The organism is Streptomyces sp. NBC_01390, from assembly GCF_045040105.1.
Taxonomy (GTDB): Bacteria; Actinomycetota; Actinomycetes; order Streptomycetales; family Streptomycetaceae; genus Streptomyces.
This window is the reverse complement of sequence record NZ_CP109551.1, coordinates 8,888,855-8,945,848: the sequence shown is the minus strand read 5'-3', so window position 1 is coordinate 8,945,848 and position 56,994 is coordinate 8,888,855. Positions and strand designations below refer to the sequence as shown.

The 56,994-nt window shown below is 70.4% G+C and carries 52 protein-coding genes (1 of these 52 running past the window's edge); 9 read left to right on the top strand and 43 right to left on the bottom strand.

Annotated elements, in window-relative coordinates; genetic code table 11:
- The 4 genes from frr to rpsB form a co-directional block, all read right to left on the bottom strand.
- Window positions 1-172, bottom strand: the beginning of a protein-coding gene (gene frr / locus OG241_RS40235) for a ribosome recycling factor (protein WP_006373551.1). The gene continues 386 nt to the left of window position 1, outside the view; 172 of the gene's 558 nt are visible here — the first part of the coding sequence; its start codon is at window positions 170-172; its stop codon lies off the left edge, out of view.
- 154 nt (window positions 173-326) lie between these two features.
- Window positions 327-1,085 carry a UMP kinase gene (gene pyrH, locus OG241_RS40230; protein ID WP_405822689.1) on the bottom strand — a complete coding sequence of 253 codons (759 nt, stop codon included), beginning with the start codon at window positions 1,083-1,085 and terminating at the stop codon, window positions 327-329.
- Window positions 1,086-1,286: 201 nt separating this feature from the next.
- Complete coding sequence (tsf, locus tag OG241_RS40225; protein ID WP_405822688.1) at window positions 1,287-2,123, bottom strand: translation elongation factor Ts; 837 nt, start codon at window positions 2,121-2,123, stop codon at window positions 1,287-1,289.
- Between the two features lie 100 nt (window positions 2,124-2,223).
- The gene (gene rpsB / locus OG241_RS40220) at window positions 2,224-3,156 is read right to left on the bottom strand and encodes a 30S ribosomal protein S2 (RefSeq protein WP_405822686.1); all 933 of its coding nucleotides are present in this window, start codon (window positions 3,154-3,156) and stop codon (window positions 2,224-2,226) included.
- 326 nt (window positions 3,157-3,482) lie between these two features.
- Here rpsB and OG241_RS40215 point away from each other — a divergent pair, with 326 nt between their 5' ends.
- Window positions 3,483-4,064 (top strand): peptidoglycan DD-metalloendopeptidase family protein, encoded by a 582-nt coding sequence (locus OG241_RS40215; protein ID WP_405822684.1) that lies wholly within the window; start codon window positions 3,483-3,485, stop codon window positions 4,062-4,064.
- 62 nt (window positions 4,065-4,126) lie between these two features.
- Here the strand turns inward: OG241_RS40215 and OG241_RS40210 are convergent, their stop codons facing one another.
- The 18 genes from OG241_RS40210 to proS form a co-directional block, all read right to left on the bottom strand.
- Window positions 4,127-4,684: a TetR/AcrR family transcriptional regulator gene (locus tag OG241_RS40210; RefSeq protein ID WP_405826696.1), complete on the bottom strand. Its 558-nt coding sequence runs from the start codon at window positions 4,682-4,684 to the stop codon at window positions 4,127-4,129.
- 102 nt (window positions 4,685-4,786) lie between these two features.
- Entirely contained in the window at window positions 4,787-5,629 is an 843-nt protein-coding gene (gene whiG / locus OG241_RS40205) for an RNA polymerase sigma factor WhiG (protein ID WP_006373566.1), read from the bottom strand.
- 322 nt (window positions 5,630-5,951) lie between these two features.
- Window positions 5,952-7,160, bottom strand: a complete 1,209-nt coding sequence (dprA, locus tag OG241_RS40200; protein ID WP_405822682.1) for a DNA-processing protein DprA — start codon at window positions 7,158-7,160, stop codon at window positions 5,952-5,954.
- Entirely contained in the window at window positions 7,157-8,782 is a 1,626-nt protein-coding gene (locus tag OG241_RS40195) for a YifB family Mg chelatase-like AAA ATPase (RefSeq protein WP_405822680.1), read from the bottom strand. The genes dprA and OG241_RS40195 overlap by 4 nt, the downstream gene beginning before the upstream one ends.
- Window positions 8,782-9,204, bottom strand: coding sequence for a YraN family protein (locus OG241_RS40190; protein ID WP_405822678.1), 423 nt, complete (start codon window positions 9,202-9,204; stop codon window positions 8,782-8,784). The genes OG241_RS40195 and OG241_RS40190 overlap by 1 nt, the downstream gene beginning before the upstream one ends.
- 107 nt (window positions 9,205-9,311) lie before the next feature.
- Window positions 9,312-9,620, bottom strand: coding sequence for a DUF2469 domain-containing protein (locus OG241_RS40185; RefSeq protein WP_003965949.1), 309 nt, complete (start codon window positions 9,618-9,620; stop codon window positions 9,312-9,314).
- 55 nt (window positions 9,621-9,675) lie between these two features.
- Window positions 9,676-10,200 (bottom strand): NUDIX hydrolase, encoded by a 525-nt coding sequence (locus OG241_RS40180; RefSeq protein ID WP_405822676.1) that lies wholly within the window; start codon window positions 10,198-10,200, stop codon window positions 9,676-9,678.
- Window positions 10,190-10,939 carry a signal peptidase I gene (gene lepB / locus OG241_RS40175; protein ID WP_405822674.1) on the bottom strand — a complete coding sequence of 250 codons (750 nt, stop codon included), beginning with the start codon at window positions 10,937-10,939 and terminating at the stop codon, window positions 10,190-10,192. Before lepB (OG241_RS40175) ends, OG241_RS40180 begins: the two co-directional genes overlap by 11 nt.
- Window positions 10,940-10,976: 37 nt before the next feature.
- Window positions 10,977-11,978 carry a signal peptidase I gene (gene lepB / locus OG241_RS40170; protein ID WP_405822672.1) on the bottom strand — a complete coding sequence of 334 codons (1,002 nt, stop codon included), beginning with the start codon at window positions 11,976-11,978 and terminating at the stop codon, window positions 10,977-10,979.
- Complete coding sequence (gene lepB / locus OG241_RS40165) at window positions 11,869-12,951, bottom strand: signal peptidase I (RefSeq protein WP_405822670.1); 1,083 nt, start codon at window positions 12,949-12,951, stop codon at window positions 11,869-11,871. Before lepB (OG241_RS40165) ends, lepB (OG241_RS40170) begins: the two co-directional genes overlap by 110 nt.
- On the bottom strand, window positions 12,944-13,684 hold the full coding sequence (gene lepB / locus OG241_RS40160) for a signal peptidase I (protein ID WP_405822668.1): 741 nt from the start codon (window positions 13,682-13,684) through the stop codon (window positions 12,944-12,946). Before lepB (OG241_RS40160) ends, lepB (OG241_RS40165) begins: the two co-directional genes overlap by 8 nt.
- A 60-nt stretch (window positions 13,685-13,744) precedes the next feature.
- Complete coding sequence (rplS, locus tag OG241_RS40155; RefSeq protein WP_007384968.1) at window positions 13,745-14,095, bottom strand: 50S ribosomal protein L19; 351 nt, start codon at window positions 14,093-14,095, stop codon at window positions 13,745-13,747.
- 133 nt (window positions 14,096-14,228) lie between these two features.
- The gene (gene trmD / locus OG241_RS40150) at window positions 14,229-15,050 is read right to left on the bottom strand and encodes a tRNA (guanosine(37)-N1)-methyltransferase TrmD (RefSeq protein ID WP_405822666.1); all 822 of its coding nucleotides are present in this window, start codon (window positions 15,048-15,050) and stop codon (window positions 14,229-14,231) included.
- On the bottom strand, window positions 15,050-15,613 hold the full coding sequence (gene rimM / locus OG241_RS40145) for a ribosome maturation factor RimM (protein WP_405822664.1): 564 nt from the start codon (window positions 15,611-15,613) through the stop codon (window positions 15,050-15,052). Before rimM ends, trmD begins: the two co-directional genes overlap by 1 nt.
- Window positions 15,614-15,719: 106 nt before the next feature.
- On the bottom strand, window positions 15,720-15,959 hold the full coding sequence (locus tag OG241_RS40140; protein WP_006373563.1) for an RNA-binding protein: 240 nt from the start codon (window positions 15,957-15,959) through the stop codon (window positions 15,720-15,722).
- Between the two features lie 2 nt (window positions 15,960-15,961).
- On the bottom strand, window positions 15,962-16,390 hold the full coding sequence (gene rpsP, locus OG241_RS40135; RefSeq protein ID WP_319095105.1) for a 30S ribosomal protein S16: 429 nt from the start codon (window positions 16,388-16,390) through the stop codon (window positions 15,962-15,964).
- 311 nt (window positions 16,391-16,701) lie between these two features.
- Entirely contained in the window at window positions 16,702-17,304 is a 603-nt protein-coding gene (locus OG241_RS40130) for a hypothetical protein (protein WP_053739767.1), read from the bottom strand.
- A gap of 251 nt (window positions 17,305-17,555) precedes the next feature.
- Entirely contained in the window at window positions 17,556-18,971 is a 1,416-nt protein-coding gene (gene proS, locus OG241_RS40125; RefSeq protein WP_405822662.1) for a proline--tRNA ligase, read from the bottom strand.
- A gap of 203 nt (window positions 18,972-19,174) precedes the next feature.
- Between proS and OG241_RS40120 the strand changes: the two genes are divergently transcribed.
- Window positions 19,175-20,023 carry a class I SAM-dependent methyltransferase gene (locus OG241_RS40120; protein ID WP_405822660.1) on the top strand — a complete coding sequence of 283 codons (849 nt, stop codon included), beginning with the start codon at window positions 19,175-19,177 and terminating at the stop codon, window positions 20,021-20,023.
- Window positions 20,024-20,121: 98 nt separating this feature from the next.
- Here OG241_RS40120 and ffh read toward each other — a convergent pair whose 3' ends face one another.
- From ffh to OG241_RS40095, 5 genes are all read right to left on the bottom strand, one after another.
- Window positions 20,122-21,681, bottom strand: coding sequence for a signal recognition particle protein (ffh, locus tag OG241_RS40115; protein WP_405822658.1), 1,560 nt, complete (start codon window positions 21,679-21,681; stop codon window positions 20,122-20,124).
- Window positions 21,682-21,802: 121 nt separating this feature from the next.
- Window positions 21,803-24,271: a [protein-PII] uridylyltransferase gene (locus OG241_RS40110; protein ID WP_405822656.1), complete on the bottom strand. Its 2,469-nt coding sequence runs from the start codon at window positions 24,269-24,271 to the stop codon at window positions 21,803-21,805.
- A 28-nt stretch (window positions 24,272-24,299) separates the two neighbouring features.
- Entirely contained in the window at window positions 24,300-24,638 is a 339-nt protein-coding gene (locus tag OG241_RS40105; protein ID WP_006379495.1) for a P-II family nitrogen regulator, read from the bottom strand.
- Window positions 24,635-25,975, bottom strand: coding sequence for an ammonium transporter (locus tag OG241_RS40100; RefSeq protein WP_405822653.1), 1,341 nt, complete (start codon window positions 25,973-25,975; stop codon window positions 24,635-24,637). The genes OG241_RS40105 and OG241_RS40100 overlap by 4 nt, the downstream gene beginning before the upstream one ends.
- Window positions 25,976-26,360: 385 nt before the next feature.
- Window positions 26,361-27,845 (bottom strand): hypothetical protein, encoded by a 1,485-nt coding sequence (locus OG241_RS40095; RefSeq protein ID WP_405822652.1) that lies wholly within the window; start codon window positions 27,843-27,845, stop codon window positions 26,361-26,363.
- A 456-nt stretch (window positions 27,846-28,301) separates the two neighbouring features.
- Here OG241_RS40095 and OG241_RS40090 point away from each other — a divergent pair, with 456 nt between their 5' ends.
- The gene (locus tag OG241_RS40090; protein WP_405822650.1) at window positions 28,302-28,964 is read left to right on the top strand and encodes a bifunctional DNA primase/polymerase; all 663 of its coding nucleotides are present in this window, start codon (window positions 28,302-28,304) and stop codon (window positions 28,962-28,964) included.
- 137 nt (window positions 28,965-29,101) lie between these two features.
- On the opposite strand, the gene ftsY is transcribed toward OG241_RS40090, so the two are convergent.
- On the bottom strand, window positions 29,102-30,298 hold the full coding sequence (gene ftsY / locus OG241_RS40085) for a signal recognition particle-docking protein FtsY (protein WP_405822648.1): 1,197 nt from the start codon (window positions 30,296-30,298) through the stop codon (window positions 29,102-29,104).
- Window positions 30,299-30,432: 134 nt separating this feature from the next.
- On the opposite strand from ftsY, the gene OG241_RS40080 reads away from it, so the two are divergent.
- Complete coding sequence (locus OG241_RS40080; protein ID WP_405822646.1) at window positions 30,433-31,404, top strand: LLM class flavin-dependent oxidoreductase; 972 nt, start codon at window positions 30,433-30,435, stop codon at window positions 31,402-31,404.
- Window positions 31,405-31,524: 120 nt separating this feature from the next.
- On the opposite strand, the gene OG241_RS40075 is transcribed toward OG241_RS40080, so the two are convergent.
- The 4 genes from OG241_RS40075 to OG241_RS40060 form a co-directional block, all read right to left on the bottom strand.
- A complete protein-coding gene (locus OG241_RS40075; protein WP_405822645.1) occupies window positions 31,525-32,943 on the bottom strand; it encodes a sugar porter family MFS transporter in 1,419 nt (472 codons plus the stop codon).
- A 197-nt stretch (window positions 32,944-33,140) separates the two neighbouring features.
- Entirely contained in the window at window positions 33,141-37,304 is a 4,164-nt protein-coding gene (locus OG241_RS40070) for an AAA family ATPase (protein WP_405822644.1), read from the bottom strand.
- A gap of 312 nt (window positions 37,305-37,616) precedes the next feature.
- Window positions 37,617-37,820, bottom strand: a complete 204-nt coding sequence (locus OG241_RS40065) for a hypothetical protein (RefSeq protein ID WP_006375438.1) — start codon at window positions 37,818-37,820, stop codon at window positions 37,617-37,619.
- 391 nt (window positions 37,821-38,211) lie between these two features.
- Window positions 38,212-38,493, bottom strand: coding sequence for an acylphosphatase (locus OG241_RS40060; RefSeq protein WP_405822642.1), 282 nt, complete (start codon window positions 38,491-38,493; stop codon window positions 38,212-38,214).
- Between the two features lie 142 nt (window positions 38,494-38,635).
- Between OG241_RS40060 and OG241_RS40055 the strand changes: the two genes are divergently transcribed.
- Both OG241_RS40055 and OG241_RS40050 read left to right on the top strand, forming a co-directional pair.
- Window positions 38,636-39,793 (top strand): CAP domain-containing protein, encoded by a 1,158-nt coding sequence (locus OG241_RS40055; RefSeq protein WP_405826695.1) that lies wholly within the window; start codon window positions 38,636-38,638, stop codon window positions 39,791-39,793.
- Window positions 39,794-39,861: 68 nt separating this feature from the next.
- On the top strand, window positions 39,862-40,257 hold the full coding sequence (locus OG241_RS40050; RefSeq protein ID WP_405822640.1) for a winged helix-turn-helix transcriptional regulator: 396 nt from the start codon (window positions 39,862-39,864) through the stop codon (window positions 40,255-40,257).
- A 13-nt stretch (window positions 40,258-40,270) separates the two neighbouring features.
- Here the strand turns inward: OG241_RS40050 and mutM are convergent, their stop codons facing one another.
- The 8 genes from mutM to recG form a co-directional block, all read right to left on the bottom strand.
- Window positions 40,271-41,131 carry a bifunctional DNA-formamidopyrimidine glycosylase/DNA-(apurinic or apyrimidinic site) lyase gene (gene mutM / locus OG241_RS40045; RefSeq protein WP_405822638.1) on the bottom strand — a complete coding sequence of 287 codons (861 nt, stop codon included), beginning with the start codon at window positions 41,129-41,131 and terminating at the stop codon, window positions 40,271-40,273.
- A gap of 148 nt (window positions 41,132-41,279) precedes the next feature.
- The gene (rnc, locus tag OG241_RS40040; RefSeq protein ID WP_405822637.1) at window positions 41,280-42,116 is read right to left on the bottom strand and encodes a ribonuclease III; all 837 of its coding nucleotides are present in this window, start codon (window positions 42,114-42,116) and stop codon (window positions 41,280-41,282) included.
- A 19-nt stretch (window positions 42,117-42,135) separates the two neighbouring features.
- Window positions 42,136-42,309, bottom strand: a complete 174-nt coding sequence (gene rpmF / locus OG241_RS40035) for a 50S ribosomal protein L32 (protein WP_030753522.1) — start codon at window positions 42,307-42,309, stop codon at window positions 42,136-42,138.
- 2 nt (window positions 42,310-42,311) lie between these two features.
- On the bottom strand, window positions 42,312-42,962 hold the full coding sequence (locus OG241_RS40030) for a YceD family protein (RefSeq protein ID WP_405822636.1): 651 nt from the start codon (window positions 42,960-42,962) through the stop codon (window positions 42,312-42,314).
- 129 nt (window positions 42,963-43,091) lie between these two features.
- A complete protein-coding gene (locus OG241_RS40025; RefSeq protein WP_405822634.1) occupies window positions 43,092-44,159 on the bottom strand; it encodes a cell division initiation protein in 1,068 nt (355 codons plus the stop codon).
- Between the two features lie 102 nt (window positions 44,160-44,261).
- Window positions 44,262-44,771: a pantetheine-phosphate adenylyltransferase gene (coaD, locus tag OG241_RS40020; RefSeq protein ID WP_405822632.1), complete on the bottom strand. Its 510-nt coding sequence runs from the start codon at window positions 44,769-44,771 to the stop codon at window positions 44,262-44,264.
- Window positions 44,768-45,520, bottom strand: a complete 753-nt coding sequence (rsmD, locus tag OG241_RS40015) for a 16S rRNA (guanine(966)-N(2))-methyltransferase RsmD (protein ID WP_405822631.1) — start codon at window positions 45,518-45,520, stop codon at window positions 44,768-44,770. Before rsmD ends, coaD begins: the two co-directional genes overlap by 4 nt.
- Window positions 45,521-47,749 carry an ATP-dependent DNA helicase RecG gene (gene recG / locus OG241_RS40010; RefSeq protein WP_405822630.1) on the bottom strand — a complete coding sequence of 743 codons (2,229 nt, stop codon included), beginning with the start codon at window positions 47,747-47,749 and terminating at the stop codon, window positions 45,521-45,523.
- A gap of 173 nt (window positions 47,750-47,922) precedes the next feature.
- Here recG and OG241_RS40005 point away from each other — a divergent pair, with 173 nt between their 5' ends.
- Together OG241_RS40005 and OG241_RS40000 are read left to right on the top strand one after the other, a co-directional pair.
- Window positions 47,923-49,776, top strand: a complete 1,854-nt coding sequence (locus OG241_RS40005; RefSeq protein WP_334588363.1) for an HSP90 family protein — start codon at window positions 47,923-47,925, stop codon at window positions 49,774-49,776.
- Entirely contained in the window at window positions 49,773-52,712 is a 2,940-nt protein-coding gene (locus OG241_RS40000) for a tetratricopeptide repeat protein (RefSeq protein ID WP_405822628.1), read from the top strand. Before OG241_RS40005 ends, OG241_RS40000 begins: the two co-directional genes overlap by 4 nt.
- 188 nt (window positions 52,713-52,900) lie before the next feature.
- Here OG241_RS40000 and OG241_RS39995 read toward each other — a convergent pair whose 3' ends face one another.
- Entirely contained in the window at window positions 52,901-54,652 is a 1,752-nt protein-coding gene (locus OG241_RS39995) for a DAK2 domain-containing protein (protein ID WP_405822626.1), read from the bottom strand.
- Between the two features lie 277 nt (window positions 54,653-54,929).
- Between OG241_RS39995 and rpmB the strand changes: the two genes are divergently transcribed.
- Window positions 54,930-55,115, top strand: coding sequence for a 50S ribosomal protein L28 (gene rpmB / locus OG241_RS39990; protein WP_006376789.1), 186 nt, complete (start codon window positions 54,930-54,932; stop codon window positions 55,113-55,115).
- A gap of 109 nt (window positions 55,116-55,224) precedes the next feature.
- Here rpmB and thiD read toward each other — a convergent pair whose 3' ends face one another.
- Window positions 55,225-56,010, bottom strand: coding sequence for a bifunctional hydroxymethylpyrimidine kinase/phosphomethylpyrimidine kinase (thiD, locus tag OG241_RS39985; protein ID WP_405826693.1), 786 nt, complete (start codon window positions 56,008-56,010; stop codon window positions 55,225-55,227).
- Window positions 56,011-56,012: 2 nt separating this feature from the next.
- Entirely contained in the window at window positions 56,013-56,978 is a 966-nt protein-coding gene (locus OG241_RS39980; protein ID WP_405822624.1) for a thiamine-phosphate kinase, read from the bottom strand.
- Window positions 56,979-56,994: the final 16 nt, after the last annotated feature.

The window sequence follows — 56,994 nt, the reverse complement described above, 5'->3', positions numbered from 1 at the left end:
AGAAAGAGGCCAGCTGGTTGATCGGCGTCAACGCGCCGTAGTAGTCGGCCACGATCTTGTTGAACATCGCCGGGTGCGCACGGCCGGTGCGGATCGCGGCGAAGTCCTCCTTGGCGACCACGACGGCCTTCTCCATCTTCTCCTCGGCCTCGAGGAGGGTCTCTTCGATCACCACTTGCTCCTGCGTGTCTTGAGTAGGCCCGGCTGCTGGTCTCGGTCAGGTCGGCGGCCGGCTGCGTCGCGTCTTCTTCCTGCACGGTTCCCGACCGGCAGGACATTGTCCATCCCCCGCTCAGGGTCCGTCCCCGGGCAGGGCTGATACCCGGTCAGTCCCGGCTGCCCTGTTCACCGACGAGTGTGCCGATCTTCTCACCCTTGACGGCCCGGGCGATATTGCCCTCGGCCAGAAGCTCGAAGACCAGGATCGGGAGCTTGTTGTCACGGCACAGCGTGATCGCGGTCATGTCGGCGACCTTGAGGTCCCGGGTGATGACCTCGCCGTAGCCGAGCGAGTCGAACTTGACGGCTGCGGGGTTGGCCTTCGGGTCGGAGTCGTAGACCCCGTCCACGCCGTTCTTGCCCATCAGCAGAGCCTCGGCGTCGATCTCCAGGGCTCGCTGTGCGGCGGTCGTGTCGGTGGAGAAGTACGGCATGCCCATACCGGCACCGAAGATGACCACACGGCCCTTCTCCAGGTGTCGTACGGCGCGCAGCGGAATGTACGGCTCGGCGACCTGGCCCATGGTGATGGCGGTCTGGACCCGGCTGTCGATGCCCTCCTTCTCCAGGAAGTCCTGGAGAGCGAGGCAGTTCATGACGGTGCCGAGCATGCCCATGTAGTCCGAGCGCGCCCGGTCCATGCCGCGCTGCTGGAGTTCCGCACCGCGAAAGAAGTTGCCGCCGCCGATGACGACGGCGATCTGGGAGCCGTCGCGCACGACGGCCGCGATCTCGCGGGCGATCTTGTGCACCACGTCGGGGTCGACGCCCAGGCCCCCGCCACCGGAGAAGGCCTCTCCGGACAACTTCAGCATGAACCGTCCACGCACTTTGCCGTCGTCGCTCTTCTGGGCCTTGGTGGTCATCGAGATCTCGCCTCTTCACGTGTCACACATACGAAGGAGGCCATTGCCGGTGGGGTGTCGTCGCATCCCATGCTCGGCAATGGCCTCCTCGTCAGATCTGCTGTCGTCCGCCACGCGCGCGTGCATGACGGCGTACGCGCGCGACTGTCATCGACCCTATAGGTATGCCTACGCGGGCCGCGCGTCGATCGCGGTACGGACTCAGATGCCGACCTTGATGCGCGTGAAGCGCTTCAGGGTGACACCGGCCTCGTCCAGGACCTTCTGGACGGACTTCTTGTTGTCCAGCGCGTACGGCTGGCCGAGCAGCGTGGCGTCCTTGAAGAAGCCGTTGAGGCGACCCTCGACGATCTTCGGCAGGGCGGCCTCGGGCTTGCCCTCGGCGCGGGTGGTCTCCTCGGCGACGCGGCGCTCGGTCTCGACGACCTCGGCCGGCACGTCCTCCTTGGAGAGGTACTTCGGCGCGAAGGCGGCGATGTGCTGGGCGATGCCCTTGGCGACCTCGGCGTTGGGCTTGTCCAGCTCGACGAGGACACCGATCTGCGGGGGCAGGTCGGGCATCGTGCGGTGCATGTACGCCGACACGTAACCGTCCGCGAACAGCGCGAAGCGGTCCAGGACGATCTTCTCGCCCAGGTTGGCGTTGGCCTCGTCGACGTACGCCTGAACCGTCTTGCCGGCCTCGATCTCGGAGGCGAGCAGCGCCTCCAGGTCGGCCGGGGCGCTCTTGGCGACGTGCTCGACGAGTGCGTTGGCGACGACCAGGAACTTCGCGCTCTTGGCGACGAAGTCCGTCTCGCACTTCAGCTCGACGAGGACACCGGAGGTGTTGTCGTCGGCGATGATCGAGACGACCGCGCCGTTCTCGGCGGAACGGCCCTCGCGCTTGGCGACGCCCTTCTGGCCCTTGATACGCAGGGCCTCGACAGCCTTGTCGACCTCGCCCTCGGCCTCGTCGAGCGCCTTCTTGCAGTCCATCATGCCGGCGCCGGTGAGCTCACGGAGCTTCTTGACGTCAGCGGCGGTGTAGTTCGCCATGATTCTCGGAGTCTCTCTCGAAGTCTGAAAGATCTGCGGATCGAGCGGCGGGGGCCCGATGGAGGTGCCCCCGCCGCTCAACAACCCGAAGGGGTGAGGGTCAGGCCTGCTCGGCAGCCTCGGCCGGAGCCTCAGCCTCGGCCTCGGCAGCGGGCGCCTCGACGGGGGCCTCAGCGGTGACCTCGACCTCGGCAGCGGCCTCAGCCGGAGCCTCGGCAGCAGCGGCCTCGGCAGCGGGCGCCTCGGCGTCGTCGGCCTTCTTCTCGCCTTCGAGGAGGTCGCGCTCCCACTCGGCGAGGGGCTCGGCGACGGCCTTCTCGCCCTTGTCACCGGTGTTGACGCCGGAGCGGGACATGAGGCCCTCGGCGACAGCGTCGGCGATCACGCGGGTGAGCAGGGTGACGGAGCGGATCGCGTCGTCGTTGCCCGGGATCTTGTAGTCGACCTCGTCGGGGTCGCAGTTGGTGTCGAGGATCGCGACGACCGGGATGTTGAGCTTCCGGGCCTCACCGACCGCGATGTGCTCCTTCTTGGTGTCCACGATCCAGACGGCGCTGGGCACCTTGGACATCTCGCGGATACCACCGAGGGTCTTCTCCAGCTTGGCCTTCTCGCGCGAGAGCACGAGAAGCTCCTTCTTGGTGAGACCCGACGCGGCGACGTCCTCGAAGTCGATCTGCTCGAGCTCCTTGAGGCGCTGCAGACGCTTGTAGACGGTCGAGAAGTTGGTGAGCATGCCGCCCAGCCAGCGCTGGTTCACGTAGGGCATGCCGACGCGGGTCGCCTGCTCGGCGATCGCCTCCTGCGCCTGCTTCTTCGTGCCGACGAACATGACCGTGCCGCCGTGGGCGACGGTCTCCTTGACGAACTCGTAGGCGCGGTCGATGTACGACAGCGACTGGAGCAGGTCGATGATGTAGATGCCGTTGCGCTCCGTGAAGATGAAGCGCTTCATCTTCGGGTTCCAACGACGGGTCTGGTGACCGAAGTGGACGCCGCTTTCCAGCAGCTCCCGCATCGTGACGACGGCCATGGCCGTTCTCCTTGTGTTTCTCGGTTGTGCCGCGGGTACCGGTCGGCACCCGCGCCTGACGCCCGATTTGCGCCTTGCCACGAGGGACCGAGGGGCGCTGACACAGACCCTGTAAGGGGCCTGGTGTCGGGGCGTGCGAAGTCGACCCGGTCACCCGGATCGCCAATGGAAGTGTACGGGAACCGCGAGGCCTCGGGTGACGCCGATATCCACAACCGGTCAGTACTCCACAGGCCAGCCCATACCCTCCTGAATCGCGCGATGCTCCGCCCATGCGAGCGAAACGAGGAACGCGTCGAGGTCGAGGAGGACGTCAGGGCTTTGGAATGCTGCCGGCCCTGGCTCTGGCCCTGACACTGACACTGACACTGACAGCATCGACAGCGCGTGGGGCCGGGGCGACCCCGCTGACGGAACCCCCCACTGCGGACGCCGCTCCGGCACCATCGATCGCCCGCGCCTGGCCGGTGGGCATCCGACCCCTGGTCCTACGAGCCTGGGAGCCTCCCCCGTCGCCCTACGCCAGGGGTCACCGGGGCGTGGACCTGGCGGCAGCCCCCGGCGCCCCGGTTCGCGCGGTGGCCGCAGGCCGGGTGCACTTCGCGGGCCGGGTGGCGGGGCGGGGAGTCGTCTCGGTGCAGCTGTCGGGCACGGGCGCCCCACCCCTGCGCACGACGTACGAACCGGTGACGGCCGCGGTGGAGCAGGGCGCGGAGGTGACGGCGGGCGAGGTGGTGGGCACGGTGGAGGTCGACAGCGGCCACTGCGCGACGACCTGCGTGCACTGGGGCCTGCTGAGAGGCGACCAGTATCTGGACCCGCTGACCCTGCTACCCCCGTGGCTGCTGCACAGGGGCCCCTCCCGCCTCCTGCCGGTACTGGGGGTACCGCTGCCCGCCAAGCCGTAGCCGTACGCGGCCCGGCCGAGCCACCCGGCCCGAACCGACCTGCACCGACCCGCGGAGCCGGTTCAGCCCCGCACGCCCCGCAACGCCATCGCCACAGCCGCGTCGGTGATCGCCTCGGGATCTTCCGTCATCCCGAACTCGATCCGCCGCACTGCCGCGTCCACGATCCCCTGCAGCAGCATCGCGGCCATCCGGGGCTGCTCATGCCCGATGTCCCGCAGCGCTTCGACCACCATCGCGACGAGCGCCCCGTGTGCAGCCCGGATCCGCTCCCGGGCCCCGGCGTCCAGCTCGCTCGCCGAGATCGCGACCACGGCCCGGTGCCGGCGGTCACCCACCAGGGCGAGCTGCCGGCGGACATAGGCCTCGACCTTGCTCTCGGGCCCTTCGGCCGCGGCCATCGCCGCCTCGACCTCGGCCGCCCAGACCGGGAAGTCGACCGCGCACAGTTCCTCGACGACGGACGCCCGCGACCGGAAGTACTCGTAGACGGACGACCGCGCGAGCCCGGTCCGCTCGGCCAGGGCCGGGAAGGTCAGCGCCTCCGTCCCGCCCTCGGACAACAGGGACCTCGCCGCGTCCAGCAGGGCGGCTCGCTGCATCGACCGGTGCTCGGCCACGGAGGCCGCTCGAATCCTTGGCACGTCAACCACTGTACGGACGCACCGCCCCGCAGGGGAGATGCTCCGGTCACCCGAGGCACCTGGCACGGTCAGGTCAGGTCAGCGACCGAAGCTCGCCAGCTTCGCGCGCAGTTGCAGGACCGACTTGGTGTGGATCTGGCTGACCCTGCTCTCGGTCACGCCCAGCACGTTGCCGATCTCCGCGAGGGTGAGTCCCTCGTAGTAGTACAGCGTCACCACGGTCTTCTCCCGGTCGGGCAGCGTGTTGATCGCCCGCGCGAGGAACCGCCGCAGCTCCCGGCCCTCGGCCACCTCGACCGGGTTGTCGGCGGCGGTGTCCTCCAGCGTGTCCATGAGGCTCAGCCGGTCCCCGCCCTCGCCCCCGGCATGCAGCAGTTCCTCCAGCGCCACCACGTTGGCCAGCGACAACTGGCTGAACACCGCGTGGAGTTCGTCGACCGCGATGCCCATCTCGGCGGCCACCTCGCCCTCCGACGGCGTCCGCCGCAGGCGCGCCTCCAGCGTCGCGTACGCCCGCTCCACGTTCCGCGCCTTCTGTCGCACCGACCGCGGAATCCAGTCCAGCGCCCGCAGTTCGTCGATCATGGCGCCCCGGATGCGCGTGATCGCGTACGTCTCGAACTTGATCTCCCGCCCGATGTCGAACTTCTCGATCGCGTCGATCAGTCCGAACACCCCGGAGGAGACGAAGTCCGCCTGCTCGACGTTGGGCGGCAGCCCGACGCTCACCCGCCCGGCGACGTACTTCACGAGCGGCGAGTAGTGCAGGATCAACTGCTCCCGCAGCCGCTCGTCGCCCGTCGTCTTGTACGAACGCCACAGCTCGTCGAGCGTCGAGGGAGCGGGCGGGCGCACGTTACCGCCGTCGCGGGCCGCGGGTGGGGCCGCCGCCCTGTCGGACCCGGAGGTGTGCTGGGGCATACGTCGCCTTGTGCCGTTCTGCCGTGAACCGGTGGTGCCTGGATGGGTGCCCGGGTGGGCCGTCGGTCTGTTGCGGTCTGATGTCGAATTACCCGTCTGGTCGAATTGCCTCTCCGACTGCCGGTCTGCACCGGAATCCACGTGAGCGTAGCGTGACTGAGGTGTCGCAGTGTGCGAGGTCGAGGGGGTGGGGCGTACGCAGATACGTTCCGCTGGACGCCCTCCAGGGCTTGACCCGTTGCCCTGTGTGACCATCGGAGCGGGTCAACTGCGGGAATTCCCAAGGGCTTCGGGCATCCCCCGGACGGCCGAACACGCTCGGTCAGCACGCGCCCGCGCCGGGCCGGACGGAGATCATCGCCTGGCGTGTCAACTTCCAGCCGTCGTCGTGTCGTTCGACGTAACCAAGTGATCGGAGCTCGTACAGTCTGGCGACCGCGTCGTCCTTCGTCGTCGACGCGCTCAGCGCGATGTCGTCCACCGTCGCCGTCGCAGCGGCGGGCAGCACCGCCAGGACACGTCTTGCCTCCGGTTCCAGCAGGTCACGCGGCAGCACCGGCCCTCGCCGGTCCGGCGCCAGCTCGCCCATGTCCCCGACCAGTTCGGCGACTTCCGCGGCGTCGGTGACCAGCATCGCCTCGCCACGCAGGAGTTCGTGCACACCCGCTGAGAGCCCGCTGGTGGCGGGCCCCGGCACCCCCATCGTGAACCTCCCCAGCCGCTGCGCCGCCCGCGCCGTGACGAGCGAGCCGCTGCGGTAGGCGGCCTCGACGACCACGGTTCCCCTGGTGAGAGCCGCGATCACCCGGTTGCGCAGCACGAACCGGCTCTGTGTCGGATGATCGCCGGGCGGCAACTCACCCACCACCAGGCCTTGTTCGGCGATTCTGGTGATCAACTGGGTGTGCCCGCGCGGGTAGGGCCGGTCGACCCCGCAGGCGAGTACGGCGACGGTGGCCCCGCCCGCACCGAGCGCACCCCGGTGGGCGGCCCCGTCGACCCCGTAGGCGCCGCCCGACACCACCACCCATCCACGCTCCGCGAGCCCGGCGGCGAGCGTGGCCGCCATGTGGGCGCCGTACTCGGTGCACGCCCGAGCCCCCACCACGGCGACGGAGCGCAGCGCCCACATCCGCAGGCTGGGCAGCCCGCGCACCCACAGTCCCGTGGGTCGCGCGTCGCCGAGGTCGTCGAGCTGGGCCGGCCACTCCGGCTCGCCGGGCCACACGAACCGCACCCCCGCCGCCCGTGCGACGGCGAGATCCCGCTCGGGCTCGGCCTGAGCGGCCCGCGCGCACAGCCCCGACCATCTGTTCGCCGTGACTCCGGTCAGCATGGGCCCGCCGTCCCTGAGCCGCCGTGCCACCTCCACGGCCCCGCGCTCCCTGAGCCACCTCCCGGCAACCTCGTCACCCGGCTCGACGACCCGGGTGAGGAGGACCCGGGCGAGCCCCTCGGCAGCCGGTCGGCCGCCCTGCTCACCACTCGGCCCCGCTCCGCCGGTCGCATCCCCGGCCGCGCCCCGCGTCATGTCATCGCCCCGATCGCCATCGGCACCCCACGAGGCACTCCCGTACGCAGCTGCAGCGCCAGGGCGACGTCCATCGCGTCGGGCCGGTCATGGCCGACGAGGTCGGCGACGGTCCAGGCGACCCGCAGGACACGGTCGATCCCGCGCGCGGTGAGCACTCCCCGTTCCAGATTCCGCTCGGCCTCCTCCATGGCGCCGGGTAGGGCGTGCCAGCGGCTGCGCAGCTCGCGTCCCGGCACCTCGCTGTTGGTCCGCCACGGGGTCCCCACGAGCCGCGCCGACGCCCGCTCCCGGGCCGCGCGCACCCGCTCGGCGACCGTCGCCGTGGACTCGCCCCGCGCCCCGCGCTCGACGAGCTGGGATCGCGTGACCCGGTCCACCTCGACCCGCAGGTCGACCCGGTCGAGCAGGGGCCCGGAGAGCCGGGACTGGTAGCGCCGGATCACGGAGGGCGGGCACTCACAGAGGGTGTCCCGCTGGGAGAAACGGCCGCACGGGCACGGGTTGGCCGCGAGGACCATCAGGAACCTGGCCGGGAACCGCACCACCCCGGCGCTCCGCGCGATCACCACATGCCCGGCCTCCAGGGGCTGACGCAGGGCGTCCAGCGCCTGACTCCCGAACTCCGGGGTCTCGTCCAGAAAAAGAATTCCGCGGTGAGCCAGCGAGACGGCTCCGGGCCGCGCCATACCCTGTCCGCCGCCGACGAGTGCCTGCATGGTGGCCGAGTGGTGCGGGGCGCAGTAGGGCGCCGTGTCGATCAGGGGTTTGCCCGGTGGCAGCAGGCCCGCGACCGAGTGGACGGCGGTGACCTCCAGCGACTCCTGCCGGGTGAGCCGGGGCAGGACGGCGGGCAGCCGCTCGGCGAGCATCGTCTTGCCGGCTCCCGGTGGGCCTTCCAGGAAGACGTGGTGGCCGCCGGCCGCGGCCACCTCCATCGCCGTGCGCGCCGAGTGCTGGCCCACGACATCGGCGAGGTCGTGGCCGTTGTCGTACTGGCCGGCGCCCATGCTGTGCATGCCCGTGGCCGCCCCGGTGCCCGGCATCCGCAGGCCCGCCATGAGCGGGTCGGGGCGGCCGTGGTCGTCCGGTTCCTCCTCCGGTACGGGCTCGTCGGTGAGAACGGCGATCAGCTGCCGCAGGCTGCGCACGCCGAGCACCGACACCCCGGGGACCAGCGCGGCCTCGGCGGCGGCGCACTCCGGTACGACCACCTGTTCGTATCCCGAGTCGGCCGCCGCCAGCACCGCCGGCAGGATGCCCCGGACGGGCCGCACCCGGCCGTCGAGGCCCAGTTCGCCGATCATCACGATGTCGGCGAGGACCCGGGGATCGATCCGCTCGGCCGCCCCGAGAACCGCTGCGGCAATGGCGAGGTCGAACCCGCTGCCGCTCTTGGGCACGGACGCCGGACTGAGCCCCACCGTGAGCTTCTTCTGCGGCCAGGCGGCTCCCGAGTTGACGACCGCGGCCCGAACCCTGTCCTTGCTCTCGGTCAGGCTCTTGTCGGGCAGTCCCACCAGGGTGAACGCGGCGACGCCGGGTTCGAGATCCGCCTGGACCTCGACGACCACACCCTCGACGCCCACCAGCGCCACCGAACACGTACGGGCGAATCCCATCACGCCACCCCCCGCGCGTGTTCCACCACGGGTGCGCCGCGCTCGGGCAGCAGAACGCCGACCAGGTCGATGCGGACGCCGCCGGGTGGCGCTCCCCCGTGTTCCTGGACCCAGCGTTCGGCGAGACCCCGCAGCCGCTCGGCCTTGGCCGGCGTGACGGCCGCCATCGGGTGCTGGAAGACTCCGGCGGGTCCGGCCGCCCTGCGCGTCTTGACCTCGCAGACGACGAGCGCGTCGCCGTCCCGGGCCACGATGTCGATCTCGCCGGTCCGGCCGGCGCGCCAGTTGCGGTCCAGGACCGTCATTCCGGCCTCGGTCAGCCGTCGCGCGGCCAGTTCCTCGCCGTACCTGCCCAGCGCGCCGCGCTGCGCGTTGCCTCGCGCCGGGCTTTGTCCGCGGCCTTGTGCATGGCGTGTGTTCATGTCGGCACCACCTCCGGCGCCAACAATGCGGACAGTTCAGCGAGCTATTGGATCTTGGTGGACAACCTCGGCATTGTGGATAACTCCGCCACCCGCACGAGTGACGGTCAGCCGCCCGGGAGCTCCAGATCGCTCTTGTTCAGCTCCTCGATGTTCACGTCCTTGAACGTGAGCACCCGTACCTGTTTCACGAACCGGGCAGGCCGGTACATGTCCCACACCCAGGCGTCCGCCATGGACACCTCGAAGAAAACCTCACCCTGGACCGAGTGCACCTGCATCTCGTAGTCATTGGTGAGGTAGAAGCGCCGTTCGGTCTCGATCACATATTTGAACAGACCGACGACATCGCGGTACTCCCGGTAGAGCTTCAGCTCCATCTCGGTCTCGTACTTCTCGAGGTCCTCGGCGCTCATGGCATGTTCCCCTTCAGCCGTGCGTCCCCCCATTGTGCGCCAGTACCGCGATCCTCTAGACGATTTCCGTGTCGAGGACCTCGGGCATGGGCGGGGGGCCTTCGTCGAGCACCTTGCGCAGGAGCTCGGCGAGTCTGGTCGGATACACCGTCTCATGTGCCCGGGTCAGTTCCTGGCACGTCCACCAACGCGCTCCGGCGACACTGCGCCGTTCCAGCTCGGTCTGGCCCGTGGCCCGGGTTTCCGTCCGGTCCGTACGGGCCAGGTAGTACCACTCGTCCTGGTCCCAGCGGCGCCCCGCGAAGGGGAAGGAGCAGCTGCGCCGCCACAGCAACGGACCGAGTTCGACCTCGGTGATGCCGGTCTCCTCCGCGAGTTCCCGCAGCGCGGCCTCCTCGCGGGTCTCGTCGCCCTCCAGGCCGCCACCGGGAGTGAACCACCAGGCGACCGCCGGATCGTCCGGCTCGTGCCCGTGCAGCAGCAGAATCCGGTCCTGGGGATCGAGGAGCACCACTCGGGACACCTTGCGTGTTCCGCCGGTGTACGAGTCGTCCGCGCCGCCCACCGGCTCAGCGGGCACCGACCGGCTCCGCCACCGCGCGGACGCGCCGCTTCGCCGCCCGGTTGGCGATCGGCCCGTAGGCGCCACCGCCCAGGACGAGTACCCCGCCCGCGATGATCGCGACGGTGAGCAGCCGCAACGGCCCCGGCGTCGACAGGGCACCCAGGGGCTCGAAGCCCGTGGGGCGGGCCAGCATGCCGTCCATGGGCCACACCACGGCATCGACCCGTGCGGCCACTCCGCTGCGCGGCACCGTGCCGTTGAAGGCCTCCGTGAGGTGGGCCGTGGAGTCCAGGGATCCGGTGCGCTCGTCGCCGAGCAGGAACAGACGCCCCTCGGGGACCGTGACCGACGGGATGGGGGTCAGCTCGGCCGACTGGCCCTTGCGCAGGTAGAGCTCCTGGATCTGCTTGCCGTTGACGACCAGCTTGCCGTCCGTGCAGCAGGAGACCGTGTCCCCACCCACGGCCACGACCCGCTTGACCAGGGGCATGTCGCCCCAGCTCTCCTGCCTGAAGACCACGACGTCACCGCGCTTGATGTCGGCGCCGTCGATCCGCTGGGCCAGCACCCGGTCGCCGGCCACGATGGTCGGCGACATGGAGTCCGTCGGCACGGTGTACGGCTGGTAGAGGATCGCGCCCCAGACGAAGCCGCCGAGGAAGAGCACACAGCCGAGGGCCACGGCCAGTCCCGACAGCTTGCTGCCGAGCCGTCCGCGGCCCTCGTCCGTACGTGTCGTCGTCGTACTGCTCATCCCAGTGGTCTCCCAGATCGCGGCCTGGGACGGCACCCTACCCGGCGGTACCGGACCCGGGAACACCGGAGTTTCCGGCGGTAGCGGGAGCGGTCGTACGACCGGTCGCCCGGCGCCTGCGCCACAGGACCAGCGGGACGGCGCCCGCGAGGCCCAGCACGCCCGGTGCGGCGGCGCTCAGGTTCTGGTCGAAGGTGTCGGGAATCGGCAGCGTGTTCCAACGGGTGGGCGGCCAGGCGACCACGATGGCGCGGCCGACGACGTTGCCGACGGGGACGAAGCCCTGGTTCTTGTCCTCCTGGTGGTACCGGGAGTCCAGGGAGTTCTGGCGGTGGTCACCCATGACCCAGATTTTGCCCTTGGGTACCGTCACCTTGAACTGGCCACCCTGGTCGTCGACGCTGCACGGGGTGTTTCCCGCGTAGACGAACGACGCGTCGTTGAGCGGCTGGCCGTTGACCTTCAGCGGGCCCGTGCCCTTGCACTCGACGGTGTCGCCGCCGACGCCGATGACCCGCTTGATGAGGTCCTTCTCGTTGGCGGACGGCATCAGGCCGATCCAGCCGAGGACCCGCTGCACGGGGTTCGGTTCGACGGTCGGCTCGCCGGCCAGCCAGTCGGCGGGGTCGTGGAAGACGACGACCTCACCGCGCTCGGGCTCGGAGCCGAACCATGGTGTCAGCTTGTCGACCAGGACCCGGTCGCCCTGCTCCAGCGTGTGCTGCATGGAGTCGGAGGGGATGGAGAACGCCTGGACCAGGAAGGTCTTGATCAGCAGCGCGAGCACCAGCGCGATGCCGATGAGCAGCGGCAACTCCTTCCAGAAGGAGCGCTGCTTCCTGGGCTTGTGGCCGGGCTCGTCAAGGTCCTGCGCCGTGTCGTCCCCGGAGTCCCCTGAGCCGCTCCCCGAGAGCCCTGGGGCCCCGGGGTCACTCTCGGCGGGGACGGCGTCCTCTGCGGGCGGTGAACCCGGCTCCGCGGGGCGCTGTTCCTCGGGACCGTCCTGTCCGGACCGTGCGCCGACCGCCAAATCCCCCACATCCACTCCTCACTCCGAACCACAGCCCACGCCGGAAGCGACGCAGGCCCACCACTCCCATAACGAGCGGGAGTTCCGCAGGGGTCGGGAGCGGGATCGATCCATACCGATCCGCGGAAGCCACCCTATGCGACGAGCCGAGGGCGGAGGCCGACCCACCCGGCACCGCGGAGAACGTGTTCGGCTCCTCCAGACGGGTCCAGTGGCCGAACGGCCAGGCGATGACCATGGCCCGGCCCACGACGGAGCTCTCGGCCACGGTGCCGCTGTACGCCTCGGTGCGGTGGTAGCGGGAGTCGGCGGAGTTGGCCCGGTGGTCGCCCATGACGAACAGGCGCCCCTCGGGGACCTTCACCTCGAAGGTGAACGACGACGGCTTGTTGCCGGGATGGATGTAGGTCGTCTCCTCGAGCGGCATGCCGTTGACCGTCACGCGGCCCTGGGAGTCGCAGCACTTGACGGTGTCGCCGCCGACGGCGACGACACGTTTGATGAGGTCCTTCTCGTCGTCCGAGGGCAGCAGACCGATGAAGGTGAGGCCCTGCTTGACCTGCTTGACGACGATGGGGTCCTCGCCCTTCGCGGTGGTCGGCTCGTCGTCGAGCCAGCCGCCGGGGTCCTTGAAGACGACCACGTCACCGCGCTGGGGCCTGGAGCCGAACCAGGGGGTGAACTTGTCCACGAGAACGCGGTCACCGATCTGGATCGTGTTCTCCATCGAGCCTGAGGGGATCACGAACGCCTGTACGAGGAACGTCTTCAGGACCAGGGCGATGAGGACGGCGACGCCCACCAGGAGGGGTATCTCCTTGACGGCCGAGCGCCGTCTGCGCGCCTTGACCTTGCGCTGGAGTTTGCGCCGATCGGCCCGGCCCGGCCTCGCGGCGGCGCCGGACGCCCGGCGGGAGCCGGTGGGCAGCAGCTGGTCGGCGACGGTGCTGGGCGCACCGCGCGGTTTCCCGCGGTTACCCATGGACACCGTCCGACTTGCCGGGCGCGGTCGCCGCCGGGGCGGGCACGCGCGCGTACGCCCCGGGCCGGTTCAGGCGGGTCCAGTGCTCGCGGGGCCAGGCGATCCAGTCGGCCCGGCCGATCACCCTCCCGACGGGGACCATCCCACCGCCCGGCGAACCCAGGTGGTCCCGGGAGTCCCTCGAGTCGCTGCGGTGGTCCCCCATGACGAAGAGGCCACCCTCGGGCACCACGACGTCGAAGGACACCGTGGACGGGCTGTCACCGGGGTAAAGGAACGTCGACTCGTCGACCGACCGGCCGTTCACCTCGATTCTCCCCTCCTTGTCGCAGCAGACCACGTGGTCTCTCCCCACACCCACAACGCGCTTGATGTAGTCGGCGTGCCCGAAGTAGCCGGTTCCGTCGAACACGACGACGTCACCGCGCTGCGGCTCGGCACCGAAACGGTACGCGAACTTATTTACGAGAACGCGGTCCCCGATCCTCAATCCGCTCTCCATCGAGCGGCTGGGAATTTCGAACGGCTGGATGACGAACCTGCTGAAGAGGAGCAGAAAAAGCAGGCAGACCAGCAGGGTCAGGGTGATCCGTCCACCCGGGAGCCACTCCGCCGCCCGGGACACCAACGCAAAACGCGACCGGTCCTCCGGCCCCTCGGTGTCCGAAATCTTCTCGGATCGAGCGGGGCGGGAGGAGCGGTCGCGCTCCGTCTGCTGTGCTTCGGTGTTCATCGGGGCAGGATGTTATCCGGCCCCGATGTGAGCCCTCTTTATATCGGGCTCGCCGACAGCTCAGTTGTCGCGCTTCTCCTTGATCTTCGCAGCCTTGCCGCGCAGCTCACGGAGGTAGTACAGCTTCGCGCGACGCACGTCACCACGCGTGACCAGCTCGATCTTCTCGACGATCGGGGTGTGCACCGGGAAGGTGCGCTCGACGCCGACGGAGAACGAGACCTTGCGGACCGTGAAGGTCTCGCGGACACCGGCGCCCTGGCGGCGGATGACTACGCCCTTGAACTGCTGCACACGGGAGCGGTTGCCCTCGATGACGCGGACGTGGACGTTGACGGTGTCACCCGGGCGGAAGGCCGGGATGTCGGTGCGCAGCGACGCGGAGTCGACGGTGTCGAGCAGGTGAGACATTTCGTCTGCTTTCTTCGTTGATGCCACAGGTCATCAACGGGAGCTTGATTTACGGAGGAATGCTGTCCGTGCCGGGGCGGGCGTCGTGTCCCCCCGTGGCAGGGGCGCACGCCGGACGACGCACAACAGCGACCTATTCTTCCACGCCCTCCGGCCTGCGCCAAAATCGGCCGTCGGCGGAGGGGGCCCACCCCATGATGGAGAGCATCTCGCGGTCCTTCTTGTCGAAGGCCGACGCCTCGCACCGCTCGATCAGGTCGGGCCGGTTGGCCGCCGTACGCCGCAGTGCCTCGTCGCGGCGCCACCGCGCGATCTTTCCGTGGTGGCCGCTGACCAGCACGTCCGGGATCTCCCGGCCGCGCCACTGGGGCGGCTTGGTGTAGACGGGCCCCTCCAGGAGGTTGGCCATGGCACCGGGCGCGAAGGAGTCGTCCTGGTGCGACTCGGCGTTGCCGAGGACTCCGGGCAGCAGTCGCGCGACGGCCTCCGTGATCACCAGGACGGCCGCCTCACCGCCGGCGAGCACGTAGTCGCCGATGGACACCTCGTACACGGGCATCCGGGTCGCGTACTCGTCGATGACGCGGCTGTCGATGCCCTCGTAGCGGGCGGGAGAGAAGACCAGCCACGGCCGCTCGGACAGTTCGACGGCGAGCGCCTGGGTGAAGGGACGGCCGCTGGGGGTGGGCACGACCAGCGCGGGCGCCCGGGAGCCGGTCTCGTAGCCGTCGGCCAGCACCTCGTCGAGGGCGTCGCCCCAGGGGTCGGTCTTCATGACCATTCCCGGGCCGCCGCCGTAGGGGGTGTCGTCGACCTTGTTGTGGCGGTCGTACGTCCAGTCCCGAAGATCATGCACGTGCACATTCAGCTGTCCACGCGCGCGTGCCTTGCCGACGAGCGAGACGTTCAGGGGTTCGAGGTATTCCGGGAAGATCGTGACGACGTCGAGACGCATCAGGCGTCGGCCCCCGCGGAGTCCTCGTCGTCCCGGGCGGACGCGATCTCCGCCCGGTCGTCGATCAGACCCGGCGGCGGGTCGATGACCGCGCGCTGGTTCTCCAGGTCGATCTCCACCACGATCTCCTCGACGAACGGGATGTACACCTCGCTGCCGTCGGGGCGTTCCACGACGAACAGGTCCTGGGAGGGCAGGTGCGAGATCTCGGTGATGCGCCCGACTTCGGTGCCGTCGGCCAGGACGACGTCCAGGTCCATCAGCTGGTGGTCGTAGTACTCGTCCTCACCCTCGGGCATTTCCTCGGGGTCGACGTCGGCGATCAAGAGGATGTTGCGCAGGGCCTCGGCGCCGGTGCGGTCGTGTACGCCCTCGAAGCGCAGCAGGAGCCGGCCGCTGTGGACGCGGCCGGTCTCGATGGTCAGCGGGCCCGCCGAGGCCGGGTCGGTGGCCAGGACGGCGCCGGGCGGGAGCCTGAGCTCCGGCTCGTCGGTACGTACCTCGACGGTGACCTCGCCCTTGATGCCGTGGGCGCGGCCCACGCGCGCGACTACGAGCTGCACTTTCTGGAATCTCCTGTCGTGTGCCTACGGCATTGCCGCGTAGACGACTTCGGGCCGGGGACGGCCCAAGTGGCCCTCCCCGGCCCGAGCCGGTGCTGCATGGTGATCAGCGAACCTGGTCCACGTCGACGAGGTCGACACGGACACCGCGTCCGCCGATGGCACCCACGACGGTGCGCAGGGCGCGTGCGGTGCGGCCGTTGCGGCCGATCACCTTTCCGAGGTCGTCGGGGTGAACCCTGACCTCCAGAACGCGCCCGCGGCGCAGATCACGCGAGGCGACCTGCACTTCGTCGGGGTTGTCGACGATGCCCTTCACGAGGTGCTCGAGAGCCTCCTCGAGCATGCTCAGGCCTCGGTCGGCGCAGCCGCAGAGGAGTCGGCCGCAGCCTCGTCCTTCTTCTCGGCCTTCTTCTTCTGGGTGATGGCCTCACCCTTGCCCTCGTTGTCGCCGCCCAGCGCCTCGAACAGCGGACGCGAGGGCTTCGGGGCGGCCACGAGCAGCGGAGCCGGGGCCGGCAGGCCCTTGAACTTCTGCCAGTCGCCGGTCAGCTTGAGGATGGCGAGAACCGGCTCGGTCGGCTGCGCGCCGACACCCAGCCAGTACTGCGCACGCTCGGTGTCGACCTCGATGCGCGAGGGGTTCTGCACCGGGTGGTACAGGCCGATCTCCTCGATGGCCCGGCCGTCACGGCGGGTACGGGAGTCGGCGACGACGATGCGGTAGTGAGGCGAACGGATCTTGCCCAGACGCTTCAGCTTGATCTTGACTGCCACGGGAGTGGGTTCTCCTGAATTGGACGTGGTTGGGCACGGCGAGATTGCCGCGTGGGGTTGCGGTACCCGAGTGCCCGATGGACGCGTCAGCCGGAGGCGAGAGGGTTCCTGTGCGGCTGTCGAGTACAGCTGGCCATTCTGCCACACCCGGCGGGCCGCGCCGACCCCGGGCACCGCATCGCCAGGCCTGTATGGGCACCCGGTGCTCCGGGTGCCCATACAGGCGCTTGTGCACGCGGCCTGCGCACTCCCCCACGTGTTCATCCGGCACCCACGAGATGCCGGGCTCCATCACGCGACGGAACGGTCCCTCAGGCTGCGCCCGCGCCCACGATCTCGGGGATGCGGAACGGCTTGCCGCAGCCCCCGCACACGATCGGAGCCTGCGCCAGCACCGACGGGACGACGCGCACGTTGCGACCGCAGTCACAGACGGCCTTCACGCGCACCCCTCCCCCGGAGGAACCGTGGCGGGCGGCCGGACCCCGGAAGGTGCGGGTCGTGTCGGAGGTGGTCGCGACCGTGTGCGCCTTCAGGGCGCGCTGCAGCCGCTCCATGGTGGGCCGGTAGCGGCGCTTGGCCTCGGGGTTGAGCGTGACCAGCGAGAAACCGCTGCTGGGATGCGGTTCCTCCGGGTGGTCCAGGCCCAGCTCCTCGGCGATCGCGAGGAATCTGCGGTTGTGGTATCGGCCGGCCCGGGAGGTGTCGCGGACTCCACGGGCGGCGGCGATGCCATGGACTGCCTCATGCAGCAGTCGCTCGAAGGAGAGCGCGTGTCCGCAGGCGGACGACGACTCTCCGATCAGGGACTCGGGCGCGGCAAGATCGGGCAGCTCGGGGTGGTACCGCTGAATGTCGGCCCACGCCTGTGCCAGCTCTGCGGCGAGAACAGGTGGTGTCTGTGTCGTGCTCACGTAATGACAACGAGCCTGAGTGCCGCTGTGTTCCGATTCCGGGCCATCCCAAATAATTTGCACGTACCCGTCAGTTGCCACTGATGCGTCCTGACGAGGGCGGGTGCGCTGATCTGCGGAGAAGCCTCACAGCTCATACCAAGCCGGTGCGTAGCCCCACGTACGACCCGGCGCGTAGACATCGTCCGCACGCCGGGGTACCTGTGGTCGGCCGTTGCGCAAGGGGCGTTTCGGTCGCTCTCGTCCCTGCCTCAGTAGGCGCGGGCGACGATGGCGACGTTACCGGGTGCGTCATCGGCGTCGGGTACCGACCCGTCCGCGGCGACCAGACACCGTACGGTCACCCCGTGCTCGCCGAGCGCGGCCTCGCCTCTCTCGCCGAGCACCGCCCACAGGATGCGCGCCCAGCCGCCGCCGGTCGCCGCCTCGACGGCCTCCTCGAACGTCGACACGTCCGAGGTACGGGACTCCCGCCGCTCGCGCGACTGGGCCAGCAGCAGCGCCTGGTCCTCTTCGAGGACGGTGGGCAGCAGCCGTACGAGCTCGTCGAGGGCCACCGGTTCCTTGCCGCCAGGGATGCGGCGGGCGAGCATCACCGTGCCGTTCTCCAGGTCACGGGGGCCGACCTCGACACGTACGGGCACGCCCTTGAGCTCCCAGTCGACGGCGCGGCGGCCGAAGGGCACGTCCGTGCGGTCGTCCACGTGTACGCGTACACCCGCCGCCTTCAACCGGTCGCCGATCTCGCGGACCTTGGCCAGAACCACTTCGTCGCCCTTGATCGCGAGGACCACGGCCTGGATCGCCGCGAGGCGCGGGGGGACCCGCAGGCCGTTGTCGTCACCGTGGGCCATCACCAGGGCGCCGATCATGCGGGTCGTCGAGCCCCAGGACGTCTGCCAGACGAGCTCCTGCCTGCCTTCCTTCGACAGGTAGCTAGTGTTGAACGCCTTCGCGAAGTTCTGGCCCAGCTCGTGGCTGGTGGCCATCTGGAGGGCCTTGCCGTCGCCCATCATGCCTTCGAGCGTGAGGGTGTTGATGGCGCCCGCGAAGCGCTCCTTGACCGTCTTGCGGCCGGGAACGGTGTCCATCGCCAGGACGTTCACCATGAAGTCCTCGTAGACGTTGCGGTGGATGTGCGCGGCGAAGTCACGGGCGTCGTCGTGGGTGGCGTGCGCGGTGTGCCCCTCCTGCCACAGGAACTCCGACGTACGGAGGAAGAGCCGGGGACGCAGCTCCCAACGCACCACGTTCGCCCACTGGTTGATCAACAGGGGCAGGTCGCGGTAGCTCTGCACCCATTTCGAGAAGTAGTCGTTGATGATCATCTCGGAGGTGGGGCGGACCATGGCGGGCTCTTCGAGTTCCTTGCCGCCTCCGTGCGTGACCACGGCCAGCTCCGGCGCGAAGCCCTCGACGTGCTCCGCTTCCCTGGCGAAGTACGACTGCGGGATCAGCAGGGGGAAGTAGGCGTTCTGCGCGCCCGTCTCCTTGATCCGCGCGTCCATCTCGGCCTGCATCCGCTCCCACAGTCCGTACCCGTACGGTCGGATGACCATGGTGCCCCGCACCGGACCGTTGTCGGCCAGCTCCGCTTTGGCGACCAGATCCTGGTACCAGCGAGGGAAGTCAATTGCCTGCGGCGTGAGTACGGGTGCCTTTGCCATGGCGCGATGCTACGGGCCCACGTTGCCGGCATGTGAATTCTTTTCGTGAGCACACCGAGCACACAACCTCGGTCCGACAACCCCTGGACGGCGGGTCGAGGGCGGAGTTACCTGGCATACGGGGGAAGTGCGACAGCGCACTGCACGGGGGCCACCACCACATCGGAAACAGCGGCAACTCTCGGCGGATTGGGGCGCTTTCGATGACACCTACGCTCGTGCGGCAGCACCTGCCTCACACGGGTCGGGCGACCCGCGTGGACCTGTGCACACGCGCGCGTGACTGGTCGGAGATCCAGGAGCGCATGTTCGTACCGCTCTACGAGAGCGTCTACGAACGGCTGGAAGTGGGCAGCGGCACCCGGATGCTCGGCCTCGGCTGCGGCTCGGGCCTGGCCCTGTTGATGGCGGCGTCGAGAGGCGCCGCGGTCACCGGTGTCGAGACATCGTCGCCGCAGCGGCTGAGCCTCGCGCGGCAGCGTTTACTGCCCGAACCGGCGCTCACGCGCGCGCGGGGCGACATCCGGCTCGTGCCGGGCCTCCCTGAGGAGGCGGACTCGCCTCCCTACACCCTGGTGACCGCGTTCGAGCCGATCGGCTGTCTGGCGGGCGACTCCGAGGGACTCGGCGAGACCCTCGCGGCGGCCGTGCCGTCGGTCGGGCGAGGGGCGCCGGTGGTACTGGTGGGCTGGGGTCCACCGGAGCGCTGCGCCACGTCGGCCGTACTGCGGGTCGCGGCCCGGCTCGCCGACCCGCTGCGCGTCGCGGGCAGTTGGCGCCCCTCGCGCCGCGACGACCTGGAGGAGGTCGCCCAGCGGGCCGGCCTGCGCCCGGACGGCTCGGGGCGGGTGGCATGCCCGTTCGGGTACGCGAATCTGCGCAGCGCGGTACGAGGGCTGCTGTCGACGGGGCTGTTCGACGCGGCGATCACGGCGACCGGCCAGGAGCAGGTGGACAAGGAGCTGGCGGAGGCGCTGCATCCCCACCAGCGGCGGGACGGAACGATCTGGATGCCGAACGTCTTCCGGTACCTCATCGCGCTGACGGCGTGAGAGCTGACGGCGTGAGATCCGCCTGAGAACCGGTCCTGTCCCGGGAACGCGCGAGGGCGCCCCCACCGCGAGGGGCGCCCTGCACGACGTAACGACTGTCAGCCCATGAACTTCTTGAACTCGTCCGGCAGTTCGAAGTCCTGGGGGGCCTGCTGGCCCGGCAGGCCGAAGGCGCCGCCCGGGGCTCCCTGGGCACCCGCGGCCTTGCGGGCGGCCTCCTCCTGCTCCTGCTGCCTGCGCTTCATCGGGTTGCCGGAACGCTGCTTGCCCTTGGCCTGCTTGGGCTGCTTCTTCGACCGGCCGGGGCCGCCACCCATGCCGGGCATCCCGGGCATCCCCGGCATGCCGCCGCCCTGGGCCATGCGGGACATCATCTTGCGGGCCTCGAAGAACCGCTCGACCAGGCCCTTGACCGCGCTGACGTCGACACCGGAGCCCTTGGCGATACGGGCGCGGCGCGAGCCGTTGATGATCGTCGGCTCGTGGCGCTCGGCCGGGGTCATCGACTTGATGATGGCCGCCGTCCGGTCCACATCGCGCTCGTCGAGGTTGTTGATCTGGTCCTTGATCTGGCCCATGCCGGGCAGCATGCCGAGGAGTTTGGAGATCGACCCCATCTTCCTGACCTGCTCCATCTGGGCCAGGAAGTCGTCCAGGGTGAAGTCCTGGCCCTTCTTGGACGCCAGCTTGGAGGCCATGGCCTCGGCTTCTTCCTGGCTGAACGTCTTCTCCGCCTGCTCGATCAGGGTGAGGAGGTCACCCATGTCGAGGATGCGGGAGGCCATCCGGTCAGGGTGGAACGCGTCGAAGTCGTCGAGCTTCTCGCCGTTCGACGCGAACATGATCGGCTTGCCGGTCACCGAGGCGATGGAGAGCGCGGCACCACCGCGGGCGTCACCGTCGAGCTTCGACAGGACGACACCGTCGAAGCCGACGCCGTCCCGGAACGCCTCGGCCGTGTTGACGGCGTCCTGGCCGATCATCGCGTCGACGACGAAGAGGATCTCGTCGGGCGAGACCGCGTCCCGGATGTCCGCGGCCTGCCGCATCAGCTCGGCGTCGATACCGAGGCGACCGGCGGTGTCCACGATCACGATGTCGTGGACCTTGGTCTTCGCGAACTCCATGGAGTCCTTGGCGACCTTGACCGGGTCCCCGACCCCGTTGCCCGGCTCGGGCGCGTAGACCGCGACCCCGGCGCGCTCGGCGACGACACTGAGCTGGTTGACGGCGTTGGGGCGCTGGAGGTCGGCGGCGACGAGGAGGGGCGAGTGCCCCTGGTCCTTGAGCCACTTGCCCAGCTTGCCCGCGAGGGTGGTCTTACCGGCACCCTGGAGACCGGCCAGCATGATGACGGTCGGCGGGTTCTTGGCGAAGCGCAGCCGGCGCGTCTCACCGCCGAGGATCGTGACGAGTTCCTCGTTCACGATCTTCAGGACCTGCTGGGCGGGGTTCAGGGCCTTGGAGACGTCGGACCCGAGGGCGCGTTCCTTGACGTTCTTGATGAACGTCCGCACGACCGGCAGGGCCACGTCGGCTTCGAGAAGCGCGATGCGGATCTCGCGGGCCGTGGCGTCGATGTCCGCCTCGCTCAGGCGCCCCTTGCCGCGCAGGTTCTTGAAAGTCGCTGACAAGCGGTCGGAGAGAGTATCGAACACGGCGGCGTCGGTCCTCGGAGTAGGGGGCAGAGTGGGCTGTTCTCCAGGGTATCCGGCCCCGCAAGCAAATCGTCCCCGCCTGCGTATTCGGCGGGCGGGGACGGAAATCCCGCGCCGGTGGTCACCCGCGCAGCATCTCCTCCAGCTTCCGTGCCACCGTGGACGCCTCGCCCGACGGCAGGGGCACGCCCTTGGCGTTGGTCACGTAGAACGCGTCCACGGCGTTCGAACCGAGCGTGCTGACGTGCATGCTCCGCACCCGCACCGCCGCGTCCTCCAGTTCCCGCCCGATGCGGTGCAGCAGCCCCGGGGCGTCCTGCGCGCGCACCTCGATCACCGTGGCCAGCCGGGACGCGGCCGGATGTACGGTCACCCGGGCCGCCGGCGCCACCACGCCCCGGCGTCGCGGGTACGCCGCGTCGCGCTCGGCCAGGCGGCCCGTGATGTCCAGGGAGCCGTCCAGGGCCCGTACGAGGTCGGCGCGCAGTCGGGCCGCCTGGGGCAGGGAGCCGTACTCGGCGGCGACGCGCCAGTCGAGGAGCAGGACCGCGCCCTCGACGCCGTCGGGGAGGTCCAGGGCGCGCAGTTCCGCCGTGCGCACGGTCAGCCGGTGCATCGCGAGGACTCCGGCCACCGCGGGCAGTACACCGGGCTGGTCCGGGACGGCGATCAGGAGTTCGACGCCGAGGGGTTCGGGTTCGCCCGTGGGTGAGGCGGAGGACTCCTCGGTGGGCGCGTCCGCCGGAGCCTCGGTCTGGGCGCGCAGCGACAGCACCGGGCCGCCCGTGCGGAACGCCTCGATGGCGAGCCGTTCCTGCTCGGCGGTGGGCGCGGCGGCCTCGGGCTCATCGGGGGCGTCCCCGGCGAGCACGGCGCCGACCCGTTTCACCAGGTCGGCGACGAGCGAGCCGCGCCAGGACGACCAGGCGGCCGGGCCCGTCGCCAGCGCGTCGGACTCGGTGAGGGCGTGGAGCAGTTCGAGGGTGCTCTGCGTGCCGACGGCCTCGGCGACCGAGCGGACGGTGGCCGGGTCCTCCAGGTCACGCCGGGTGGCGGTGTCGACGAGCAGCAGATGGTGACGTACGAGGGTGGCCAGGACCGCCACGTCGGCGCGGTCGAAGCCGATACGGGCGGCCACGTCCTTGGCGATGATCTCGCCCGCCACGGAGTGGTCGCCGGGCCAGCCCTTGCCGATGTCGTGGAGGAGCGCCGAGACGAGGAGCAGGTCGGGGCGGCTGACGCGGCGGGTGAACTCGGAGGCCCGGACGGCCGTTTCGATCAGGTGGCGGTCGACCGTCCAGATGTGGACGGCATTGCGCTGCGGGCGGCAGCGGACCCGCTCCCAGTCGGGGAGGAAGTGGGTGATCAGGCCTTCGGCCTCCAGCGCCTCCCAGACCTCGATGGTCGGGCGGCCGGAGCCCAGCAGCGTGACCAGTTGTTCGCGCGCCTCGGCCGGCCACGGGGTCGGCAGCGGTCGTGCCGCGGCCGCCATGCGGCGGACCGCGTGCAGGGACATCGGAAGGCCCGCCTGTGCGGCCGCCGCGGCGGCACGGAGCGGGAGTACGGGGTCGCGGTCTGGACGCGCGGCCCGGGCGAGGACCACCTCGCCGTCCTGCTCCACGACGCCCTCGGCCAGGGGGGAACGTTCCGCCACCGGTTTGCCGCCGCCCAGCATGGCGCGCAGACGCGGGCGTACGGCGCGCGATCGCAGCACGCGCCCCACCTCGCGCCAGGTCACGTCACTCGCGTACGACACGACGCGTGCCGCCTCATACACCTGTCGCAGAAGCGTGTCGGCGTCGAGGAGTCCCAGTTCGGCGGCTACCTGGTCCTGCTCCTGGAGGGCGAGGCGGTCGGTCGCACGGCCCGTCGCCAGATGGAGGGCGTCCCGGACGTCCAGCAGGCGGCGGCGCGCGTCGGCGAGGCCCTCGCGGGGGGCGTCGGCCAGCCAGGAGGCCGCGACCGCGCGCAGGGCGGTGGCGTCGCGCAGGCCGCCGCGGGCCTCCTTGAGGTCGGGTTCGAGGAGATACTGCAGCTCGCCCTGGCGTTCGGCCCGTTCGGCGCAGAGTTCCTGGAGTTCGGGGAGTTTCTTGGGGGCCTGGTTGCGCCAGTCGGCGAGGACGGCGGTACGCAGGCCGGCCGTGAGGCCGAGGTCACCGGCGAGGTGGCGGGCGTCCAGCAGGCCCAGCTGCACCTTGAGGTCCTCGCCCGAGGTCTTGCGGGCCTCGGACGGTGTCCGGACGGAGTGGTCCAGGGCGAGGCCCAGGTCCCAGACGGGGTACCAGAGGCGGTCGGCGAGGGCCGCGACCCCGGCGGAGTCGCTGCCGTCGTGGAGGAGAAGCAGGTCCAGGTCGCTGCGTGGGGAGAGTTCACCTCTGCCGTAGCCGCCGACGGCGACCAGGGAGACCCCGCGCAGTTCCTCGGCGCCGGCCGTGAAGAGGCCGCTCAGCCACTCGTCCGTCAGTTCGGCCAGGGCAGCACGGCGCGGCGGCCCGGACCGCGCCTCCTCAGTGAGGAGGCGCAGCCGGGCCGCCGCATAGCCGCTGGGTCCCGAGTCCTCTGCATCCTTACGCACGTCCGTACTCGTCACCCAGCGACTCCTGTTCTTCTTTGCTGCCTCAGAGCGCGTCCGGGCCGCGCTCACCGGTCCGGACCCTGACGGCCGTCTCGACCGGGAGGGACCAGACCTTGCCGTCACCGATCTTGCCGGTTCGGGCTGCCTTGACGATGACGTCGATGAGACCTTCGGCGTCGTCGTCCTCGGCGAGGACCTCGATCCGGATCTTGGGAACCAGGTCGACCGTGTACTCGGCACCTCGGTAGACCTCGGTGTGTCCCCGCTGACGACCGTAGCCGCTCGCTTCGGTGACCGTCAGACCGTGGACCCCGAAGGCCTGGAGGGCCTCCTTGATCTCGTCGAGCCGGTGGGGCTTCACAACGGCGGTGATGAGCTTCATGCGTCCACCTTCTTGCTCTCGCCACCGACGGCCGCTGTGGCGGTCGTACGGGCCGCGCCGCCGCCGGCGCCGCTGAAGTCGTATGCGGTCTCGGCGTGCTCGGCCTGGTCGATGCCGGCGATCTCGTCGTCCTCGGGGACGCGCATGCCGATCGTCTTGTCGAGGAGGAAGGCGATGACCGCGGAGGCGACCAGGGAGTAGCCGAGGACGGCGAAGACGCCGGCGCACTGCTTCCAGAACTGGTCGAGGCCGCCGCCGTAGAAGAGGCCCTCGACCTCCGACTGGCCCTTGCCGCTGGCGAAGAGGCCGATCAGCAGGGAGCCGACGACACCGCCGACCATGTGGACACCGACGACGTCGAGCGAGTCGTCGTAACCGAACTTGTACTTGAGGCCGACAGCCATGGCGCACAGCACACCGGCGATGGCGCCGACCGCGATCGCGCCGATCGGGGAGACCGCGCCGCCCGAGGGGGTGATGGCGACCAGACCCGCGACCGCACCGGAGGCGGCGCCCAGCGTGGTGAACGCGCCGTGGCGGATCTTCTCGTAGACGAGCCAGGCGAGCATGGCGGCGGCGGTGGCGACCTGCGTGTTGACGAACATCAGCGTGCCGACGCCGTCGTCGTTGCCCAGCCACGAGCCGGCGTTGAAGCCGAACCAGCCGAACCACAGGAGGCCGGAGCCGAGCATGACCAGCGGGAGGCTGTGCGGGCGCATCGGGTCCTTCTTGAACCCGACGCGCTTGCCGATGACCAGGATCACGCCGAGCGCCGCGGCACCCGCGTTGATGTGGACCGCCGTACCACCGGCGAAGTCGATGACGCCGAGCTCGAAGGCCCAGCCGCCCGCGCCCCATACCCAGTGGGCGACGGGGAAGTACACGACGGTGGCCCACAGGGCGACGAACAGCGCCCAGGCCGAGAACTTGACGCGGTCCGCGAGGGCACCGCTGATCAGGGCGGGCGTGATGATCGCGAACATCATCTGGAAGACCATGAAGGTCAGGATCGGGATGTTGTAGCCGTCCCACAGATCGGTCGTGCCGATGTCACTGAGACCGACCCAGCCCGAGGTCCAGCCGATGAGGCTGCCCTTGTCGGTGCCGAACGCGAGGGAGAAGCCGTACAGCACCCACAGAAGGGTGACGATGCCGATGCTGATAAAGCTCATCATCAACATGTTCAAGGTGCTCTTGACCCGGACCATGCCTCCGTAGAAGAAGGCGAGACCGGGGGTCATGAGCAACACCAGGGCCGAACAGATCAGCATGAACCCGGTGTTCGCGGCAGAGAGCTTGGGAGCCTCTGCGGCTAGCGTGATGGCGGCTGATGCCATCGGCGTCTCCTCGTCATTGGTACGGCCCCGTGCGGGCGAAGCCTGAGCGGATTGAGGGGTGGGCCGGTTATGCGCCAGACATTGACGCAGCGCCGTTTCGGTCGACGCCCCTCGATGTTTCGGCGACGTGACGAAGGCACCGCCCGTGTTACGCCTGAATGAACTGCCGGATTTCGGTCACCGTGATCGTTATCGTGACGCAATCTTCGGCAAAGGCAACCGCGACCGCCGAATGAGCGACCCCCACCGCGACCAGCCACTTCCGCGGGAGAGGCACCGGTTTGGGCGCACAGACCAGTCCGACCGCGGCCGGCCTTCCGATGACCTGGCGGGGGAGCCGAGTCGGGCTGTCGGGAGGGCCTGCCGCGGCCGGGGTTCTGGGGTGTCAGACCGCTTCGGCGGTCTCGGGCAGTTCGACCGCGAGCAGGTCGGTCAGGTCGACGACCTCGGTGAGGTCCCCGAAATCGCGTACAGCCGTGTCGACGGTCTTTCGGATACGAGTGCTGACGCGCTCGGAGCGCACCTTCTTGGCGATGACCATGGCCTCGGCGGCCAGTACCGTCGCCCGCTCGGGCTCCCGCTGAAGGAGGTGGACGGTGGCCATGCCGATCAGGTTCAGTGCGTACGACCGCTGGTGATCGGTGTCCTTCGCGAACAGGTCGACGGCGTTGCGCATCATCGGCTCGGCCAGCGAGGCGTAGGTGGGGCTCCGGCCGGCGACATAGGCCAGGTCACGGAACGAGTGGGAGTTCTCGCCGTACAGCTCGGCCTGGGAGAAGAAGCGGATCCAGTCGGGATCGGGCTCGTCCCAATCGTGTACGTCCGCGAACGTGTCCTCGGCCATCCGCACGGCCCGCTTGCACTTTCCGGGTTGCCCCATATTGGCGTATGCGCGCGCCTCCATCGCATACAGCATGGCCTGGGTGCGGGGGCTGGCGCAGTCGCGGCTGCCGTACTGGGCGAGATGGATCAGTTCGAGGGCGTCGTCGGGCCGTCCGAGGTGGATCATCTGACGGCTCATGGACGACAGGACGTACGAGCCCAGCGGCTTGTCGCCGGCCTCCTTGGCGGCGTGCAGGGCCAGGACGAAGTACTTCTGCGCGGTCGGCTGGAGCCCCACGTCGTACGACATCCAGCCGGCGAGTTCGGCCAGCTCGGCGGCGACCTTGAACAGCTTGCGGGTGGTGGCCTCGGGCTGGGGCTCCTGGAGGAGGTCCGTCACCTCGTGCAGCTGTCCGACCACCGCCTTGCGGCGCAGGCCGCCGCCGCACTGCGCGTCCCACTGCCGGAACATCGCGGTGGTGGACTCCAGCAGCTCCAGCTCGGGCTTGGAGAGGCGGCCGGCCCGGCGCGCGGCGGACGGGTGCTCGGGCTCCTCGGGCGGAGCGGGGGGCACCGGGACGAGCCAGCGCTGCATGGGCTCGATGAGGGTGGGGCCGGCGGCGAGGGACAGCGCGGTGCCCAGGAAGCCGCGGCGCGCCAGCATCAGGTCGCTGCGCGAGAACTCGCTGAGCAGGGCCACGGTCTGGGGGGCCGTCCAGGGCAGGTCGACGCCGGACGCGGACGGCGACTGACGGGCGGTGCGCAGCCCCAGGTCCTCGATGGACACGACACAGCCGAAGCGCTCGGAGAACAGCTCGGACAGGATGCGCGGGATCGGCTCGCGCGGGTTCTCCCCGTCGAGCCAGCGCCGGACGCGCGAGGTGTCCGTCGAGATGTGGTTGGCACCCAACTGGCGAGCCCGGCGGTTCACCTGGCGCGCCAGCTCACCCTTCGACCAGCCGCTGCGCACGAACCACGAACCGAGCAGCTCGTTCGGGCGCTTGTCGGTGCTAGCCGCGGTCGTCGCGCTTCCGCCGTTGCCGCCCACTGGAACGCCCCCATCCCTGAGACCACTTGTCGCCGAGTGCGCCAAGCCCTATCAGAATGCCGGTAAATAGGCTCCGCGTCCGGCAGTTCTCACCCTTCGAACGGGAAGTCGACTTGCCTCCGGCATACCCACAGGTGCATGTGCCCCCAGGCCTCGTGCACTCAAAGTAATCCTACGATCACGCCTCCGGCCATGGCGATCCAGGAAACGCCACCATTCGCCACCCCTTCGAATGAACTCACGGGCACCTACACAGGATTGACTTGACAGTGGACGGTCGGGAGTGGGCGGAGCGATGCGCGCGAGGGCGCACGCCGCCGAGCGCACCACCCGAGGCACTTCTGGGCGCCGACTGGAACGGGTGATGGCGGGCAGGGGTGCGGACAGTCGGAAACACAGGGTCACGATCTGCTCGCAGTTCGTAACCACCGGTGCGTCGGACCCGTTGGAGGGGGCATGGGCTTCACGATCGGCAGCAGCCGGGGTATCCGCGAGATCCGGCCCGGCACGCGCCGCCGCGGCCGGTCGTCGGAGTGCACCGCCGTGGCCGAGTACACCGGCCTCTGGGGCTGGGACGTGGTCGCAGGTGCCCGCGCGGCGGGCGGCGCCTGCTCCTGCGGCCTGACCGACTGCCCCACGCCCGGCGCCCACCCCCTGAGCTTCGCGCCCCGGGTCGAGGCCGGCGCCACACTCGGCGAAGTCACGGACACCTGGGGCCAGTTCCCCGGTGCCTCGGTCATGCTCCCCGTGGGCCGCGCCTTCGACGTGATCGAGGTGGCCGAACCGGCCGGCCGGCACGCCCTGGTCCGGCTGGAGCGCATGGGCCTGCCCCTCGGCCCGGTCACCGCCACCCCCGAAGGCCGCGCCCAGTTCTTCGTCGCCCCCGGCGCCGCCGCCGAACTCCCGGCCCTCCTCTACCGCATGGGCTGGGACGACGCGACCCTCGACCTGCACGGCCTGGGCGCCGGTACGTATCTCACGGCGCCCCCGTCCGACCGGGGCGGCCTCGGCCCGGTCACCTGGCTGCGCCCGCCCGCCCTGGACACGGCGACGAAGCCCCCGGCGGCCAGGCTGCTGCTGGGAACGCTGGCCTACGTGGCGCACCGGTCGCGGGCCTAGCCCGGGTCCGCACAGCAGGACGCCCGCCCCCAACTGCACCTTGGGGACGGGCGTCTCTTCGTGGACCTACGAAATTTCGGAGGCGATGACCATGGTGGTGATCAAGGCGGTGCTCAAGGCGGTGCTCAAGATGGTGATCACTCCCCGATAAGTGCGTCAACGAACGCCTCCGGCTCGAACGGAGCCAGATCGTCGGCCCCCTCACCGAGCCCGATCAACTTCACCGGCACACCCAGCTCGCGCTGTACGGCGATGACGATGCCGCCCTTGGCGGTGCCGTCGAGCTTGGTGAGCACGATGCCGGTGATGTCGACGACCTCGGCGAAGACCCGAGCCTGGACCAGTCCGTTCTGCCCGGTCGTTGCGTCCAGCACCAGCAGCACCTCGTCCAGCGGGGCGTGCTTCTCGACGACGCGCTTGACCTTGCCCAGCTCGTCCATGAGCCCGGTCTTGGTGTGGAGGCGCCCGGCGGTGTCGATCAGTACGACGTCGGCACCGGCCTCGATGCCCTCCTTGACGGCGTCGAAGGCGATCGACGCGGGGTCACCGCCCTCGGGACCGCGCACGGTACGGGCCCCGACGCGGTCGCCCCAGGTCTGGAGCTGGTCGGCGGCGGCGGCCCGGAAGGTGTCGGCGGCGCCGAGAACGACGTTCTTCCCGTCGGCGACGAGTACGCGCGCGAGCTTGCCGGTGGTGGTGGTCTTGCCGGTGCCGTTGACGCCGACGACCATCACGATGCCCGGGGTGTCGAGGTTCGAGTCGGTCTTCACCGTCCGGTCGAACTCGGGTACGAGGATCTGGAGCAGCTCCTCGCGCAGCAGCCCGCGCAGCTCGGCGGGCGTACGGGTGCCGAGCACCTTCACCCGCTCGCGCAGCCTTTCGACCAGATCCTGGGTGGGCTGGACGCCGACATCGGCGGTGAGGAGGGTGTCCTCGACCTCCTCCCAGGTGTCGTCGTCGAGGTGCTCGCGCGCGAGGAGCGTGAGCAGCCCCTTGCCGAGCGCGTTCTGCGACCGGGACAGCCGGGTGCGCAGCCGGACCAGGCGGCCGGCTGTGGGCTCCGGCACCTCGATCACGGGGACGGGCGGTTCCTCGACGGCGACGGACGAGGCGTCGGCGCCCGGGAGATCCACCTCCTCTATCGTGCGGCGCGGTTCGTCGCGCGGCGTCTCGGCCTCGTCGCCGACATGCGGCTCGGCCGGAGGGGCGGTGAGGTCGGGTGTCGTGGGGGGTGCCGGGGGCAGCGGCTTCTTCCTGCGGCTGCCGACGACGAGCCCACCGAGCACACCGAGCACGACCACGGCGATGACTACAGCAAGGATGACGGTTTCCATAACGCGACCAGTATGCGCGACCGCCCTCCGGCGTGTCCGGTCCCGGTAGGCCGCCCGGCCCCCTGTCCGCACCTCTGGCGATCTGACACTTCGTCAGCTAATCTCCCCCGGCACACCCGCCGGAAGGGACCCCCATGCCCGTCACCGTCGTACGTTTCAACCTGGTCGCCCCCGATGCCACCCCGGCCGACCTCCGCGCCCGCTACCAGGCGGCGATCGAGATGGCCGCGTACGCCGACGCCCACGGAATCACCACCGTCCAGACCGAGGAGCACCACGGCGTCGCCAACAACTGGCTGCCCTCGCCGTTCGCCTTCGCGGGAGCCGTGTTCGGGGCGACGCGCCGGATCGCGGTGACGGTGTCGGCGGTGATCGGCCCGTTGCACGACCCCTTGAGGCTCGCCGAGGACATCGCCGTACTCGATCTGCTGAGCGGCGGGCGGCTGGTCACGGTCGCCGGGATCGGGTACCGGCCCGAGGAGTACGCCCATTTCGGCGCCGACTGGAAGCGGCGCGGCAAGCTCCAGGACGAGCTGCTGGAGACGCTCCTGAAGGCCTGGACCGGGGAGGAGTTCACGTACCGGGGGCGCACGGTACGGGTCACTCCACGCCCGTGCACCGAGCCGCATCCGCTTCTCCTGGTGGGCGGCTCGTCGAAGGCGGCGGCCAGACGGGCGGCCCGTCTCGGGCTTCCCCTCTTCCCCAGCGCGCATCTGCCCGAACTGGAGGCCTACTACAAGGAGCGGCTCGTCGAGTACGGCACCGAGGGCTGGACGATGATGCCGGCCGCCGAGACCCCGCTGCTGCACATCACCGAGGACCCGGACCGGGCGTGGGCCGAGTACGGCCACCACTTCCTGCACGAGGCCCGGACGTACGCCTCCTGGCAGTCGGGCGACATACGGTCCGCCGTGAGGTCGGCGGCCACGACGGTCGAGGAGCTGCGTGCCGAGGGCGTGTACCGGATGCTGACGCCCGAGGAGTGCGTGGCGCAGGGGCTGGACAGCTACGTACTGCATCCGCTGGCGGGCGGGATGCCGGTGGAGGAGGGGTGGCGGAGTCTGCGGCTGTTCGCGGAGCGGGTGGCGCCGCGGCCGGCGTCCTGACGCACCGACCGAAAGCCGCTCCCGGCTCGGGCAGAGGCCGAGCCGGGAGCGGCGGTGGATACGGGGAGAAGGGCAGCGGGGACTTGGCCCTTCTCCCCGAGTCGTGCGGGGGTGACGGGGCTAGCCCATCTCCTCCAGCGTCTTGCCCTTGGTCTCCTTGACGAACCTGAGCACGAACGGGATCGAGAGCGCGGCGAAGATCGTGTAGATCACGTAGGTCGCGGAGAGGTTCCAGTCGGCCAGCGACGGGAAGCTCGCGGTGATGGCCCAGTTGGCGATCCACTGGGCGGCGGCGGCCACGCCCAGGGCGGCGGCGCGGATCTTGTTCGGGAACATCTCGCCGAGGAAGACCCAGACGACGACACCCCAGGACAGGGCGAAGAAGAGTACGAACACATGGGCGGCGACGAGGGCGACCCAGCCCTGCGTGGCGGGCAGCTTGCCGTCGACGAGGTCGTAGGAGAAGGCCCAGGCCTCCAGGGCGAGACCGATGACCATGCCGACGGAACCGATGAGCGCGAGGGGCCGGCGGCCGATCCGGTCGACGAAGATCATGGCGATCACGGTGCCGACGATGTTGATGATCGACGTGGTGAACGAGTAGAGGAAGGAGTCCGTCGGGTCGACGCCGACCGACTGCCAGAGCGTCGAGGAGTAGTAGAACGCGACGTTGATGCCGACGAACTGCTGGAAGACCGAGAGCCCGATACCGATCCAGACGATCGGCTTGAAGAAGAAGGTGCCGCCGAGCAGGTCCTTGAAGACCGACTGGTGCTCCCTCTTCATGGCCCGCTCGATCTCGGCGACCCGGGCGTCCAGGTCGATACCGTCGCCCTCGACCTCGCGCAGCACCTCACGGGCGCGCTCGTCCCGGCCGACGGAGATCAGGAAGCGCGGCGACTCGGGGATCGCGAGGGACAGCAGCCCGTAGAGCACCGCCGGTACGACCATCACGCCGAGCATGACCTGCCAGGCCTCGACGCCCAGCAGCTCACCGCGCTGGTCGCCGCCCGCCGCGTTGAGGATGCCCCAGTTGACCAGCTGCGAGATGGCGATGCCGACGACGATCGCGGCCTGCTGGAAGGAACCGAGGCGTCCCCGGTACGCGGCCGGGGCGACCTCGGCGATGTAGGCGGGGCCGATGACGGAGGCCATGCCGATGGCGAAGCCGCCGATGATCCGCCAGAAGGCGAGGTCGTACAGCGCGAAGGGCAACGCGGAGCCGACGGCGCTGATGGTGAACAGCACCGCGGAGATCTGCATGCAGCGGATACGGCCGATGCGGTCGGCCATGCGTCCCGCGGTGGCGGCACCGATGGCGCAACCGATCAACGCGATGGCGATGACCTGCGCCAGGGCCGCGGAGCCGACGTCGTAGCGGCTCCGGATCGCCTCGACCGCGCCGTTGATCACGGCACTGTCGTAGCCGAAGAGGAAACCGCCCATCGCGGCCGCCGCCGCGATGAAGATGACGTGCCCGAGATGCTCGGGATGAGCCGCTCCGGCTCCTGACTTGAGTTTCTGCTCAGTGCTGGTCACGTACAACTCCTCGGGCCACCGGCAACGCCGCCGGGTGGGGGACCCTCTCAGGTAGGTGGTACCTGAAGGTAAAAACGACGTTACCGAGACTATGCCTTCAAGTTTCGAAGTCAATACCGCGATTGATGTGAGAAAGAAGGCACGGACAGGGGTGCGACAGGGGTGTTGTCTTCAAGCCTTGAAGAATAAAAGGAGGGCTAGCGGAGCCGTTGTGAAATCACCTTCGACACGCCGTCGCCCTGCATGGAGACGCCGTACAGCGCGTCGGCGACCTCCATGGTGCGCTTCTGGTGCGTGATCACGATCAGCTGCGAGGCCTCCTGGAGCTCCTGCATGATCCGGATCAGCCGCTGGAGGTTGGTGTCGTCGAGCGCCGCCTCGACCTCGTCCATCACATAGAAGGGGCTGGGACGCGCCTTGAAGATCGACACGAGCAGCGCGACCGCGGTCAGCGAGCGCTCGCCGCCGGACAACAGGGACAGCCGCTTGACCTTCTTGCCCGGCGGCCGGGCCTCCACGTCCACGCCGGTGGTGAGCATGTTGTCGGGGTCGGTCAGGATCAGCCGCCCCTCGCCGCCGGGGAACAGCCGACTGAAGACGCCCTCGAACTGCACCGCCGTGTCCCGGTACGCCTCGGTGAAGACCTGTTCGACACGCTCGTCGACCTCCTTCACTACTTGAAGCAGGTCAGTGCGGGTCTTCTTCAGATCCTCAAGCTGCTCACCGAGGAACTTGTGTCGTTCCTCCAGCGCCGCGAACTCCTCCAGCGCCAGCGGGTTGACCTTGCCCAGCTGCTGGTAGGCCCGCTCGGTCGCCTTGAGCCGCTTCTCCTGCTCGGCCCGGTGGAACTGCTTCGGCTGGTTGCGCGGGTGCTCCGGATCCTCGGGCAGCTCCTCGCCCTCGGCGGGGGGCGAGGGCGGCACCAGCTGGTGCGGGCCGTACTCGGCCACCAACCCCTCCGGTTCCACACCGAGTTCCTCCAGCGCCCTGGTCTCCAGCTGCTCGATCCGCAGCCGCTTCTCGGCGCCGAGTACCTCACCGCGGTGCATCGAATCCGTCAACTTGTCGAGTTCGGCCTTGAAGTCACGCCCGGCGGCGCGGGCGGCGGTCAGCTCCTGCTCACGCCGGGCCTTGGCGGCGTCGGCCGCGGTGCGTTCCTGATCGGCCCGGGCGAGCGAGACCTCGACGTGCGCGAGCAGTTGCCGGGCCCCGGAACCGACGGCTTCGGCGACGGCCGCCTCGTGCCGGAGCCGCGCCCTGCGCTGCTCGGCACGCGCGCGTGCATCCCGTTCGGCACGTGCGGCCCGGTCGAGCGAGTCGGCCCGTCCGGCCAGCCCCTTGACCCGCTCCTCGTGCGTACGGACCTGGAGCCGCGCCTCCATCTCGGTCTGCCGCGCATTGGCGCCGTCGGCGGCGAGCCGATCCCGTACCCCGGTGTCCGGCTCCTCCTCTACGGGCATCTCCTCGGCAACAGCGAGCCGCTCCGCCAGCTCCTCGGCATCCTCTACGGCCTTGTCGAGCGCCTCCTGTGCACGCGCCGCGGCCGCGGTGGACCTCTCGGCCTCTCCGGCAGCGCCCCTGGCCTGTCCGGCGAGCCGCCCGAGCCGCTGGGCGACGGCCGACTTCTCCCGGTCCGCGGCCCGCCGCCGCTCCCCCAACTCCTCGACGAACGCGGCACACTCCTTGCGCCGCTCCCCGGCGAGCCGCTGCGCCCCGGCCAGCTCCTCACACAGCACGGCCAGTTCACCGAGCTCGGCGGCGGCCTCGTCGACGGAAGCCTGCACTTCCAGCAGACTCGGCACTCCGGCGGACCCACCGTGCGCGAAGTGGGCGCCCAGCAAATCCCCTTCGGCGGTCACGGCGGTCAACTCCGGCCGCGAGTACACCAGTTCCTCGGCGTCTTCGAGCGTGTCGACGACGACGATCCCACGCAGCAACCTCCGTACGGCGGGCATGAGCTCGGCGGGGCCCCGAACCAGGTCGGCGGCAAGGGTCGGCCCGCCGGGCCCGCGGCCCATGGCCGTCGCACGATCGGCGGGCGAGAAGCCCTGGGCGTCGACACCCTCGCCATCACGGGCAGCGCCGGAGGCGGTACCCACGGGCGCGCCGGAGTCGTCGCCTCGGGCAGCCCCTCCGTCCGGACCTCCAGACCCCGAACCCGGCTCGTCCGGGGCACCGGCACCACGCACGCCCACGGCACCTGGGTGAGCGGGCTCTGACGGCCACCGCCCCGCATCGGGACCGCCCGCACGATCCTCGCCCGGGGGCAAACCCGGCTCCCCTGCGCCACCAGCAGCACCAGCAGCACCAGCAGCACCAGCAGCACCAGCAGCGAGAGTCCCCGGCCCCTGACCGGCCTGCCCTCCCACGCCGGCCGAACCGTCACTCGACGCACCGTCCGACCACCCCGGGGCATCCACAGGGCTCAGCGAACCACGTACTCCCGCGGCCGACGCCCCCACCACGCGCCGAGCCGCCTCCGACGAACCGCCCGCGGCCCCCGAACCGACACCCACCCCGGCGCCGGACCGCCCACCGCCGTCCTCACGATCCACCGAGTCACGCGACCCCTCGGCCCGCTCCCCCACCGAACTGCCCGGCCGCCGCAGCCCGGGCTCGGCCCCTGTCTCCGCCGGCTCCGGTGTCCCCGCCAGCAGCAGCGAAGCGCGCCCCCCGTCCTGCTTGCGCAGCAGGCGGATCGCGGCTGCCGCGGAGGCCGGGGTCGTCACCGCGATGGCGTTCGCCGCCGCACCGAAGGCCGCGGCCACGGCGACCTCGTGGCCCGCGGTGACCGTCAGCAGTTCCGCTGCCGGGCCGAGCAGACCGGTGAGCCGGTCCCGGGCGGCCAGCAGAGCGCCCGTCCCGTCCTTACGGCGCAGGCCCAGAGCCAGGGCCTCGTGGCGGGCCTGAGTGGCGGCGCGCCTGCGTTCCGCCGCCGTGACCGCCTCGCGGGCCGCGGTGAGGTCCGCTTCCGCGTCGGCGAGGGCGGCCTTCGCCGTGTCGTGCCGCTCCGCCAGTTCCGCGTCACCCGCGTCGAGGCCGTCTACCTCGGCCTGCAGCGTCTCGTACTCCTCCTGGGCAGCGAACGCCCGTTCCTGCGCCGCGTCGCGGGCTTCGGCGAGACGGCCGATCTCGGCCTGGGCGCCGGCCGCGCGCGATCGTGCGGCGTTGACCTGGCCGTTCAGCCGGGCCAGGCCCTCGCGGCGGTCGGCGATCGCACGGGCCACGTCCCTCAGGCGCCGTTCCTCGACCGCGAGTTCGCGCTCCAGCTCGGCCCGGTGCAGGGCCGTGTCCTCCAGCGCGTGTTCGGCCGCCTCCAGAGCCGCCTCCAGCTCGGCCTCCTGTTCACGGATACGCGCGGCCTCACGCTCCATGTCCTCGGGCTCGCGTCCGCGCCGCTCCTCGTCGGGGGCGGAGGTGGCGCTCTTCACGCGCGCGTCGGCCAGCGAGACGGTGCCGCGCACCCGTTCGGCGAGCTGGGAGAGGTCGTACCAGGTCTGCTGCGCACGCTGGAGGCGTGGCGTGAGCTGCCGTACCTCGTCCTCCAGGAGCGCCTCGCGCTGGAGGGCCTTTCTCAGCTCGGCCTCCGTCGCCTCCTTGCGCTGCTTGAGGGCGGCCTCGTCCGCGACCTCCGTCTGGAGCGCTCCCCGCAGCCGTACGAGATCGTCGGCGAGGAGTCGGAGGCGGGCGTCGCGCAGATCCGCCTGGATGACGGCGGCCCGGCGCGCGACGGCCGCCTGCCGTCCCAGCGGCTTCAGCTGGCGCCGCAGTTCGTCTGTGAGGTCCTGGACGCGGGCGAGGTTCGCCTGCATCGCGTCCAGCTTGCGCAGCGCCTTCTCCTTGCGCTTGCGGTGCTTCAGTACGCCGGCCGCCTCCTCGATGAAGGCGCGGCGGCCCATCGGATCGGCGTGCAGTACGGAGTCCAGCTGGCCCTGGCCGACGATGACGTGCATCTCGCGGCCGATGCCGGAGTCGGACAGCAGGTCCTGGATGTCGAGCAGCCGGCAGGTGTCGCCGTTGATCTGGTACTCGCTGCCGCCGTTGCGGAACATGATCCGCGTGATGGTGACCTCGGCGTACTCGATGGGCAGCGCGCCGTCGGAGTTGTCGATGGTGAGGGAGACCTCGGCGCGGCCGAGCGGCGGGCGCCCGGTGGTGCCGGCGAAGATGACGTCCTCCATCTTGCCGCCACGCAGCGACTTGGCGCCCTGCTCGCCCATGACCCAGCTGAGGGCGTCCACGACATTGGACTTGCCCGAGCCGTTCGGGCCCACGACACACGTGATGCCCGGCTCGAAGCGCAGCGTGGTCGCCGAGGCGAACGACTTGAACCCGCGGAGGGTCAGGGCCTTGAGGTGCACGCCGCTGGACTCTACCTTCCGCCCTTATGTCACACGATGACCCCCTGGATACCCCCCGGCGGTTTCACCGATGAACGTGCAGGGCACATCAGACGTTAAAGAGAGTGGAGAACCTGTGGAGGGACCACCGGACCACTCTCGACCATCGGGGATGCTCACGGGGAAGCACGGGGGAATAAAGAAGGGACGCCGAAGCGTCCCTTGCAATACTCTGGCCAAACTCCGGCAGCTCAGCGGTTGACACGGGCAGTTCAACCACGGGATTGCCGTGTGCGGTGCGCAGTACTGACGCAATACGTGACGATGCAGCGATCAGGTGAGCGCGGGCTCCGCCTGGCGTGCGTCGATGCTCTCGAGAAGCGAGTCGTGAGAAGCGGCAGCCGTCAGCTCGTCGTTTTCCGCCTGGATGCGTCCGAGTTCGGATTCCAGGTCCTGTACGCGCTGCTGGAGCCGTCGCATCTCGGCGAGGAGTCGCGGGTCAGAGCCGCCGACGTAACCGAGAAGCGCCTTTGCCATGATGGATGGTCCTCCACACTGAGTGACCGACCGAAGCGGTGTGGGTCGTGAGGGAATCGCACCCGCGATGCTTGGCACTCTGGAGTTCTTGCTTGGGTTTTTGCTGCCGTTCTTACATGCCAAACAGCTAAGGTGCGCGGGGCTTTCAGCGTCTCACCAAAAAGTTTGACGGTCAACACGATCACGCCCTGTATTGGCGGGCGGCCCGGGGCGCGCGGCCTCTTGCGGGCGGCGCTGCGCCTCTGACGGGGCCCGAGGGCGTGGCGGCAAGCGTTTTCCGCGGAGCCTGCCACGACCTGCGCTTCTTGGCAACCACCAGCGAGTTTCTGCTGTGGACAGGTGCGTGTGGCATGCCCATGGGCTGCGGCCTGGGCCGGTTTACAGAACCGTCTCAGCGGATGGCGAAGCCGTCGTAGATCCGGCGAGGTGTGTCCCAGATCTCGGTGACGCCGTCCACTCGGCCGGGCGTGTCGTCTCCGCGCAGCCAGTCGAGCAGTCCCTCGCAGCCCTCTCGAGTGCCCTCCGCGACCACTTGCACACGTCCGTCGTCCAGATTGAGAGCAAAACCACTCAGGCCGCCGATCTCCAGGGCCCTCGCCCGCGTGAACCAGCGGAAACCCACGCCCTGCACGCGTCCCCGCACCCAGGCGACCAGTCGTACATCCTCGTTCATGGATGCACGCTAACGGGCCAATGTCTCTCTGAGCACATCCTCCCCTTGCGCCATGGGGTACCGTCCCCACCCAACGAATCTCATATGAAACTCACTCGTTCGAGTGAGTAATCCTGACCGCAAGGACGAGGAAGGCCACAACATGGGACGGCACCGACGCTCCGCCGCCGGCCGCGCCGCCACAGGTCGCGCCACGGGGGTCACGGAACCATACGATTCGGACACGGACGGCTACGGATCCGGCCACGGGCCGTACGACGCCCAGGTCCCTCACACGCCTCACACCGCCTACAGCACGCTGTGGGAGGACGCGCCCACCACCGTGGGGATCGCTCCGTATCTGCACCCGGAGGCGCACTCCGACGCCTACGCGAGGAGTGACGCCTACCTCTTCGCGCCGGACGACACCGGTGCCCACTCGGCGACAGCCGGCGGCTCCTTCGCCGGGCTCGGCGCAGGCGGCAACCGCCGGCGCCGCAAGAAGCGGTCGTCCATGTCGGTCCGTACGGGCCTGCTGGGCGTCTCCGCCGCGGTGGCCCTGGGTACGGTCGCGGTCGCCACGGGCGTGCTGCCCGGCGGTGACAAGTACACGGTCGGCGGCGCAGGCGGCGGCGACAAGGTGCAGGCCGCGGACACCCCGACGAACGCCGAGACCCAGCAGGGCGGCGCGTCCGGCAACGCCGACGAAGACCGCGACAGCGGCACGTCGACGAGCCGTGACGCGGACCGCGGCACGACCTCACCCTCCCCGTCCGTGTCGCCCTCCCAGTCGACCGCGCCGACGACCCCGACGCCCAAGGCCCCGCCGAAGAAGTCGGCGGTCACTCCCAGCGAGGCACCGAAGACGACTCCGGCACCCACTCCGACGAAGTCGAAGGAGAAGGCGAGGCAGCAGTCCTCCGCCCCCGTCACGGTGTCCGCGCAGGCCGCCGCCGAGGCGGAGGTGCTTCAGCTCGTCAACGAGGAGCGGGCCAAGGTCGGCTGCAGCGCGGTGTCCGCGAACAGCGCGCTGCAGGACTTGGCGGAGGCGTTCAGCGAGGACATGGCCGCCCGGGACTTCTTCGACCACACCGACCCCGACGGCCTCTCGCCCTGGGACCGGGCGGACAAGGCCGGCATCACCAGCCTCGGCGGCGAGAACATCGCCCGGGGACAGGCCGACGCCGCCGCGGTGATGGAGGCCTGGATGAACAGCCCCGGCCACAAGGCCAACATCCTGAACTGCGACTTCAAGACGCTGGGCGTGGGTGTGCACTTCGGCTCGGGCGGCCCCTGGTGGACCCAGGACTTCGGGTACTGACCCAGATTGCGCTAACTTCCAGTTAGCGCAATCTTCAGGTTGGCGCTGTGCTGGCGTACTCTGGGGTCATGATGAACACCATGGAGGAGCAGCCCCTCCCCTACGACGTGTTCGCCAGGGCCTGCCCTTCGCGCGGCACGCTGGAGCACGTCACGGGCCGCTGGGGCGCGCTCACTCTCGGCGCCCTGCAGGAGGGTTCCCTCCGCTTCAACGAGCTGCGCCGCCGCGTCGACGGCGTGAGCGAGAAGATGCTCTCCCAGACTCTCCAGGCCCTGGAGCGCGACGGCCTGGTCCACCGCGAGGCCCAGCCGACGAACCCGCCCCGGGTGGACTACGAACTGACGGATCTGGGCCACGAGATCGCCGAACGTCTGTTGGCGCTCATCCACTTCATGGAGGGCCACATGGACTCCGTGATGGAAGCCCGCCAGCGGTACGACGAGACACGTATCCCCCGCCGATAGCGTCCTCGCCCGTCTACGACGAAGGGCGGGGCGCCTGCTGGCACTTGGGGCAGAAGTAGCTCGACCTGTTCATCCAGGGGCGGCGACGCATCGGCGTCGCACAGCGCTTACAGGGCAGCCCCTCGCGTCCGTACGCGTCGAGCGAACGGTCGAAATACCCCGATTCGCCATTGACGTTGACGTACAGACTGTCGAAACTCGTGCCGCCCACGGCCAGGGCGGCGTTCATCACATCGCGTACGTGGCCCAGGAGTTCGGCCGTGCGCGGGCGGGTGAAGCCGGCGGTCGGACGCTCGTAGTGGACGCGGGAGCGCCAAAGGGCCTCGTCCGCGTAGATGTTGCCCACGCCGCTGATCAACGACTGGTCGAGCAGGGCCCGTTTGATGGTCGTACGCTTCCGGCGCAGCGCCTGATGGAAGGCCTCGTCGTCGAACAGCGGATCGAGGGGGTCACGGGCGATATGGGCGATGACGTCGGGCAGACCGTCGGGGGTGTTGTCGTGCAACGACAGTCCGCCGAAGGTGCGTTGGTCGACGAAGCGCAGTTCGGTGGCGAGATCGTCGGCGAACCGGACGCGAATCCGCAGATGCTTCTCGTCGGCGGCGTCGTGCGGCTGGACGAGCAACTGCCCGCTCATCCCGAGATGCGCCAGCACCGACTGCCCGGTGTCCTCCAACGGCAGCCACAGATACTTTCCGCGCCGACTGGGCGTACCGATGCGGTGCCCTTTGAGTCGGTGCGTGAAGTCATCGGCCCCGGCGACATGCCGCCGCACGGCACGTGGGTGCAACACCTCGGCATCAGCGACGACGCGCTGAGCAACCCAGCGGGCCAGCCCTCGCCGTACGACTTCGACTTCAGGCAACTCAGGCACAGGGAATCCGCCCTTTAGGGGCGCGGGGCTCTGACATTTGCGGCTCCGCCGCGTGGGCGCGACAAGCCACACTCGACCCGCGGCCAAGGAACAACCAAAAGAACACCAGTGCCCGTCCCGCCAGGGACAGACACTGGTGCACGCAAACTCAGGCAGACGTGGAGGAAGACGCCTCAGCGTCGTCCTCAACAGGCACCGCAGCCTCAGCCGCGGCCACAGCCACCGCCTCCGCGGCGGCGACCTTCGCACGTTCGTCCGCATCCGCGCGGATGGAACGCCAGGCCGATTCCGCGGCCTGCTGCTCCGCCTCCTTCTTGCTGCGGCCGGTGCCGGTGCCGTACGAGACGCCTCCGACGCGGGCGGCAGCAGTGAAGGTCTTCTCGTGGTCCGGGCCGGTCTCCGTGACCAGGTACTCGGGTACACCGAGCCCTTCGGTCGCGGTGAGCTCCTGGAGACTGGTCTTCCAGTCCAGGCCGGCACCGAGGTTCGAGGACTTCTCGATCAGCGGGTCGAAGAGACGGTGGACGAGTTCGCCCGCCGCGTCGAGACCCTGGTCGAGATAGACAGCGCCGATCACCGCTTCGAGGGTGTCGGCGAGGATGGACGCCTTGTCCCGCCCGCCCGTGCCCTCTTCACCCCGGCCGAGCCGGATGAAGGAGCCGAGTTCGAGCCCACGGCCCACCTCCGCGAGCGCACGAGAATTGACCACCGCGGCCCGCAGCTTGGCCAACTGGCCTTCTGGGAGGTCGGGGTGGGTCCGGTACAGCGTGTCCGTGACCACCAGGCCGAGCACGGAGTCCCCGAGGAACTCCAGCCGCTCGTTGGTGGGCAGACCGCCGTTCTCGTACGCGTACGAACGGTGGGTCAGCGCACGCACCAGAAGGGCGGACTCCAGCTGGTAGCCGAGCCGCCCTTCCAGAAGCGTGTGGGACGAGGCCGTGTCCGCCTTCTTCTTGGCGGACGAATCCGCCTGGGCGTCAGACATGAAGCCTCTCACCAGCCGCTCAGACCTCGAGGACCTGGCGCTTGTTGTAAGTGCCGCAAGACGGGCACGCGATGTGCTGCAGCTTGGGCTCCTGGCAGCGCTCGCACGCAACCAGGGTGGGGACCGCAGCCTTCCACTGCGACCGGCGGTGGCGCGTGTTGCTGCGCGACATCTTCCGCTTCGGAACAGCCACGGCTACTTCTCCTGCTTCTCGTCGACGCCCGCTTGCGCTTCGGCGCCGCTGATCTCGTCCTTCTCGCCGGGTTCGAGTGAACCTGCGAGTCCCTGCAGTGCCGCCCAACGGATGTCGACGGCATCGTGGTGGTGGGCCGGGTCGTCAGCCAGCCGGGCTCCGCACTCGGAGCACAGGCCGGGGCAGTCGTCCTGGCACACCGGCTGCATCGGCAGTGCGAGCACCACCGCATCACGCAGCACGGATTCGAGGTCGAACAAGCCGTCCTCGATGAAGAGCGTGTCCTCGTCGTCCTCGGCGTCGTCGGCCGGCTCCGCCTTTACGCGGCCCCGGTCGTCGGCGTCAGGGTACGAGAACATCTCCTGGAAGTCCGCTGTGAGCTCCTGCTCGAGCGGCTCCAGACACCTTACGCACTCCCCCTTGGCCCGTGCACGGGCGGTGCCTGTGACAAGCACACCTTCCATGACGGACTCCAGACGGAGTTCGAGCTCCACCAGTGCGCCTTCCGGCACTCCGATGACCCCCTGGATCCCGAGATCCGCGGGAGCGTCGATCTCACGGGTCAGGCGCTGCAGCGCGCCAGGACGCCGCCCCAGCTCGTGTGTGTCGAACACAAGAGGGTTGCGGTGGTCGAGGCGGGCGTTCAGAGCCATTCCTGCTTTCGATCTTCGATGCTCAGCTGCCCGTCTTCCGGGCAGCGGTGATCGCAGAGGTACATGCGACCGAAGAGCCAGGATACTGGACCTTCCGCCCACGGCCCAATCCGGTCCCCGTGCGGGCACTTACTGCCCGCCGCGCCCCTGTTCGTAGGCGCGCAGCTGCTCGGCGCTGATCATGCCGGTGTCGAAGAGGCTGGTCTCGTCGAGGGCGTACGACTGCTGCTGTTCCTGCTGGGCGTAGCCCTGCTGGTCCTGGGCGGGGTCGTAGGCGGCCTGCGAGCCGTCGTACGCCTGGTAGGAGGCGTACGGGTCGGCCGTCTGGTAGCCGTACTGGTCCTGCTGCTGGGCGTACGCCTGCTGGTAGCCGCCGTAGGGGTCGGCGGGCTGCTGGTAGCCGTACTGGTCCTGCTGGCCGTACTGCTGCTGGGCGGGGATGTCCGCCGTTCGGGGCTGTTCGGCGGGGGCGTCCGGGACGGCGGCGAGGCCGGCCAGGAAGTCCTCGTCACTGGTGTGCTGCCTGGCGGTGCCGTCGTCGTCCTGGGCGAGGACACCGAGGTCGTCGCTGGCGATGCGGCCGTGCAGGGTCTGCCGGCCGCGTCCGACGGCCTCCAGGGTCTTGGCGAGGACCGCCTCGAAGGCGCCGAGCTTCACGTCGACGTATTTGTCGGCGTTGAGGCGCAGGGTCTCGGGGTCGTGGCTGCGCTCGGGGGCGTCCTCGTCCTCGTATCCCTGGTCGTCGAGGCCCGGGCCGGTGCCGAGCAGCTTCTCGCGGCCACGGCCGACCGAGCCGAGGGTCTTGGTGAGGACGACCTCGAAGTTGGCCAGCTTGGAGTCGACGTAGTCGTCGGCCTCGGCGCGGACGTCCTCGGCCTCCTTGCGGGCCTCCGTGAGGATGCGGTCCGCCTCGCTCTGAGAGCGGCGGGCGACCTCCGTGTCGGAGATCAGCGAGCCGCGCTCCTCGTGCGCGGTCCGGATGATCCGGTCGGCCTCCTGGCGGGCCTGGTCGACCAGCTGTTCCCGGTCGCCGATCAGCTCCTGCGCCTGCGCGAGGGAGCCGGGCAGGGCCGCGCGCACCTCTTCCAGCATCGCGAGCAGTTCGGCGCGGTTGACCACGCACGAGGCCGACATGGGCATCGACCGGGCACTGGAGACCGTGGAGACGATCTCGTCGAGCTTCTTCTGCACGTCCACCGTGTGCTCGCCACTCTCTACAGCTGTGATGAAGACGGACGGGTCGACTGTACGACTCCTGCCGACCCGCCCGACACCGAGTGACGGTATGTCAGTCCCTCGTCAGTCCTTCTTGAGGCGGTCGTCGAGGGCTTCCAGGACGAGTGGCGGCACGAGGTGGGAGACGTCCCCGCCCCAGGCGGCGACCTCCTTGACGAGCGAGGAGGACAGGAAGCTGTAAGTGGGATTGGTCGGCACGAAGAGCGTCTCGACGCCGGACAGCCCGTTGTTCATCTGGGCCATCTGGAGTTCGTAGTCGAAGTCGCTGACCGCGCGCAGGCCCTTGACGATGGCCGGGATGTCGCGCTGCTTGCAGAAGTCGACGAGGAGGCCGTGGAAGGACTCGACCCGGACGTTGCCGAACTCGGCGGTGACCTGGCGGATCAGGTCGATCCGTTCTTCGACCTCGAAGAGGCCCTTCTTGGACTTGTTGATCATGACCGCGACATAGACCTCGTCGTACAGACGGGAGGCGCGGGAAATGATGTCGAGGTGTCCGTTGGTGATCGGGTCGAACGACCCGGGACAGACGGCGCGGCGCACTAGTGATCCCTCGCTCTCCGGTCCGGTCATCGTGCGTCTTCGCACGTAGAGGCGGCGCGACCGTACCAAAACGTTCCCTCGCCGTAACGACGGGACCGGAGCGCTTCGAAGCCGTCCGGCCAAGGGAACTGACCGCCTCTGGTGCTGCGCTCCACGGTGACGAGGGCTTCGGCCGCGAGCCAGCCCCCGGCCCGGAGTGTGAGCAGAATCTCCCGAAGATCGTCGTTCTCGACGGCGTACGGCGGGTCGAGGAAGACGATGTCGTACGGCTGTGTGGACGGCGCCTGAACAACCTGTTCCGCCTTGCCCGCCCTGACCTCGGCGCCGGGCAGCCCGAGCGCCTTCACGTTCTCGCGGATGATGCGGGCGGCGCGGGCGTCGGCCTCCACGAGGAGGGTGTGCCCGGCGCCGCGGCTGAGCGCCTCCAGGCCCACGGCGCCCGAGCCGGCGTACAGGTCGAGGACGCGCTCACCGTCCAGGGGGCCGCCGAGGAGGGCTTGCCAGGTGGAGAAGAGGCCCTCTCGGGCGCGGTCGGAGGTGGGGCGCGTGCCTGTTCCCGGTGGGACGGCTAGGCGGCGTCCGCCGGCTGTGCCGGCGATCACGCGGGTCATTTGGGGTCCTTGTTCGAGGGGTGGGGGCTGTTCAGTTTGGCAGGCGGGGGTGGGGGGTGCGTTGCGTTGTGAGCGGCTGCGGGTTCGTTGTGGCTTGTCGCGCAGTTCCCCGCGCCCCTGGAGGGGCGAGCAGCCGCCACGGAAGAGCAACCGGAGACAAAGCGACACTCAGCCCTTGTCCAGGTACTGCTCTCTCTCCTCGTCCAGCAGTGCGTCCAGTGCCGTGCGGAGGCCCGGTAGGCGTTCCAGGTCGGGGTCGGCGGCGACCACGGCCGACGCCTCCTCCCTTGCCTCCGCGATGATCTCCTCGTCGTCGATGACGGTGAGCATCCGCAGGGAGGTGCGGACACCGGACTGGGCCTGGCCCAGGACGTCGCCCTCGCGGCGTTGTTCGAGGTCGATGCGGGACAGTTCGAAGCCGTCGAGGGTGGCGGCGACGGAGTTGAGGCGCTGGCGGGCGGGGCTCGCCTCGGGCATCTCGCTGACCAGGAGGCAGAGACCGGCGGCCGAGCCTCGGCCGACGCGGCCCCTGAGCTGGTGGAGCTGGGAGACGCCGAAGCGGTCGGCGTCCATGATCACCATGGCGGTGGCGTTGGGCACGTTGACGCCGACCTCGATGACCGTGGTGGCCACCAGGACGTCCGTCTCCCCGGCGGCGAAGCGGCGCATCACGGCGTCCTTGTCGTCGGGGTGCATACGGCCGTGCAGGATCTCGACCCTCAGCCCCTGGAGCGGGCCCCGGGTGAGCTGCTCGGCCACCTCCACGACAGCGAGCGGCGGGCGTTTCTCGGCCTCGTCCTCGGCAGACTTCTTCTTCGCGGCCTTCTTCGGGTCCTCCTCCTCGTCCCCGATACGGGGGCAGACCACGTACGCCTGATGGCCGTTGCCCACCTCCTCGCGCACGCGCTCCCACGCGCGGGCCAGGAAGTGGGGCTTGTCGGCGGCCGGGACGACATGGCTGGCGATCGGGGAGCGGCCGGCCGGGAGCTGGTCCAGGACGGACGTCTCCAGGTCGCCGAAGACGGTCATGGCGACCGTGCGCGGGATGGGCGTGGCGGTCATCACCAGGAGGTGCGGGGGCTGTTTGCCCTTGCCGCGCAGGGCGTCGCGCTGTTCGACGCCGAAGCGGTGCTGTTCGTCCACCACGACCAGGCCGAGGTCGTGGAACTGGACCTTGTCCTCGATCAGCGCGTGCGTGCCGATCACGAGCCCCGCCTCTCCGGTGACGAGGTCCAGCAGTGCCTGGCGGCGGGCCGCGGTGCCCATGGAGCCGGTCAGGAGCACCACCTTGGTGGCCTTGTCGGCGCCGCCGAGCATCCCGCCCTCGGCCAACTCCCCCATCATCTCGGTGATCGACCGGTGGTGCTGCTGGGCGAGCACCTCGGTGGGCGCGAGCATCGCGGCCTGACCGCCCGCGTCGACCACGGCGAGCATGGCGCGCAGGGCCACCATCGTCTTGCCGCTTCCGACCTCCCCCTGGAGCAGCCGGTGCATGGGGTGTTCCGCCGCCAGGTCGTCGAAGATCTCCTTGGAGACCGTCTGCTGGCCCTCCGTGAGGGTGAAGGGGAGTTTCGCGTCGAAGGCGGTGAGGAGGCCGTCCGGGGACGGTCTGCGGGGCACCGCCGGGAGTTGGGCGTCCGCGTGGCGGCGGCGGGCCAGGGCTACCTGGAGGACGAACGCCTCGTCCCACTTGAGGCGGGTGCGCGCCTCCTCGATGTCCGCCTTGGTGTGCGGGCGGTGGATCTTCAGCAGGGCCTCGGGGAGGGTGGCCAGGCCCCTGCCCTCCCGAAGGGAGGGGGGCAGCGGGTCGACGGCGTCCTCGGCACTGACCAGGACCGTCTGCACCGACTTGGCGATCTTCCAGGACTCCAGCTTCGCGGTGGCCGGGTACATCGGGATCAGGGCGCCCGCCCAGGAGTCGACGGCCTCCGCCGCCTCGTCGGTGTCGCCGCGCAGCAACTCGTACGCCGGATGGGCCAGCTGGAGGCGGCGGTTGAAGACCGAGACCTTGCCGGCGAACAGGGCGCGGGTGCCGGGGAGGAGTTCCTTGTGGGGTTTGTGGACTCCGTGGCCGAAGAAGACCAGTTGGATCCGGCCGCTGCCGTCCGTGATGGTGACTTCCAGGCGCTGGCCCTTGCCCCGGGGGGCCTTGGCGGACGCGAAGGTGTGCAGGCGGGCGTCGGCCACCTGGGCGACCACGGTCACGTGCTCGTCCATGGGGAGTTCGGCCAGGTGGGTGAGCTGGCCCCGCTCCTCGTACCTGCGCGGATAGTGGTGCAGGAGGTCGCCGACGGTGTGCAGGCCGAGGTGCTCGGCCATCACCTTCGCGGTGGCGGGGCCGAGCACTGACTTCAGCTGTTGTTTCAGGGGTTCTTCCAGTGCGGGCACGAGATCCATTGCACACCACGCCACTGACATTGCCGTATACGTACTCAGAATCCGCTGGTCAGACGGCTCGTTCGGGGCCTAGGATGGCGCGCCACCGGCCATCCCCCGCGGTCACCGCCTCACCGGGACCGCCCGACCCCGCGCCGTCGCCAGAACCTGGTCCCCCCTCCGGCGCTGCGACGATGGACTCCCAGACCTCACAGTCATCCCAGGCACCCCAGTCCCCGCATACGTTCCAGGTCGACCTGCGCGGCCTCGTGGACCTGCTCTCCCATCACCTCTACTCCAGCCCCAGGGTCTATCTGCGCGAGCTGCTGCAGAACGCCGTGGACGCGATCACCGCCCGGCGCGCCGAGCAGCCCGACGCACCCGCGCGGGTGCGGCTGTACGCGGAGGGCGGCACCCTGCGGGTCGAGGACTCCGGGGTCGGTCTCACCGAGGCGGACGTGCACAACCTGCTCGCGACCATCGGCCGCAGTTCGAAGCGGGCGGACCCGGGCGGCATCCAGGAAGCGCGTTCGGAGTTCCTGGGCCAGTTCGGCATCGGGCTGCTGGCCTGTTTCGTCGTGGCCGAGCGGATCAGGGTCGTCAGCCGCAGTGCCCGTACGCCGGACGCGCCGCCAGTGGAGTGGACGGCGGCGGACGACGGTTCGTACACCGTGCGGACGCTGCCCGACGAGGCCCGGCCGGAACCGGGGACCACCGTGCACCTGGTGGCGCGGCCCGGCGCCGGCGAGTGGCTCACCGAGGCGCGTGTGCTGGCGCTGGCGCGGGACTTCGGGTCGCTGCTGCCGTACGACGTGCGGGTGGGCGACGAGGCGGTCACCGATCTGCCGGCGCCCTGGAACCGTCCGTATCCGTCGCCCGCCACCCGAAGGGTGGCCCTCCAGCGGCACTGTCACGACCTGTTCGGGTTCACGCCGCTGGACTCGATCGACCTGGACGTGCCGCTCGCCGGGATCCGCGGGGTGGCGTACGTCCTGCCGTCCTCCGTGAGTCCGGCGCAGCGCGCGAGTCACCGGGTGCATCTGAAGGGCATGCTGCTCACCGAGCGGGCCGAACAGCTGCTGCCCGACTGGGCGTTCTTCGTGCGGTGCGTGCTCGACACCGACAGCCTGCGCCCGACGGCCTCACGCGAGTCGCTGTACGAGGACGAGACGCTGGCCGCCGTACGGGAGGCGCTGGGCGAAAGGATTCGCTCCTGGCTGACCGGGCTCGCCGCCGGGGACCCCGAGCGGCTGGCCGCGTTCCTGTCGGTGCACCATCTGGGTGTCAAGTCCCTGGCCAGGCACGACAAGGAGATGCTGCGCACGATGCTGCCGTGGCTCCCCTTCGAGACGACCGACGGGCAGCTGTCGCTGGAGGAGTTCGCGCAGCGGCACCCGGTGATCCACTTCACGCGGACCGTCGAGGAGTACCGGCAGGTCGCCCCGATCGCGTCCGCGCAGGGCGTCGGTGTCGTCAACGGCGGCTACACGTACGACAGCGAGCTGATCGAGGCGCTGCCGTCGGTGCGCCCGGGGACCGTGGTCGCCGAGTTGGACGCCGACACCGTGACCGCGCACCTGGACTCGGTCGACCCGGCCGAGGAGCTGGCCCTGGCGGCGTTCCTGGGGGCCGCGCGCGCCAAACTCGACCCATTGGGGTGCGATGTGGTCCTGCGCGCCTTCCACCCGCTGTCGGTGCCCGCGCTGCACCTGGACGACCGGGCGGCCCGGCACGAGCAGGCGCGCGCGGAGGCCGAGGAGCAGGCCGACGACCTGTGGGCCGGCATCCTCGGCTCGCTGCGGGGCAGCGCCCCGCGCGCGCGGCTGGTGCTCAACCATCTCAACCCGCTGATCCGGCGGATCAGTTCGCTGGAGGACCGGGAACTGATCGGCACCGCGACGGAGTCCCTGTACGGACAGGCTCTGCTCATGGCGCAGCGCCCGCTGCGGCCCGCGGACTCCGCGCTGTTGAACCGTGCGTTCATCGGCCTCCTGGAGTGGGCCACCCACAGCGATCCCACGGAGCCCACGGAGGACGGCCGGCGATGAGCGAGATCAAGGACTTCGACGCCCTCCGCGAGGCCATGGCGCTGAACTCGGAGCAGCCCGAGGGACCGGCCCGCAACGCGCGCGCGGAGCTGCTGCTGGTCGAGGCCGAGAAGCTGAACATCCCGCTCGCCGTTATCGAGGCGCTCGGGCACCAGCTGAAGGCCTACAACTACAGCTCCGAGAAGGACAGGATGTTCGTCCCCTTCGCGCGTCTGCTGCGCATGTGGGACGAGCGGCCCGAGGACTTCGACGAGTACGAGGTCCACACGCTGCACTGGGTCTTCAAGTGGATGACCACGGGCATGCTGGACCAGCCGCACATCCCGCTGGCCTCCATCGAGAAGTGGCTCGGCGAGATGGAGCACCGCTACCGGCTCGCCGGCCACTCCGAACGGGCCGTGCGGAGCGCCGAGTTCAGTGTCGCCGCGCATGTCGGTGACCTGGCGCGGGCCGAACGGGCGTACGCCGCCTGGCTGGCCGCCGACCGCGACAGCATGGCCGACTGCCACGCCTGCGAACTGCACAGCCAGGGCTGGTGGCAGGCCGAACGGGGCGCGGACGCCGAGGCGCTCGACCTGTGGCGGCCGGTCCTGGAGGGCGAGTTCACCTGCGCCCACGAACCGCACACCGTCCTGGCGTCCTCCCTGGGACCGCTGCTGCGTCTGGGCCGGCTGGACGAGGCCCGCGCGCATCACCTGCGGGGCTTCCGGCTGGTACGGCCCATGGAGAGCATGCGGGCCGCGTACGCGGACCATGTCGAGTTCTGCGCGCTGACCGGCAACGAGGCGCGCGCGCTGGAACTGCTCGCGGAGCGCCCCGCGTACTTCACGGACTCCGGGCAGCCGCGCAGCCAGATGGACTTCCTGGCCGCCGTGACCCTCCTCATGGACCGGCTCACCGGCCTCGGCATGGGCACCCAGTCGGTGCCCGGCCCGGCCGGGCGGGCCTGGACCGCCGGTGAACTCGCCGTCCACGCGCGCGCGGAGGCCCTTTCCCTGTCGGCGCGTTTCGACCTGCGCAACGGCACGTCGTCCGTGGGTGACGGCGTCCGCGCGCGCATGGACCAGGCTCCCCTGGTGGACCGCCTGCCGCTGGGTGTGCGCGCGGCGAGGGGCATCCCCGCGCCCCGCAGGGCTCCCGCCGAGTCCGTGGGGGCCCCGGACACGGTGGAGAAGTCGGCCGCCGCCCCGGACGATCTGCCCGCGCTGCTCTCCGACGCGCGCCGGATGTCCCACGCGCTGCTGCCGCACGCGATGGAGGCATGGGCGGCCGTCTGGCGGGCCGCCGAGGGCGTGGACCTACCGGCGGCCGACAGGGCGGAGATCGTCGACCACAGGGCCATGGAGGGTGGTCCTGAGGGCGTTGCGCTCTTCGAGCGGGCCGCCGAGCTGTACGCCGAGGCGGGCGACCCCGGCGAGGCCCTCGCCGCCCGCGCCCGAGCCGCGTACGCCCGGGCCCTCGACGGTGGCCTCGACGCCGCCCTGGACGCCGTCTCCGAGCCGTACGAGGCGGTCCTCGCGCTCTACTCCGACGAGCGCACCGGCGTACGGCAGGCCGCGGCCGTCCTGATGGGGCGCGCCCGCATCCTCATGCGGCAGGTCGAGGAGGACGGCACCGACCTGGCTCTGGCCGCCGCCGAGAACGCCGTACGGGAGCTGCTGGCGCTCGTCGACGGGCATGCTGGGGACGATGTGCGGCTCGCCTCACGCTGCGCGGAGGCACAGGCCATGCTCGGGGAACTGGCGACGCGCACCGGGGACCTCGCGGGGGCGGCGGAACTGTTCACGTGGGCCACGGACGCGTTCGTCGCGGCGGGGCTGCCGTGGTTCGCGGTGGAGTACGAGGCCCGGCTGGCCGGTCTCGCCCATCACCTCGGCGACATCGCCGGGGCCGAGCGGGCGCTGCGCGGGGCCCTGGAGCACGGCGGGGCCTATCTGGAGGCGGCGGGCCAGGCCCAGCTGAACCTGCAGCTCGCCGAGATCCTCGGGGCGCGCGACGAGGTCGCGGAGGCCGCGGACCGCGCCCTGGAGGCCGCGCACTGGGCCGACGAGGCGGGCGAGGGCCCGACCCTGGGCGCCTGGGCCCGGCATCTGCTCGGCGGTTTCCTGCTGCGGCAGGGCCGGTGGGCGGAGGCGGCCGAGGTGCTGGAGTCCGCGCTGCCCGACCTCAGCAGCGAGACGCACGGTGACGGCGCGGTCGTACAGACGCTGTGGTGGCTCGGGGACTGTCTGGGCGAACTGGGCGAGCACCGGGAGGCCGCCGAACGTCGGCTGAAGGCCGCGGAGATCGCCCGGCACTGGCCCGAGCAGCAGGACCATGCGACGCTCGCCCATCTCGCCGCCGAGTCCCTCGGCCAGGCCGGGCTGCCGGCCGAGGCGGACCAGGCCTACGAACGTGCCGGCGAACTGTGGCGCTCGCTCGGCAACGTGCACGGTCTGGTGCGTGCCCTGCGCGCCCGCGCGTGGCTCGCGCTGCGCATGGAGGCGGGCCTCGACGGGGCCCGGCAACGGATGGCGGACGCGGTACGGGAATGCGCGCAGGCCCTGTCCGAGGCGGAGGACCTGGAGTCCCGCGAGCAACTGGGCGCCGAACTCGCCCACACCCACCGCCAGTTCGGCGACCTGCTGGCCCGCTCCGCCGCCGAGGACGCCGAGGACGGCGCGATCGAGGCCGCGTTCGAGACGGCACTGGCCCAGATGACGAAGGCGATCGCCGTGTTCTCCTCCCTCGGCGAGGAAGGCCTGCACGGCCGCACCGGCGCCGAACTGGCCGCCGGCTGGCTGGAGGCGGACCTGAGCCGCCCGTCGGACGCGGCGGCCCGCGCGCGTGGGGTGCTGCTCGCCTACAAGACCTTCGACGACTCCGACGAGGAGGCGGGCGCCCGTCGAGCCGAGGCGGAACAAATGCTGCAACTCATGGAGGAGCAGGAGGGTTAATCCAGCCCGTCTGGGGGTCCCCCCTCTGTGGGAGCTTGAGGACGAGGCTCGCACCATTTCAGCCCGTCCGGCGTTTGAGGACGAGGCCCCTTCAGGGCCGACAGCGGGGGTCTGGGGGCGCAGCCCCCAGGAACAGGATGGGACGGGTAGGGGCGGCGGGGGCGAAAAAACCACCCCCACCCCCCACCTCACTCCACCCCGATGAGCAGCAACGCCCCCTGCCGTCCCCCCCGATACACCACCGTGTCGACAGCCAGATACCCCTCCCGGACCCGCCCTTCGAGATGCGCCGCGATGGCCTCGGGCGCCTCGTCCCCGAGGACGAGGGTGACCATCTCACCGCCCGCCTGGAGCATCCGGTCGATCACGGCCTCCGCCGTGGCCGTGACGTCCGAGCCGATCACGGCGACGTCGCCGTCGATGAGGCCGAGGACGTCGCCGGCCTGGCAGATGCCGGCCATCGTCCAGGACTGGCGTTCCGCGACGGCGAGTTCGGCGTAGCGGGTCGCCCCGGCCGCGGACGTCATCGCGACGACGTCCTCGTCGAACCGGCGTTCCGGTTCGTGCACGGCGAGCGCGGCGATGCCCTGGACCGCCGAACGGGTCGGGATCAGGGCCACCCGGATGCCCTCCGAGCGGGCCTGTTCGGCCGCCGCGGCGGCGGTGTGGCGCAGGTCGGCGTCGTTGGGCAGCAGCACGACCTCGCGCGCGTGGGCCCGCCGTACCGCCTCGACGAGTTCCCCGCTGACGGGTGGCTCCCCGGGCCGCGCGAGCACGGTGGTGGCGCCGGCCTCGCCGTACAGCCCGGCCAGCCCCTCGCCGGGCACGACGGCGACGACGGCTCGCTGCACCCGCTCCCGGGGCGGCCGTCCGACGCCACCGGTGTGGACGTCACCGACCGCGAAGTGCGTGATCCGGATCCGGTGGGGCCGCCCCGCCTCGACACCTGCCTCCACGGCGGCGCCGGCGTCGTCGACATGGACGTGGACGTTCCACAGCCCGTCGCCCCCGACCACCACGAGCGAGTCCCCGAGCCGGTCGAGCCGCTCCCGGAGCCGCTCGACGGCCGCGTCCTCGGCCTCCAGGAGATAGATGACCTCGAACGCGGGCCCCGAGGAGTCGTCCGCGCACTCGTCGGGTCCACCGGGAGCCGGCGCCTCGACCACCTCGGAAACGGCCCCGGAAACCGCCTCGGACCGAGTCGGCACGCGCACGCGTGCCGCCCACGCCGCTCCTGCCGTCCCCGTCGAGCCACCTCCCGGCGCCTCCCCCGTGAACGTCTCCACCAGTGCCCCGATGACCGCCACCAGCCCCCGCCCGCCCGCGTCGACGACGCCCGCGCTCCCCAGGACGGCCAGCTGATCCGGGGTCGCGGCCAGCGCGGCCGCGGCACCCTCGTACGCGGCTCTGGCCACCGTTCCGCAGTCGCCCCCCGCCTCCCTCGCGGCGTCGGCGGCGGCCTCGGCGACGGTGAGGACCGTGCCCTCGACTGGATGGGCCACGGCCTGCCGGGCGGCGTCGGCCGCGTGCCGCAGGGCCAGGCACAGGCCGGGGCCGTCGAGGTGGGCGCCCGGACCGTCCGCCTCGGCGGCCAGCACCTGGGACATGCCGCGCAGCAGCTGCGCCAGGATCGTGCCGGAGTTGCCGCGCGCCCCTATCAGCGCGCCGTGGGCCATCGCCCGGGCCGCGTCGGCCGGCGTCGGAGCCCCGGCGGTGCCGGCCGGTCCGGCCCCCGTCTCGTGGCCGGCGAAGGCCGCCTCGACCGCCGCGTACGCCGATTCCAGCGTCAGATAGAGGTTGGTGCCGGTGTCGCCGTCGGCCACGGGGTAGACATTGATCGCGTCGATCTCCTCGCGCGCCCGCCCGAGCGCGGCCAGCGCGAGTCCGCACCAGGTGCGGACCGCGAGAGCATCGAAGAATGTCTGCGGCACCTGCGGCACCTGTGCCTCCTTGAGCTGCTGGACGTGGCACGCAGCGTAGACCCCGGGTGAATGCCGGGTGGCCCGGGGCCGGCAGTGAAGCCCTGATCAACCATGGTAGTTTCGTTGTACTGGCGCAGTCGTTGTATGCTGCTCCGGTTGCCCGATCGAGACAGCCATCCCAGATGGTCGTCGCACATCGGGCCTTCCTCCCGGCAGTGCCACTCAGATCCTCCGATCCTGATCCCGGCATGCCGGGATCAACCCGTAAGAGCATCTGAAGTCTTTGGAGTGACCCGTGGCTGCCAACTGCGACGTCTGCGGCAAGGGGCCGGGCTTCGGCAACAGCATCTCCCACTCGCACCGCCGTACACCCCGTCGCTGGAACCCGAACATCCAGCGCGTTCGTACCGTGGTCAGTGGGACGCCGAAGCGCGTGAACGCTTGCACCTCGTGCATCAAGGCCGGCAAGGTCTCGCGCTGACGATCAGCTAGCGCGCGGCCACTGCTGGTTCGCTGCACAGAGCCGGTCCACCTCGGTGGACCGGCTTTTTGCCGTACCCGCGGAGCAGAAGCCCTCCGGCGGATCCCCGCTATCCACGCAGCCGCCAGCCGTGGTCCACCGGTCCGATCCCGCCGCCCAGCGCGAACCCGGCCGCGATCGCCCCGGTGACGTACTCCTTCGCCTTCGCCACCGCCTCCGGTACCGACTCGCCCTTCGCCAGCCCCGATGCGATGGCCGACGCCAGTGTGCAGCCCGTGCCGTGTGTATGCCGGTTGTCGTGGCGTGGGGCGCGCAGCCAGTGCTCCTCGGATCCGTCCGTGAGCAGGTCCACGGCCTCCCCGGGCAGATGCCCGCCCTTGATCAGCGCCCATTTCGGCCCGTACGCCAGCACGGCCGCCGCGGCCTCGCGCAACTGTCCCTCCGACTCGACGCGTACGCCCGTGAGCTGGGCCACTTCGTCGAGGTTCGGGGTCGCCACGGTCGCCGCCGGAAGCAGCAGCGTCCGTACGGAATCCAGTGCGGACGCGGCCAGCAGCGGGTCGCCGTGCTTGGAGACGCCCACCGGGTCGACGACCGTCGGCACGTTCGTCTCGGTGATCAACTCGGCGACCGCCTCGACCAGTTCGGCCGAGACGAGCATCCCGGTCTTCACGGCCTGTACGCCGATGTCGTCGACGACGCTGCGGTACTGGGCCCGCACCGCCTCCACCGGCAGTTCCCAAGCGCCCTGTACGCCGAGGGAGTTCTGCGCCGTGACCGCCGTGAGGACGCTCATGCCGTGCACGCCGAGCGCCAGCATCGTCTTCAGGTCGGCCTGGATTCCGGCGCCGCCGCCGGAGTCGGAGCCCGCGACCGTGAGGACCCGCGGGAGCACGGTCACGACTCGATGTCCGCGAAGTGGTCCCAGCCGCCCTTGCTGGTCCAGGGCGCTCCGTCGACCGTCACCTGGGGCAGCGCGGAGGGGTTGAGGACCTCGCCGATCACCTTCCAGCGGGCGGGCAGCTTCACGTCGGGTGGGAAGGTCGCCACGATCGCGTGGTCCTCACCGCCGGTGAGTACCCATTGCATGGCGTCGACGCCGACGGCCTGCCCGATGTCGTTCATCTGGGACGGGATGTCGATCGCGCCCGACCGGATGTCGATCCGGACCTTGCTGGCCTCCGCGATGTGCCCGAGGTCCGCGATCAGCCCGTCGCTCACGTCGCACATCGCGGTCGCCCCGAGGCCGGCCGCCGCCGGGCCCGCGTGGTACGGCGGTTCGGGGCGACGATGGGCCTCCACGAAGGCGCGCGGTGAGCGGAAGCCGCGCGAGAGCACCGCGTGCCCGGCCGCCGACCAGCCCAGCCAGCCCGTCACGGCGACGACGTCACCGGGCTGCGCGCCGCCCCGGATGACCGGCTCGTGGTTGCGCAGGTCGCCGAGTGCGGTGATCGAGACGACGATCGTGTCCCCTCGTACGACATCACCGCCGACCACGGCGGCGCCCGCGACCTGCGCCTCGTCCCGCAGGCCGTCCATCAGTTCGACGGGCCAGGTGACCGGGAGTTCGGCGGGGACGACCAGGCCGAGCAGCAGCGCGGTCGGTACGGCACCCATGGCGGCGATGTCCGCCAGGTTCTGTGCGGCTGCCTTGCGGCCCACGTCGTACGCGGTGGACCAGTCGCGGCGGAAGTGCCGCCCTTCCAGGAGGATGTCGGTGCTCGCCACGACCCTGCGGTCGGGCGCGGCGACCACGGCGGCGTCGTCGCCGGGGCCTACCCGGACCGCCGGGGTGGTGGTGAGCCGGGAGGTGAGCTCCCTGATGAGCCCGAACTCCCCCAGTTCGCCCACAGTGCCCTTCATAGTCGTACGTCCCCTT

What these genes read in the sequence shown, in the direction of transcription:
- pyrH (WP_405822689.1), bottom strand. Translation starts at nt 1,085, where the DNA reads ATGACCACCAAGGCCCAGAAGAGCGACGACGGCAAAGTGCGTGGACGG.
- tsf (WP_405822688.1), bottom strand. Translation starts at nt 2,123, where the DNA reads ATGGCGAACTACACCGCCGCTGACGTCAAGAAGCTCCGTGAGCTCACC.
- rpsB (WP_405822686.1), bottom strand. Translation starts at nt 3,156, where the DNA reads ATGGCCGTCGTCACGATGCGGGAGCTGCTGGAAAGCGGCGTCCACTTC.
- OG241_RS40215 (WP_405822684.1), top strand. Translation starts at nt 3,483, where the DNA reads ATGCTGCCGGCCCTGGCTCTGGCCCTGACACTGACACTGACACTGACA.
- whiG (WP_006373566.1), bottom strand. Translation starts at nt 5,629, where the DNA reads ATGCCCCAGCACACCTCCGGGTCCGACAGGGCGGCGGCCCCACCCGCG.
- dprA (WP_405822682.1), bottom strand. Translation starts at nt 7,160, where the DNA reads ATGACGCGGGGCGCGGCCGGGGATGCGACCGGCGGAGCGGGGCCGAGT.
- OG241_RS40195 (WP_405822680.1), bottom strand. Translation starts at nt 8,782, where the DNA reads ATGGGATTCGCCCGTACGTGTTCGGTGGCGCTGGTGGGCGTCGAGGGT.
- OG241_RS40190 (WP_405822678.1), bottom strand. Translation starts at nt 9,204, where the DNA reads ATGAACACACGCCATGCACAAGGCCGCGGACAAAGCCCGGCGCGAGGC.
- OG241_RS40185 (WP_003965949.1), bottom strand. Translation starts at nt 9,620, where the DNA reads ATGAGCGCCGAGGACCTCGAGAAGTACGAGACCGAGATGGAGCTGAAG.
- lepB (WP_405822674.1), bottom strand. Translation starts at nt 10,939, where the DNA reads ATGAGCAGTACGACGACGACACGTACGGACGAGGGCCGCGGACGGCTC.
- lepB (WP_405822670.1), bottom strand. Translation starts at nt 12,951, where the DNA reads ATGGGTAACCGCGGGAAACCGCGCGGTGCGCCCAGCACCGTCGCCGAC.
- lepB (WP_405822668.1), bottom strand. Translation starts at nt 13,684, where the DNA reads ATGAACACCGAAGCACAGCAGACGGAGCGCGACCGCTCCTCCCGCCCC.
- rplS (WP_007384968.1), bottom strand. Translation starts at nt 14,095, where the DNA reads ATGTCTCACCTGCTCGACACCGTCGACTCCGCGTCGCTGCGCACCGAC.
- trmD (WP_405822666.1), bottom strand. Translation starts at nt 15,050, where the DNA reads ATGCGTCTCGACGTCGTCACGATCTTCCCGGAATACCTCGAACCCCTG.
- OG241_RS40140 (WP_006373563.1), bottom strand. Translation starts at nt 15,959, where the DNA reads ATGCTCGAGGAGGCTCTCGAGCACCTCGTGAAGGGCATCGTCGACAAC.
- proS (WP_405822662.1), bottom strand. Translation starts at nt 18,971, where the DNA reads ATGGCAAAGGCACCCGTACTCACGCCGCAGGCAATTGACTTCCCTCGC.
- OG241_RS40120 (WP_405822660.1), top strand. Translation starts at nt 19,175, where the DNA reads ATGACACCTACGCTCGTGCGGCAGCACCTGCCTCACACGGGTCGGGCG.
- OG241_RS40105 (WP_006379495.1), bottom strand. Translation starts at nt 24,638, where the DNA reads ATGAAGCTCATCACCGCCGTTGTGAAGCCCCACCGGCTCGACGAGATC.
- OG241_RS40100 (WP_405822653.1), bottom strand. Translation starts at nt 25,975, where the DNA reads ATGGCATCAGCCGCCATCACGCTAGCCGCAGAGGCTCCCAAGCTCTCT.
- OG241_RS40090 (WP_405822650.1), top strand. Translation starts at nt 28,302, where the DNA reads ATGGGCTTCACGATCGGCAGCAGCCGGGGTATCCGCGAGATCCGGCCC.
- ftsY (WP_405822648.1), bottom strand. Translation starts at nt 30,298, where the DNA reads ATGGAAACCGTCATCCTTGCTGTAGTCATCGCCGTGGTCGTGCTCGGT.
- OG241_RS40080 (WP_405822646.1), top strand. Translation starts at nt 30,433, where the DNA reads ATGCCCGTCACCGTCGTACGTTTCAACCTGGTCGCCCCCGATGCCACC.
- OG241_RS40065 (WP_006375438.1), bottom strand. Translation starts at nt 37,820, where the DNA reads ATGGCAAAGGCGCTTCTCGGTTACGTCGGCGGCTCTGACCCGCGACTC.
- OG241_RS40060 (WP_405822642.1), bottom strand. Translation starts at nt 38,493, where the DNA reads ATGAACGAGGATGTACGACTGGTCGCCTGGGTGCGGGGACGCGTGCAG.
- OG241_RS40055 (WP_405826695.1), top strand. Translation starts at nt 38,636, where the DNA reads ATGGGACGGCACCGACGCTCCGCCGCCGGCCGCGCCGCCACAGGTCGC.
- OG241_RS40050 (WP_405822640.1), top strand. Translation starts at nt 39,862, where the DNA reads ATGATGAACACCATGGAGGAGCAGCCCCTCCCCTACGACGTGTTCGCC.
- rnc (WP_405822637.1), bottom strand. Translation starts at nt 42,116, where the DNA reads ATGTCTGACGCCCAGGCGGATTCGTCCGCCAAGAAGAAGGCGGACACG.
- OG241_RS40030 (WP_405822636.1), bottom strand. Translation starts at nt 42,962, where the DNA reads ATGGCTCTGAACGCCCGCCTCGACCACCGCAACCCTCTTGTGTTCGAC.
- coaD (WP_405822632.1), bottom strand. Translation starts at nt 44,771, where the DNA reads ATGACCGGACCGGAGAGCGAGGGATCACTAGTGCGCCGCGCCGTCTGT.
- recG (WP_405822630.1), bottom strand. Translation starts at nt 47,749, where the DNA reads ATGGATCTCGTGCCCGCACTGGAAGAACCCCTGAAACAACAGCTGAAG.
- OG241_RS40005 (WP_334588363.1), top strand. Translation starts at nt 47,923, where the DNA reads ATGGACTCCCAGACCTCACAGTCATCCCAGGCACCCCAGTCCCCGCAT.
- OG241_RS40000 (WP_405822628.1), top strand. Translation starts at nt 49,773, where the DNA reads ATGAGCGAGATCAAGGACTTCGACGCCCTCCGCGAGGCCATGGCGCTG.
- OG241_RS39980 (WP_405822624.1), bottom strand. Translation starts at nt 56,978, where the DNA reads ATGAAGGGCACTGTGGGCGAACTGGGGGAGTTCGGGCTCATCAGGGAG.